Here is a 55,435-nt window from a genome sequence, read left to right as displayed (position 1 = left end):
ACGCGACGCGTGAGGAGCTCCAGGACGCGCTGCTCGAGCGGGTCAAGGGCCCTGACTTCCCCAACGGCGCGCTGATCGTGGGCCGCGAGGGCATCGAGCAGGCCTACCGCACCGGCCGCGGCTCGATCACCCAGCGCGCGGTGATCGAGGTCGACGAGGACGCCAAGGGCCGCACCAACCTGGTGATCACCGAGCTCCCCTACATGGTGAACCCGGACAACCTCGCCCAGAAGATCGCCGACCTCGCCGACACCGGCAAGGTGCAGGGCATCGCGGACGTCAAGGACAACACCTCCTCCCGCACCGGGCAGCAGCTCGTGGTCGTGCTCAAGCGCGACGCGGTCGCCCGCGTCGTACTCAACAACCTGCTCAAGCACACCGAGCTGCAGACCAACTTCTCCGCCAACATGCTGGCGCTGGTCGACGGTGTGCCGCGCACGCTCTCGATCGACCAGTTCATCTCCAACTGGGTCGAGCACCAGATCGACGTCATCCGGAGGCGTACGGCATTCCGGCTGCGCAAGGCCGAGGAGGACGCGCACATCTGGCGCGGCCTGGTCAAGGCGCTCGACCAGCTCGACGCGGTCATCGCCCTGATCCGCTCCTCCCCCGAGGTCGACGACGCCCGCCAGGGCCTGATCCGGCTGCTGGAGATCGACGAGGTCCAGGCCAACGCGATCCTCGACATGCAGCTGCGTCGCCTCGCAGCGCTGGAACGGCAGAAGATCGTCGACCGTCTGGCCGAGCTCGAGGTCATCATCGCCGACCTCGAGGACATCCTCGCCAACGTCGCCCGCCAGCGTCAGATCGTCGGCGACGAGCTCGACGAGATCGTCGCGAAGTACGGCGACGACCGCCGCACCCAGATCATCGCGGCCGACGGCGACCTCTCCATGGAGGACCTCATCCCCGATGAGGAGCTGGTCGTCTCGATCACCCGCGGTGGCTACGCCAAGCGCACCCTCGCCGGTGAGTACCGCACCCAGAAGCGCGGCGGAAAGGGCGTACGCGGCGCCACCCTGCGCGGCGACGACGTGGTCGAGCACTTCATCTCGACCACCAACCACCACTGGCTGCTCTTCTTCACCACAGCCGGCCGGGTCTACCGGATCAAGGCCTACAACCTGCCCGAGGCGGCGCGTGACGCCAAGGGCGGTCACGTGGCCGGGCTGCTCTCGTTCCAGCCGGACGAGTCGATCGCCCAGGTGCTCGCGATCCGCGACTACGAGCAGGCGCCCTACCTCGTGCTGGCCACCCGCTCCGGTCTGATCAAGAAGACGCGGCTCGGTGACTACAACTCACCTCGCCAGGCCGGCGTCATCGCGATCAACTTCCGCGAGGACGACGACGAGCTGATCGGCGCCGAGCTGGTCAACTCCGAGGACGACATCCTGCTCGTCTCCCGCAAGGGCCAGGCGATCCGGTTCCGCGCCGACGACAACCAGCTGCGGCCGATGGGCCGGGCGACCTCGGGTGTCACCGGCATGAAGTTCCGGGAGAGCGACTCGCTGCTGTCGATGTCGGTCATCCGGGCCGAGCACGTCGCCGCCGAGATCGCGGCCGGGCTCTCCGAGGCCAACGAGGACACCGCGGACGTCGCGGCCCCCGTATCCGGCGCCGAGTCGCCCGACGAGGTCAAGGAGCAGTTCGTCTTCACCATCACCGACGGCGGCTTCGCGAAGCGTACGAAGATCTCCGAGTACCGGCTCCAGTCCCGCGGCGGTCTGGGCATCAAGACGATGGCCCTGGCCAACGCCGACCGCGGCGGTCTGGTCGGTGCGTTCATCGTGGTCGACGGCGACGAGATCCTCTCGATCACCGCGACCGGTCAGGTCGTACGCAGCCCGATCAACGCCGACTTCCGGGCAACCGGCCGCTCCACCCAGGGCGTCAAGTTCGTCTCGCCCAAGAAGGGTGACTCGGTCGCCGTCGTGGCGCGCTCCGTCGAGGCCCGCGAGGTCGACGATGACATCGTCACCGGGACAGAGGTTGCGGATGATGTAACAATCGGGGGAGACGACGAGCACGGAGCGTCGTCCGAGACCACGACGGAAGATGAATCCTGATGACGGACCGCACCGCCGACCGCACGACTGGGGGAGTCGCGATGACCGAGCGGAACGAGACCGCAGCACAGCCGGTGACCCAGCGGATCACGGACACGGTCGCCAACGCGGCCAGGCGTACCACCTCGGCAGTGGCCTCGACCGCCCGCACCTCCGGCCCCGCCGGCGCGGAGCGGGACGCGGCCAGCGGCTCGGCTCGCCGGGCCCGCCTGAGCCTGAGCCGCATCGACCCGTGGTCGGTCATGAAGATGGCCTTCCTGCTCTCGATCGCGCTCAGCGTCGTGGTGATCGTCGCCGTCTTCGTGATCTGGTCGGTGCTCGGCGCCGCCGGTGTGTGGGACTCGATCAACCAGGCGGTCCAGGACGTCGTCGGTGACTCCAGCGCAGGCTGGAACGTTCAGGACTACCTCGGTCTCTCCCGCATCATGGGCTTCACCATGGTCGTCTCGGTCGTCAACATCATCCTGATGACCGCCGTCGCCACCCTCGCCGCGTTCCTCTACAACATGGCCGCTGCCCTCCTGGGCGGCGTCGAGGTGGAGCTCACCGAGAACTGAGCCGCACACGCAGCGAACGTAGGAGGGCAGGAGTCTCACCGAGGCTCCTGCCCTCCTACGTCTCAGGGCTCGCTTCGTTTTGGTGGTCGACTGGGCTGCCAGGTAATGTTTCCTCTCGCCCGCTGGTAGGGGCTTCCACCCTCCAGTTGGCGCCTGCGCTTATAGCTCAGACGGTTAGAGCACCACACTGATAATGTGGGGGTCGGAGGTTCAAGTCCTCCTAAGCGCACAGCAGTTTCACCAGGTCAGAGGCTCCTTCGGGGCCTCTTCCTCGTTTTCGGGGTCGTTGTTCGAGGTTCTCCTGGAGCCGCACATTCGACATGCCAGACTGATTGGCATGCCTGCGCTCATGGAGGACGCCCGGACGCTGTGGGAGTTCCACCAGATGCACCACGAGCCACGCGATACCGACGTCGCGATCGGTCTGGGCGGTCATGACATCGGTGTGGCCGAGCACGCCGCAGATCTCTACCGCCAAGGGCGGTTCCCGCTGATCGTCTTCACGGGCGCGAACGCCCCGACGACCGTCGACGACTTCCCTCGAGGTGAGGCGGTCGAGTTCGCGGAGCGGGCCGAGGAACTAGGTGTTCCCGCATCCGCGCTGCGGGTCGAGCCTCGTGCAACCAACACGGGCGAGAACATCGCGTTCACGCGGGACCTCCTCGAGAACGAGGGCATCACGCCACGCACCGCAACCCTGATCAGCCGGCCTTACCAACAGCGTCGGGCGTACGCGACAGCCCGCAAGATCTGGCCCGACCTCGAGGTGACCTGCTCCGCACGTGTGCAGGAGCTGCCCGACTACATCGCCGGCATCGGAAGCACTCGTCGCGTCCTCGACATGCTCGTCGGAGACACGCAACGCCTGTGGGTCTACGCCGACCGTGGCTTCGCCGCGCCTCAGCAGATCGACGACGACACCTATGCGGCGTACGAACGGCTCGTGGCTGCTGGGTACACCGGCCGACTGCTTGAATCGAACGCACGTTCGATACGATGAGGTGTGTCGGCCAACCCTCCTAAGAACGACGCCTGGCCTGCTCCCAGGAACTGGCTGCACGTCTGGGTGCACCGCCGCCGACGGAACTATCCGCCGCCCATGCCCGGCCTCGTCCTCAAATGGGAGCTGCACAAGGGCCGGTGGCGCGCCTGGGTGATCTGGGTGGACACCACGTACGACAAGCCAGAGATCCGGTGGGACTGGTTAGGTGTCGACGAGATGCGGCCCGCGAAGAGTGACATCAACGTATGGAACGACCGGAGACGCAGGTAGCCATACGTACGCTCTCCAGCCCACGAGGCGCCCGTCAGAGGGTCGCTAACTAGACCGCGGTCCCGAGTCGGTACCCGAGACCACGGCACCAGCGGCACACTTCGTGGTGTCACGCTCCACGTCGGAGAAGTCACCCAGATGGCCCGTTGGCGCTGAACACGGTAACCAGTCACGTGCCATGGATGCACGTGACCGCGTCCAGTCCGTGATACCCAGACGATCCCGGCTGGCCGATGGCGGGGGGCTCCTTGCTCCTAGAGCTTGCTGGACGCGTCGTGGTCGTGGGTGGGGACGACCCGCATCAGGTGGCGAGCCAGGTGCAGGCGGTGGAGGGTGGCGAAGGCGGCGTCTCGGTCCTCGTCGACGAGGTCTCCGGGGAAGGCCGGCTTCTGCCTGATCAGGTCGACCTGGTCGTAGTGCCAGGCGGCGTCGCCGGCGATCAGGACCCAGCCCGACGGGGTTCGGGCGAGGACGCCGATGCTGCCCGGCGTATGGCCGGCGAGCTCGACGAGCAGGACGGAGCTGTCGCCGAACAGGTCGTGGGAGGCGGTGAAGGTCGCGACGGGTGGGCCGTCGAGGTCGTACGTCTCCACGGGGCGGCCGTCGGTCAGGGCCGGGCGGACGCCGCCGACAGGAGGCTGACCAGGGCCGAGGATCCAGTCGCGCTCGATGGTCCGAAGGCGTACCGGCAGGCCGGGGAGATCCAGGAGGCCGCAGACGTGGTCCCAGTGTGCGTGGGTCGGGAGGGCGAAGTCCGGCTTGACCAGCGCCGTCTGCAGTGAGTCGACGGTGGCAATGGTGTCCGCCGGCGGCGTTACCAGGCGTCGCAGCATGCCCGGGAGCTCGCTCAGGGCTCGTACGGGGGCGTCGCGGCAGTAGGACGGATCGACGACGAACGTCGCCTCGGGATGAGTGATCACGAAGCAGGTCATGGCGTTGCGTACGCGCCGGCGGAGTCCCGCGCCCTCGATGAGGCCGCCGGCGGGCAGGCTGCGTGGGACCTGAGGCATCGTGCTGACCGTCACCGTTCGGTCGCCCTGCGGCAGGCCGGCGTCGGTGATCGAGGAGAGAAGTCGTTCGTCCGGGCGGCGCGGCCGCAGCATGCCGCGCCCGAATCCGGTCAGGGCGCCGATCAGCTCTCGAGCTGTCGGCGTGGCAGGGGAAGCAGTGGGGTCGCTCGTCACACAAAGAACCTAGCGACCAGGGCACGGTACGCCATCCGACCGCGGTAGGAACCGCATGCGAATATCACCAGCATGACGAAGATCGACCTTCCGTTCGACCTCGACTCCATCCCGGGACGTACTCGCCGGTGGGTCAGGGGCGGGATGAAGCGCACCGAGAGGTGGGGGAAGCGGATGGGCGGTCGCGTCGGCCCGCTCATCCCCAACACGCTCGCCACCGGGGGCACCGACGACTGGACGCCGCAGGGGCTGGGCTACGGCCCGGACACCAACATGCTGGCCCAGAGCTACTACTCCCACGACAAGGGGTCGGCGCTGGTGCTGGTCGACCTGAAGAGCGGGAAGACCGCCGCCGAGGTGCTGCTCGTGGGTCACCACGGCAAGGCCGGTCCCGGGCACGCCGGCGGGGTCGCGATCGACGGTGACGACGTCTGGGTCTCCAAGGGTGCCGGCGGCGGCAAGGGTCGGCTCTACCGCTACTCGCTCTCGGCCATCCGGAACGCGGCGAAGGGCACCGAGGTCGAGCCGATCGAGGCACCGGCGAAGGTCGCGGCCGGCTCCTACTGCCGGATCCGTGGAAACCGCCTCTACGTGGGCGGCTTCGGAAACCAGACGCTGTTCGCGTACGAGAAGGACGCGAGCGGTGAGTGGGACTTCTCCGAGCCGGTCCTTTCGACCACCACCCCGCCCAAGGTCCAGGGTGTCGTCGTGCGCCGCGACGAGTACGTCTTCTCCTCCTCGTTCGGCCGGCACCGGCCGAGCACGATCTTCGTCTGCGAGCGGAAGCCCGACGGCGGTGTCGGTGCGGTGCGCCGCAAGTTCAGGTTCCCGAACATGGCCGAGGCGATCGTCGAGGTCTCGGGCGAGCTCATCACCACCTACGAGTCCGGCGCCTCCCCCTACAGCCGGCCCTCGGCGTACGGGTTCGGCATCCTGACCGGCCGGATGTGGGCGAGCACCCACATGACCTGCACCCCGATCGCCTCCCTGGGCCTCGCCCCCGACCCCGAGGCCGGTTGATTTCGTACGCTTCACGGCGGGCCGGTACGCTTTCCTGGTCTAACGGGCAGCGATGCCCACCACGACCTGCAGGAGAAGACATGAAGAAGATCGTCCTCGTACTGCTGGCCGCGGCTGGCATCGTTCTCGCCAAGAAGAAGCTCGACCAGTCCAACCCCGAAAAGGGTCACTGGGCCGCGGCGACCGACAAGGTGAACTGACCGACGGACACCCGTCCGGGGCGTTGGCGCAATTGGTAGCGCACCTGCTTTGCAAGCAGGGGGTTAGGGGTTCGAGTCCCCTACGCTCCACCAGGATTCGAGGCTGCTGAGTGAGCATCCGTCTTAGCAGCGAGGTCTACACCGAGACCTCACCGACTCATCGGGTCAACGAGGACTTCGTGCTCGTCGGGCAGGACTTCGTCATCGTGCTCGACGGTGCGACACCGGTCGCCGGGCTCGAGAACGGGTGCAGCCATGACGTGCCGTGGCTGGTGCGTCATCTCGGCCTCCATCTGGCCGAGGGACTCATCGCTCCTGGCGACGCCAGCCTGGTGAGCATCCTCGAGGACGCGATCCGTCGAGTCTGCGAAGCGCATGCCGACACGTGCGATCTCGACGACCCGAACAGCCCGTCCTCGACCGTCGCGCTCCTCCGCCTCCGGGGCGAGCGCGCGGACTACCTGGTCCTGGCGGACTCGTCGGTCGTGTTCCGGATGACCGACGGCAGCATCCTCCCGATCACGGACGACCGGCTCGATCACCTCGATGACTACTCGGTCGCCGGGTTCGGCGCGGTTCGCAACACCGCAGAGGGGTTCTGGGTCGCCAGCACCAAGCCGGAGGCCGCACGGCAGGCGGTCACCGGCAGCGTCGACCTCCGCTCGCGCTCGGTCCATTCCGTCGCTGTGCTGACCGACGGCGCCGCGACGCTCGTCGAGAGGCATGGCCGGACGTGGGCGGAGCTCTTCGCCGTCCTCGACCTTGGCCCGGAGGAGCTGGTGCGGCGTACGCGGGAGGCCGACGAGGCCGCCACGGCCGAGTTCCGGGGGAAGCGGCACGACGATGCGACCGCCGTGCTGTGCCACCTCGTCGACGGCGACATCCCCTGACGGCGTACGAACGAAAATTCGTTCGTACGCCGGTCACCCGTGCCGGCTACGAGAGCAGCGCGGCGTACGTCGGTCGCAGCTCGTCGGTGCGGTCCTTGACGTGCTGGACGACGTGGGCGGAGGCCTCCTCGGTCATGGGCGACGGGCCCTCGTCGAGGAGGTCGGCGAGCTCGTCCAGGCAGACGTGCCAGCCGACGGCGGTGTCCGTGTTGCCGGTGGGGCTGCCGAGCCAGGTCGTGAAGGTGAGGCGGGTGCCGTCGTCGGTGGGCTCGAGGTCGAAGCGGAGCAGATCCGTCAGGTCCTCGCGACCGTCCATCCCCCACGTGAACTCGAAGGCCCGAGGCGGGTCCCAGACCCGCAGCTCCCCCGCCGAGACGTAGTTGCCCGGGTCGACGCCCATCTCCTCGATCGCCTCGGTGGTGCTCGCCAGCTCCAGGCCTTCGGGCCAGAACGGGAGGCTCAGCCGCGCCCCGACCGTACGCTCGCCGACGATGTCGGTCGGAAACCAGTGCCGCAGGCCGTCCGTCTCGGTCAGGGCCCGCCACACCTTCTCGGGTGAGTGGCGGAGCAGGCGTACGTAGCGAAGACCCCTCCGCTCGCCGTCGAGGAGCACCTCGCCCATGGGTCCGGTCGTCGTGGTCATCTTTCAGTCCTCCTTGTGGTCAGGGTCGTCGAGCTGGTCCAGGTGACGCTCGAGCGCATCGAGACGGTCGGCCCACATCCGGCGGTACGGCGCCAGCCACTCCTCCAGCTCCCGGAGCCGTTCGGGACGCAGCCGGTAGTGACGGCGCGGTCCGTCGATGCGTACGTGAACCAGGTCCGCCTCGCCAAGTGTCCGTAGATGCTTGGACACATTGGGCTGAGCGAGTCCGAGGGTGTCGACCAGCTCGCCCACCCCCATCTCACGCTGACAGAGCAGGTCGAGGATCTGCCGACGGGTCGGGTCGGCGATCACGCTGAAGACGTCTCGGGTGGGCACGCCCTCAAATATGCCTCGATAGGAATATGCCTGTCAAGGCATGTCAGGACAGCAGATCGTTGACCACCAGGCCGACTGTCGCAACGGCGGACAGGGCCGCGAGCACCCAGAGAACGGTCGACCCGTGTCCGGACAAGAGGGCGCGCCGGGGCGGCTCGGTAAGCGAATCGGGAGGTGAGATCCGCCGTTCCTGCTCGTCTCCCATCCAGTCGATGTCGTCCCGCTCATCTTCGTCGCGAGCGCCGCCCGGGTAGGCGGAGCCGGGCGTCACGGCCGGCTTCGAAGAAGGACGGAGCCACGGGTCCTCGAGGCCGTGTGCAGCCACGGGTGCCTTTCGTTCCGTCAGGGCGAGCAGTTGCGCGGTATCGGCGGCGAGTGCCGCGTCCAGGTGAACCCGCGCCGGATGCCCCTCGGGAAGGTCCTTGAGGAGCTGGACGTAGCGCTCGATCCGGCTGAGGAGACGGGCTCGGCGACTGCCGTTCTTGAATATCCAGGCAAGGCACGCGAGTGCTACCGCGAAGAGCCCCGAGATGACCGCTGCGCCCATGGGTCGGAGCGTAGTGGCCGGGAGCGCATCCCGCTATCCAACTGCGATCGCGATCAGCGCGATGGCGGGGAGCACGGACGCGGCGATGGTCCCCTTGATGCTGCCGCCGCGTGGGAGCCAGTATCCGAGGGCGTCGGCGATCCCCATGAACAACGAGGCGAGCAGCATGTAGATGGTGGTGACGACAACGACGGTGACGCCGGTGGACTCGTCGCCGAAGTTCACCATCCAGAGGCCGACGAGCGTGCCGACGCCGGCGAGAGCGTTGCGGGCGCCGATGCAGAACGACCACAGGTGGACGTTGCGGATCCCGTTCGATTCGATGCCGAGGAACCGCTGGACCTCGGGGCGATGGATGAGGAAGGCCTCGAAGGGGAAGACGGCGATGAGGATCAGCGCGGCGATGGCGGCACTGAGCTGGGCGACTGCGTTCATGGGAACCTGCTCGCGACGGGCCCCGACGAGCGAGGCTGTGATGATCGTGGATGCAACACGCGTCCGGCAGGGCCCCGTGATCAGACGTTTGTCTGGACACCGGAGAGCGGTATGATAGTCAGTCTTACTGACTATATTGACCAGGGTGCCGCACAGTGTCAAGGGGCTCGATGGACGTCGCAACGCTCATGCTCATCGCCTACCGGGCGATGGACGAACGGGTCATCTCCGCGATGCGGGACGCGGGCTATGACATCACCGTCGCGCAGGCCCGGCTGGCCCAGCGGATCGCCGTGAACGGCTCGCGCCTGGTCGACCTGGCCGAGCAGGCCCAGGTCACCAAGCAGACCGCGAGTGTGCTGGTCGCGGCGCTGGAGAGCAAGGGGCTCGTGGAGCGGGTCCCGGACCCGATCGACGGCCGGGCGCGCCTGATCAGGTTCACGGCCACCGGGCAGGACGCCGCTGACCGCGCTCGCGAGGTGGTGATGAGCGTCGAGCAGGAGTGGAACGACCACCTCGGCCCCCATCTGGCCTCAGCCCTGCGGGAGGCGCTCACCTCGCTGCGCGAGCTCGTCGATCCGTACCAGTGACGCTCAGTCGATGGTGGCCAGCAGGAGGACGAGTCCGAGGACGTAGAGGGCAGTCGCGAGTACGCCGCCGGCGACCACGACCAGGACGGCGAGCTTCTTGCGGGCCAGGCGGACGATCCCCCAGATGCCGAAGACGAGCCAGCAGATCCACGGGGCGAAGACCATCACCGCGACGCCGATGTTCATCATCGTGTAGTTGCAGGTCTCGGAGCAGCCGTCGCTGGCCATGATGGAGAACGCGCCGAAGAAGCTCCCGATGGCGCATCCGCCGAGACCCAGCACGATCAGGACGATGGTCAGCACCTGGTCGGCCGTCGAGCCGCCGAAACCTGCGGTTGTCCTCGGAGGTGAACCCGGCGGGGTCGTCGCTGTCATGGGGCTCAGGATAGGGGTGCGTACGGCCTTCAGAACCCGGGCCGGACGGGCAAATTCGTCGGTAACTGGCAAACCGCAGGGGGGATACATTCCCTAAACAGGTTCGCGGCGATTACGCAAGGGGCCTAATACCTATCGTCTCGATATTTGGACCTATCACTCGTTTGAATTCCGTACGGCGGAACAAGGTGGTCTCGAACTTAGGAAACCCTTTGGTGCGGGCGCCAGAAGACGCTTCTGACGAACCCCTCCACCGCAAAGTCCGAGAGGTCAATGTTGTGGGCGCAGAGTCCGTAGTCACCCGGGTCGAGATGACCCCAGCAGAGTCCCAGGCCGCAGCCGAGCTGTCGGAGTCCTTGCTCGCCCGGTTCGAGAGCCCGGTCTCCTCGGAGTTCCTCGAGACCGCGCCCTTCCTCGGCGGCGAGCTCCCCGACAGTGTCGCCAAGGCGATCCGCGCCTTCCGCTACGGCGATGCGACCGACGCCCTGGTGATCAGCGGACTCCCGGTGACCGCCGGCCCGACTCCGCCGCACTGGAACCACCCCGACGCTCAGGCGCCGCACATGGCCGACTTCTGGCTCGCCCTGATCATGGCCCAGCTCGGCGACGCCGTCTCCTGGTCCTCGCTGCAGGGCGGCCAGTTGGTCAACAACATCCTGCCGATCCAGAAGCAGGAAAACCTGCAGACCGGGCACAGCAGCGACGTCGTGCTCGACCTGCACATCGAGGACGCGTTCAGCAACCTGCGCTGCGACCACCTCGGGCTGATCTCGCTGCGCAACGAGGACATGATCCCGACCACCGCGGTCGGCATCAGCTCGATCGACGTGACCGGCCCTGAGTACGCTCCGTTGTTCGAGCCGCGCTACGTCATCCACCCCGACGACGAGCACCTGCGCAACCTTCGCGAGGCCGGCGTCAACGAGGGCGAGCTGCTCGCCGCGCCGACCGCCGTTCTCTTTGGCTCGCCCCAGGCTCCCGATGTCCGGCTCGACCCGCCTTACATGGCGGCTCTGCCGGGTGACGTCGAGGCCGACCGGGCGCTCCAGCTGCTCATCATGGAGCTCTCCGCGAACGTCGAGGACGTCGCGCTGGCTCCCGGCGAGATCCTCATCGTCGACAACCACCGTGCACTGCACGGCCGTAAGCCTTTCACGGCTCGCTACGACGGCACCGACCGTTGGCTCCGCCGCCTCACGACCGTCAAGGACCTGCGCCGCAGTCGGGTCGCTCGGTCCGAGGCCTCCTCGCGGATCATCGACCCGGTGCTCGAGCCTCTTCCCGCATCCCTTGAGCTCACAGGCGCTGGTCGCTGACGCTCGGGATCAAGGAGGCCGCAGGCGCGTTCCGCCTGCGGCCTCCATCTATTTCGTGCCGCCGACCGTGACAGGGATCCGGAATACTCGTTGGGGTGAACGTGAGGCGATGGGGCATGTGCGTGCTGGCCGTTGGGCTGGCCCTTGCGCTGGTCGGCTGCGGGGACGACAGCGAGCCGAAGAAGCCGGAAGCGGCGCCGTCGGAGGACACCTACCCCGTGTACGCCGCGACCATGGGCCCCGTCGAGGCGGCCATGACGTTCGTGCCGGAGGGTGCGAAGACGCTGGCAGTGACCGACTACGGCGAGGTGAAGTCGCTCTTCGGGCTCGACGACATCACCGGCCGGTCGAGCCCCGCGGACCAGAGCGACTTGTGGAACCGGGCCGACAAGGAGGCCGCCCAGGTCAGCGGTGGTCTGCTGCGTGGGGTCGATCAGCGTCTGCGCGACACGTACCAGTGGGGCGCGGCCGATGTCGTCTGGGAGGCGAGGTTCACCGGCGGCGGCAAGGACGGGTACGTCATCAGGGTCGCCGACCGGGTCAAGCCCGGACCGGCGATCAAGGCGGGCGTCGGCCCGCTGAAGGGCGCGACGTTCGACCCGGAGACCCACCTGATCACCAAGAACACTGCACGCCCGGACGCGGAGAACTGGGCGGCGCAGGAGGTGATGGTCGCCGTCGCCGGAGGCCCTGCCACCTCGACGTATGTCGTCAAGGGCTGCGCCGAGGGTGGGCCGAAGGAGAAGACCAGGCTGGCGCCGGTCGAGGCCTACTCGGTCGAGTTCGGCGGCGGGCTGGCCACCCTGCGGCTCGGCGAGGACCGTGACGACCTGTTCTACCGGCTGAAGCTGGGCGATCAGGTCGCGGCGTACGAGAAGGTCTTCACCAACGGTGTCGCCGATCCGTCCACGGGGCGGATCGGGTTCCGGGTGACGAACCCGGTGACCGCGGCCACCCTGGTCACCACGGAACCCGTCCCGTTCGCGGTCTGTGACTGAGGGGCCGTACTCTGGAAGGGCTATGGCCGCCCAGACCACTCCCCCGCGCAGTGCATATCCACGTGGGATCGTCTCCCCCAGGTTGTGGGGTGCGCACGCGCTGGTGGTGATCTTCGTGACCGGCGCGGTGCTGCTCGGGGTCTGGCAGTACCAGTCGAGCCAGCAGGACAAGCAGGACCAGGTCGCGGAGCTGGTGCACGCGAAGCCGAAGGCGTTCACCGACCTGATCGGGCCCAACGACGCCTTCCCATGGGAGCAGATCGGCCGCCCCGTGACCGTCTCAGGGATCTGGATGCCCGAGGAGACCATCTTCATCGACGGGATGGAGCGAGGCTCTCAGGTCGGCTTCTGGGCCGTCACACCGGTGCTCGTCGAGGACACCGAGTCGGCCGTCTACGTCGTTCGCGGCTGGACCCCTGAGGTCGGCAGCGCACCGCCCGCGCCGCGCGGCCACGTCACCGTCACCGGCTGGCTGCAGCCCAGCGACTGGACCGACGTCGCCGACGACCGCAAGTCCGACAACGTCTTCCCGCAGCTGGACGTCTCCGACCTGATCTCGCGCACCAGCTACGACCTCTACAGCGCCTACCTGGTTCGCTCGCCGGTCGAGGACAACTGGCCGGCCAGCTCGATGCCGGTCAACGACGGGGCCACGGACGTCGCCGACGTGCCCGCCCCGCAGCTGCCCGAGCCGGAGGCCACGACCGGGCTGCGCAACCTCCTCTACGCGATCGAGTGGTGGCTGTTCGGCATCTTCGGGATCTACGTGTGGTGGCGCTACGTGCGCGACACCCTGCGTCCCCGCGATGACGACGAGGACGAAGAAGACCCTGAGAAAATCACTCAGGATGAGCGCGTACCCTCAGACGCGTGAACAAGCTGTTCGGCACCTACAAGGTGCTTGCGTACGTCGTGGGTGTGCTGCTGCTCGTCGGCACGATCTCCTCGCTGTTCAAGTATCTGCTCCCCGAGGGCACCGCCCTGCAGTCCTTCGGCGAGGCGATGACGCCGCTGTGGGTCGCGCACGGCTGGATCTTCATCATCTACGTGATCGTCGCCTTCCTGCTGACGCAGAAGGCCCGCTGGACGATCCCCGAGTTCCTCCTGATGATGATCGCCGGCCTGATCCCCGGTCTGATCTTCTGGGTCGAGCGCCGCGTCGCCGACCGGATCGCTCCCAAGCTCGCTGACGCGGCCTCCTGACCTCAGGTCCGCGACCGACACTGTGGGAGGATCGAGGAGTTACATCCCGTACCAATCCCAATGTCGGAAGGGCAGGTCATGGCTGACCAGAAGGCCATCCTCCACACCAATCACGGTGACATCACGATCACCTTGTTTCCCAACCATGCTCCGGAGACGGTCGCCAACTTCGTCGGCCTCGCCACGGGGACCAAGGAGTACACGGACGACGCCGGCCGCTCCGGTGTTCCCTACTACGACGGTCTCGGCTTCCACCGTGTCATCGAAGGGTTCATGATCCAGGGCGGTTGCCCCCTGGGCACCGGTACGGGCGGCCCGGGCTACACCTTCAAGGACGAGCCGCACCCCGAGCTCACCTTCGACAAGCCCTACCTGCTCGCGATGGCCAACGCCGGCCCCGGCACCAACGGCTCGCAGTTCTTCATCACCACCGGCCAGGCGCCGTGGCTGAACTTCAAGCACACCATCTTCGGTGAGGTCGCCGACGAGGAGTCGAAGAAGGCCGTCGACTCGATCTCCGGCACCAAGACGGGTGCGATGGACCGCCCGGTCGAGCCGGTCGTCATCGAGAAGGTCGAGATCGTCTAGTTGTCCGACTCGACCCCGGTCGGGGTGCCGGTCTGCTACCGCCACCCCGACCGTGAGACGCATATTCGCTGTCAGCGATGCAGCCGGCCTATCTGCCCTGACTGCATGACGCCCGCCTCGGTCGGCTTCCAGTGCCCCGAGTGCGTGCGTGAGGGCCACAAGTCCGTACGCCAGCCCAAGCGCTTCACCGGCGCGCGCGTGAGCTTCCGGGCGCTCCCGGTGACCTTCTCGCTCATCGGCGTCAACGTCCTGGTCTGGCTGAGCATCGTCCTCACCGGTGGATCCGGGTCGAGGATCGCCGACTTCCTCGCGATCCGGCTACAGGGCTACTGCCTCACGCCTGACGGTGGGTTCGCGGTGCCGAACGACGTCTGCCGGGCGAGCGGCTACACCTGGATGCCTGGGGTCGACGACGGAGCGTTCTGGCAGCTGCTGACCTCGACGTTCACCCACGTCTCGATCATCCACCTGGCCGTGAACATGCTGTCGCTCTACATGCTCGGCTCGTTCCTCGAGCCGATCGTGGGCAGGCTGCGGCTCCTGGTCTTCTACCTGATCTCCGGCCTGGCGGGCTCCGCCCTGGTGGTCTGGGCGTCGGCACCGGCCGGGTCGACCGTGGGCGCCTCCGGTGCCATCTTCGGCCTGCTGGGTGTCCTGGTGGTGCTCTTCGTCAGGGCCGGGCAGTCGCTCTCCCCGCTGCTGCCAGTGCTCTTGATCAACGCGGGCATCACCTTCTTCGGCAACGGCATCTCCTGGCAGGGGCACGTCGGCGGCTTCATCGGCGGTCTCGTCGTCGCGGGCATCTTCACCTCGCTCCGGGCCGACCGGAAGGCACCGTTGCAATGGGCTGCCCTGGGTGCCTTCACGTTGGGCTTGCTTGCCCTGATCGGCGTACGGATCATGCTGTTCTGATGCCTTCGAGGCAGGTGTTTTCGGAGCGTTTTCACCGCGTGGACAAATCCACAGGTGTGGATGGCCCTGTGGAGAACTACATCCGTGTAACGCAAAGCGGCGCAAACCAAAGGTTTGCGCCGCTTTCGCCGTCTAACGAGAGGGTCACTCCCACTTCGTGGCGAAGGTGAAGCCCACCGCCATGAAGCCGATGCCGACCAGGAGGTTCTTCTGGCCCAGGTCGTTGAAGACCCAGATCTTGTCCAGGTGGTCGTTGGCGAAGACGTAGAAGACGCAGATCCAGATCAGGCCGATGACGAAGCAGCCGAGCATGCCGACCACGACGCCGCGGCCACGGCCCAACGGGGTCTTCGGGTGAGCGGCGACGGCCAGGCCCAGGAAGAGCAGGACGAAGCCGATCAGGTAGTTCCACCCCTCGAGCTTCTGCACCGGCTTCGGCCCGGTGAAGTCGCCACCGACCTCGTTGGGGCGGACCCCGACGTAGTAGTAGGCGATCCAGCCGATGCCGAGGGCGATCAGCAGCAGGGCGACCCCGAAGCGCGGAGTGAAGATCGGCTCCTTGGGAAGGTCGAGATCACTCTTCTTCGAGAGCTTGAGCTTGGCCACGGGTGATGCTCCTCAGACAAATGTGATTGCTGCGCATACCCTAATGGTCGTGAGCTCCGGAACCCAGGCGAACCCCACACCTAAACCAAAGCGCTGGTCCCGCGTGACCTCTTGGCGGCTTGGTACGCCCGTCGTGGTGCTGCTCTGTGGCGGCCTGCTCGCGGTGAGTTTCGTGAACGCCGACGGCACCGACCTGCGTCCGGGCCGCTACGAGGACCTGGCGACGCTCGTCGACGGCGAGCGGATCCGCTACAACCGCCTCGAGGCCCAGCTGACCGACCTGCAGAGCGAGGTGGACCAGCTCACCAGCGGCGTCACCGACAAGGACGTCAAGAAGCTCCAGCACCAGTCCGCGCGGCTGGCCGATCCGGCCGGCACCTCCGACCACAGCGGCGCCGGCATGCAGATCGTCCTCGGCGACGCGCCCTCGGAGGTCCAGGAGAGCTACACGGGTGACGACCCGAACTCGCTCGTCGTCCACCAGCAGGACATCCAGGCCGTCGTCAACGCGCTCTGGGCCGGCGGCGCCGAGGCGATCACCATCGCCGGCAAGCGGATCATCACCACCACCGGCATCAAGTGCTCCGGCAGCACCGTGCAGCTCGACGGCGTCCCCTACCCCCAGCCGTACGTCATCGAGGCGGTCGGCGACCCCGACCGGCTGCAGGCCGCGATCGACCGCGACAACCACGTGCAGAACTACCGGGCCGACGCCCGCGACCCCAACGTCCAGATCGGCTGGTTCCTCAAGCCGCTGACCTACCTCACCGCGCCGGCCTACGACGGCCTGCTCGACGTGAAGTACGCGAAGCCCCTGCCTCAGGAGAAGTGAGACAGGGGCTTCGGCTGAGCCTCGGCGTCCGGGGCTACGGTGCCGCCGGGGTGCTCGGCGGGAGCGCCGGGTCGCACGTCGGCGGGTCACCCGGGTCGGCGGTCTGCGTGGCCGACGCCGACGGGTTGGCCGGGTCGGTGCCGGGCACCAGCGTCTGACAGCTCGGCAGGGCCTCCTCCTTCGTCGAGACGAAGATGATCACCTCGCCGTCCTGCGCGAGCGGCGTGCCCTTGGCCGGGGTCTGCTCGACGACGGTGCCCTTGGGCTTGTCGGTGTTGGGCTCGTCCTTGCGTACGGGCGTGAACCCGGCGTTGCGGAGGATCTCCTCGGCCTGCTCGGCCGTCTTCCCGACCACGTTCGGGACCTTGTTCGGGCCCTTGGAGACGGTGAGAAGGACTTCTGTGCCCTTGCCGGTGGTCACGCTCTGGTCGGCAACCGGGTCAGACTCGATCACGGTGCCCTTGTCCTCGTCGGACTCTTCCGTCTCGATCTTCACCGTGAAGTTGTAGGGATCACCCTCGAGCAGCTCCTTGGCCGTCTTCTGCGGCATCCCGATCACGTTGGGCATCTCCCGGTTGGGTGGCCCGGTGGAGACCGTCAGGGTGACGGTGCTGCCCTCTTCGACGTCCTCGCCGGCTGACGGGTCCTGGGAGATCACGACGCCGACGGCGACGGTGTCGCTCGACTCCTGCTTGATCGCGCCCTTCAGCTTGGCCGTGCTCAGCTCGGCCATCGCCTTCTCCTGGGTCAGACCGGTCACGTCGGGCGCAGGGGTGGTCTGCGGCCCGAGGGCCGCAGGCAGGAAGTAGGCACCCAACCCGATGAGGCCGACGATGACCAGACCGAGCAGGATGAGCACCCACGGGCGCGGGCCTTCGGGGCGGTCGTCCTGGGGCGGGTAGTAGCCACCGTTGGTGGGGTCGCCACCGTAGGGGCCGACAGCGCGGTTCTGGGCGACCTGCGTCTGGTCCATGCTCGGCGGCACGGTCGCCTGGACCGGACGCCCGGCGAGGTAGCGCTCGATGTCGGTGCGCATCGCCTGCGCGGACTGGTAGCGGTCCTCGACCCGCTTGGCCAGCGACTTCATCACGATCGCGTCGAGCTCACGGGTCAGCGTCGGGTCGTGGGCAGAGGGAGGCTGAGCCTGCTCGCGTACGTGCTGGTAGGCCACCGAAACCGGCGAGTCGCCGACGAACGGCGGACGGCCGGTGAGCAGCTCGTAGAGGAGGCAGCCGGCCGAGTAGACGTCGGAGCGGGCGTCGACCTGCTCGCCACGGGCCTGCTCGGGGCTCAGGTACTGCGCGGTGCCGACCACGGCCGCGGTCTGGGTCATCGTCGACTGGGCGTCGTTGAGAGCCCGGGCGATGCCGAAGTCCATCACCTTCACGTCACCGGCCGGCGTCAGCATGACGTTGCCCGGCTTGATGTCGCGGTGGATGATCCCGTTGCGGTGGCTGTAGTCGAGAGCGTTGAGTACGTCGGAGCTGATCTCCAGGGCCCGCTCGGGCAGGATCTTGCGACCCTCACGGAGTACGTCGCGCAGCGTGCGGCCGGCGACGTACTCCATCACGATGTAGGGCTGGGCGACGCCGTCGTCGGACTTCTCCTCGCCGGTGTCGTAGACCGACACGATCGAGGGATGGTTGAGCTTGGCCGAGGACTGCGCCTCGCGCCGAAAACGGGCCTGGAAGGTCGCATCGCTGGCGAGATCGACCCGCAGCCGCTTGATTGCGACCACGCGGCCGAGCCGGTGGTCGGTGCCCTTGCGGACCTCCGCCATACCGCCACGGCCGAGCAGCTCGCCGACCTCGTAGCGACCGGCCAGGAGAGCTCCCTCAGCCATTGCCGCCCCCGTTGCCGTTGCCGCCGCCGCCATCGGTGTTCTCGTCCCCCGGAAGATCAGGGATGCCCCAGTCGGAGGACTCTCCGTCGGTCGGCTCCTCCTCGTCGCTCTCTTCCTCGTCGGGCTCCTCCTCGGCGGGAGGCTGCTCGACCACGGGGCGCTCGCCGTAGTAGCGGATGGTGATCGGGTCGCCCTCGTAGAGGTTGCGGGTCGGGTCGAGGCCGGCGACCGTGTCGGGCTCGTAGCTGCCGTCGTTGTTCTGGACCGCCACCTTGACGTTCAGCCCGAGGTCGCTCAGCTCGGAGCGCACCTCATCGACGTTGCGGCCGACGTAGTCGTCCTCGTCGATCTCGACGCGCTGCGGCTCCTCCTCGGGCTCCTCCGACGGGGTGGGAGTGGGGGAGGCCGAAGGAGTGGTGGACGTGTCGTTGGCCGGAGGAGACTTCGGGTCCGCGCCGAGGGTCATGATGATCCAGATGATCGCGACGATGACGGCCACGAGCATCAGGATGACGACGATGTTGAACGGCTTCTTGTACCAGGGCTTCTGCTCGTCGTCCTCGTCGTACCGGTCGTACGGGTCCTGGTAGCGAGGTGGCGGCGGACCCTCGGGACCGCCCGTGGCGCCCTGCATGCCGACGTAGTTCTGAGTGGGCGAGGGCACCGGGTCCATGACCGACGTCGCGGTCGCGTCACCGGGCGCCGCCGCGGCGACGACAGTGGTGGCATCGGCGTCCGGGTCAGCGGCGCCGTGACCGATCATCGCGCTGGTGAACGCGGCCGCGTCGGCGTAGCGGAGGCTCGGGTCCTTCTGCAGGCTCCGCATCACGATCGCGGCCAGGTCGGCCGGGACGTGGTCGGGCAGCGGTGGGACCGGGTCATGCAGGTGGGCGATCGCGGTCGCGACCGGGGTCTCCTTCTGGAACGGCCGGTAGCCGGCCAGGCACTCGAAGGCGACCACGCCGAGGGAGTAGACGTCGGAGGCGGGCGTGGCCTTCTCGCCACGTGCCTGCTCGGGGCTGAGGTACTGAGGGGTTCCCATCACCTGGCCGGTGCCGGTGATGCCGGTCGAGGCCTGCGCGCGGGCGATGCCGAAGTCGGTGACCTTCACCTTGCGCTGCGGGGTGACCAGGAGGTTGGCGGGCTTGACGTCACGGTGGACGATGCCGGCCCGGTGCGCGGCGGCCAGAGCGTCGCCGGCCTGACCGAGCAGGTCGCGTACGACCTCGGGGGCCAGCGGTCGGCCGTCACGGAGCAGCTCGGAGAGCGGCTTGTGGTCGACCAGCTCCATCACCAGGAACGGTCGCATCAGGCCGGAGGCGGTCGGCATCTCGCCGACGTCGTAGACGGCCACCACGTTGGGGTGGTGGAGCGCCGCGGCATGCTTCGCCTCGGACTCGAACCGGGACCGGCCGATCGGGTCCTCGGCATGCTCGGGCTTGAGGAGCTTGATCGCGACCTCGCGGTTGAGGGTCGTGTCAGTCGCTCGCCACACCTCGCCCATCCCGCCGGTGCCGATGAGCTCGTGGAATACGTAACGACTCATGAGATCGCTGCCTCCATCATGGCCTTCGCGATTGGGCCGCCCAGCCGTCCGCCGGCGATCTCGCTGCGTTCGGTGCCGCTCTTCTGGACCATCACGGCGACCGCGATGGACGGGTTCTCCGCCGGGGCGAACGAGGTGAACCAGGCGTACGGCGGCTTGTCCGGAGTGGTCTGTGCGGTGCCGGTCTTGCCGGCGACGCTCACGCCGTCGATGGCCGCCGCCTCGGCGGTGCCGTTGTCGACGGTGCTGACCATCATCTGGGTCAGGATCTCGGCGGTGTCCTGCGAGACCGCAGGCTGGTTGTCGATCGGGGTCGGGTTGCCCTGGTCGATGACGTCGAGCGAGGAGGACGTCACCCGGTCGACGAGGTAGGGCTTCATGACCTCGCCGCCGTTCGCGATCCCTGCCGAGACCATCGCCATCTGCAGCGGGGTCGCGATCACGCTCTGCTGACCGATCGCGGCACGGGCCTGCTCGGCCTTGCCGTCGTTGGGCGGGTACTGGCTCTTGGCCAGCGGGCCGATGTCGTCGAGGTAGTCCTGGCCGAAGCCGAACCCCTCGGCCTGCTCCTGCATCTCCTCGTCGGAGAGCTCCATACCGAGAGAACCGAAGGCGGTGTTGCAGGAGACCTCGAGAGCGTGGGTGAGGGTGATCTGCTCGCCCCCGCAGCTGGTGCCGTTGAGGTTGGGCAGGTCGGTCGTGGTGCCGGGGAGATCGAGCGACGCGCCGCCGTAGACCATGCTGTCGCCGTCCATGCCGAGGTTCTCGATCGCGGCCGCGGCGGTGACCAGCTTGAAGGTCGATCCCGGCGGCAGCGCCGTCTGGATGGAGCGGTTGAGCAGCGGCTCGTTCTCGTCCTTCGAGAGCTGGTTGTAGGACTTCTGCGCGGCGTCTATGTCGTTGGTCGCCACCCGGTCCGGGTTGTAGGTAGGGGTGGAGGCCATCGCCAGGATCTTGCCGGTGCTCGGCTCGATCGCGACCGCCGCCGCCTGGACGTCCTCGCCGAGGGCGGTCAGACCCTCGTACGCAGCGTCCTGGACCTTCGGGTCGATGGTGAGCTCGACGTTGCCGCCGGCCGGCTCGGAGTTGGTGACCAGGTCGACCAGGCGGTTGGTGAAGAGCTTGTTGTCCTTGCCCGACAGCACCGAGTCCTGGGATCGCTCGATCCCGGTCTGGCCGTAGGAGAAGGACATGAAACCCGTGATCGGGGCGTACTTCTTGCCGCCCGGGTAGGTGCGCTGCCACTCGAAGGTGTCGTCGCTCGGCTTGCTGGTGGCGATCGCCTTCTTACCCACCAGGATGTCCCCGCGCTGCTGCGAGTATGCCTCTTCGGTGACCCGTCGGTTGTCGGCTCGGTTGTTGTACCAGCTCGCCTTGAAGAACTGGACGTACGTCACGTTGAGCATCAGCGCCACGAACAGGATCAGGCAGCCGACGCTGAGCGTGCGGATGGGGCGGTTCACTTGGTCATCGCCCCTTTGTCGAGCTTGACGATCTGGGTCTCCTCAGCGGCGAGATCTTCATCGGACGGCGCCGTCGGCAATGGACGGCGGGACTGGTCCGAGACGCGCAACAGCAGGGCCACGATCACCCAGTTGGCGACCAGCGAAGACCCACCATACGAGAGGAACGGTGTGGTCAGACCAGTCAGCGGGATGAGCCCGGTCACGCCGCCGACGACCACGAAGGTCTGCAGCGCGATCGAGGTGGCCAGGCCGACGGAGAGCAGCTTGCCGAAGTCGTCGCGGGCCACGATCGCGGTGCGCAGGCCGCGCTCGACGATCAGGCCGTAGCAGAGCAGCAGGGCCAGAAGCGCGGTCAGACCGAGCTCCTCGCCGATCGCCGGGATGATGAAGTCGGAGTTGGCGTAAGGGATCCGCCAGGGCTGGCCGGAACCGAAACCGCGGCCGATCATGCCGCCCCAGGCCATCCCGAACAGGCCCTGGACCAGCTGCTCAGAGGAGGTGCCGTTGGCGTCCGCCGGGAAGTAGTCGAACGGGTTCAGCCAGGTCAGCACGCGGACGCGGACATGGCTGAACAGGCTGATCGCGGCGAAAACCCCGCCCGCGAAGAGCAGCCCGCCGACGACGATCCAGCCCTTGCGCTCGGTCGCCACATAGAGCGTCACCACGAAGAGGCCGTAGAAGAGCAGGCTGGAGCCGAGGTCGCGCTGCAGCACCAGGATCGCGAGGCTGATCACCCACATCATCAGCAGCGGGCCGAGGTCGCGGCCGCGGGGCAGGTCGATGCCGGCGAACCGGCGCCCCGCCAGTGCGAGCGCGTCGCGGTGGACCGCCAGATAGCCGGCGAAGCAGATCACCAGCAGCACCTTGGCGACCTCACCGGGCTGGAAGCTGACCGGCCCGAGGTTGATCCAGATCCGCGCGCCGTTGATCTGCTTTCCGATGATCGGGAGCATCGGCAGGATCAGCATGACCACCGCACCGAGGCCGGCGGTGTAGGTGAACCGCTGCAGCATCCGGTGGTCGGGGACCACGAAGAGGGTGATCAGGAACAGCACCACGCCGATCGTCATCCAGGTCAGCTGCTGGCGGGCGAAGGCATCGGTCTCGCTCGCCCCTGCCGCCAGGTCGAGCCGGTGGATGACCGCCAGACCGAAACCGTTGAGCATCGCCACCAGCGGAAGCAGCACCGGGTCGGCGTACGGAGCCAGCAGACGTACGCCGATGTGGGCCGCCACCAGGAGCGCGACCAGCCAGGTGCCGTAGCCGACGATGTCGACCGGGATCTTCTCCTGAACCCCGAGGCCGACCGCTGCGTACGCACCGATCCCGACCGCCAGGGCCAGGATCAGCAGGACCAGCTCCGCTCCCCGCCGTGACCGGTGGACGAAAACGGGCATGGAACTAGCCGGTGTGAAACCGCTCATGACCCGCTTCCCGCGTCTGCGGCGCTCTGGTCCGCGAGAGACTGCACCTTCTCCTGGGCGCCGGCGAGGTCCTTGCTGTGGATCCCGTCCTCGAGCTGGTTCTGGTAGGTCTCGGCCAGGTCGGCGACCTTCAGGTTGGAGGTCTGGTAGGGCTCGGAGAGATCGAGGCCGATCATCGTGGTGGGTACGCCACGGAAGATCGTGACATTGCCGTCCTGCTCGCCGATGTACCACTGGTTCTGCGACCAGACGAACGCGGTCGCAACGGCGATCCAGACGACACCGAGAAGGGTCAGCAGCCCGAAGGCCCAGCGCAGCTTCAGATACTTGGCCGGCGCCTGGAGCGCGTAGCGTATCTCCTCCGGGTCGGCGGCGATCGCGCCGTCCGGGATCTCCTCGTCGATCGGGTCCAGCTCGCCGGTGTCGCCCATCCGGTGACCGCGGAACAGGGCGGTCATCTGGCCGGTCTTGGTGGTCTTCCGCTTGAGCTCGGCCGCCGCGCCCACCATCTGGGCCTCGAGGCCCGGGGACGGGATCGTGTCGCTCGGCACAACGTCGGCGACCACGCAGGTCACGTTGTCGGTGCTGCCGGAGTCGAGGGAGACCCGGACCAGCTCGACGGCTGCGTACTCGGGCGTGCCGGTGGCCAGGATGTCGGCGATCCGCGGGTCGTCGACGTAGCCGCAGACACCGTCGCTGCAGAACATCAGCCGGTCGCCGGCGACGAGGTCGACGATGAACAGGTCGGGCTCGAGCTCCCGGGTGCCGTCGAGGGCCTTGAGGATCAGGTTGCGGTGGGGGTGGGTCTTGGCCTCCTCCTCCGTGATCCTCCCCTCGTCGAGAAGCGTCTGCACGAAGGTGTGGTCGTGGGTGACCTGGTGGATCGCGCCGTTGCGGAGGAGATAGGCGCGGCTGTCGCCCACGTGGCCGACGGTCAGCTTGGAGCCGTCGAAGAGGCCGACGGTCGAGGTCGTGCTGGTGCCGTTGAGCGTCGGGTCGTGGTCGACCAGGTGGCCGATCTCGTCGTGGGCCATGTGCAGCGCGTGGGAGACCAGGCCGATCAGGTCGTCGTCGACCAGCCCGAGGGCCGGCTCCTCGTCGAGCTTGCGCAGCTGCTGGACGGCCGTGCTGGAGGCGATGTCACCGCGGGCAGCGCCGCCGACACCGTCGCAGACGGTCAGCAGCCAAGGTCCGGCGTACCCGCTGTCCTGGTTGTCCTTGCGCACCCGGCCGACGTCCGAGACCGCCGCGAACTCGAGGCGGAAGGGTCGTCCGTCGGCAGAGCCGGGGCTGGGTGCGGGGTCGGGGGTGGGGTCGGTCGCAGCGGTCACTTGCGCAGCTCCAGGATTGTTTTACCGATCCGCACCTGGGTCCCGAGAGAGATGGCGGTCGGCTGATTGATCCGGACGGACCCGATGTAGGTGCCATTGGTCGATCCGAGGTCCTCCACGAACCACTGGTCGCCGGAGACGGCGATCCGGGCGTGGCGGGTGGAGGCGTAGTCGTCATCGAGGATGATCGCGGCATCGCTGCCGCGGCCGATGACGATGGGTGCCTGCGAGAGAGGCACGGTCACACCGGCGTTGGAGCCGGTGGTGACGGCGACATGCGTGGGTACGCCGCGCCGCGGTGCGCGCGCAGCGGCAGCCTTGCCGCGAGCCGGCGGGGCCGCGGGCTGGCCGCCGGCGGAGGCGTTGGTGACCCGCGCGCCGAACATGTCGGAGCGGATCACCGATAACGCGGCCAGCACGAAGATCCACAGGATCGCCAGATAGGCGACCCGGATGAGGAAAAGGGTCAGCTCGCTCAACGGCGCTCCTCCACGATATGCGCGGTGATGACGGTGGTGCCGATGCGCACCTGAGAGCCGTCGTCCAAGGTGGCACTCGCCATCTTCTGCCCGTTGACCAGCATGCCGTTGGTCGAGCCGAGGTCATAGACCTCGACGCGTACACGGTCGCCGGCCTGCTTCGAGCGGAACTCGATGTGGCGGCGGCTGATGCCGGGGTCGTTGATGCGCAGGTCGGCGTCGGTGCCCCGGCCCACGACGAGGTTGCCGTGGAGCGGGTGCCGGGTGCCGTTGATCTCCAGGTAGGCCTGCGCGCGGCTGACCTGGGTGTCGCTCATGTCGGCGCCGGAGACGGCGGCCTGGGCGCGGCTGCGCACCCGGAACCGGCCGATCGTCAGGTCCTTCGCCTCGCCGAACTCGATGCTCACGCGGCCCGGGAAGACGAACCCCTGCGCCTCGGCGTGGTCCATCAGCTGGCGCTTCAGCTCTTCCTTGAGGTGGGGGCCGTACGACTCCAGCTTGCCCAGATCGCTGGAGGACAGCTCCACGAAGAAGTCGTTGGGGACCAGGCGCCGCTGGCGGCTGAGCACCTGGGCGTTGTTGTCGATCTCGCGCTGGAGCGCGGCGACGATCTCCACCGACTTCACCTCGGACCGGAACGCCTTCGCGAAAGCGCCTGAGATGAGCTGCTCCAACTTCTGCTCGAACTTCTGCAGGCCGCTCACGTTGTTGCGCTCCTCTCAGGTGCCGGGGGTGGGCCGGTCGGGGTGGGTGGTCAGTCGCGTACGGGCACAGTGGTCCCCGGGATTCGGCCCGATCGTATCGGTGCACCCTAGGGGATCTGCCACTTCCCGCATTCTGCGTGGTTTCGATCCTCCCACGATCGGGTGACCACCAGCGTCAAGGCGACCGGGGTGCCGTCGTTTTGGGTCGGTGGACGCCCGTGGGCTAACGTTTCCTCTGCTGCACGCGCGAGTGGCGGAATAGGCAGACGCGCACGGTTCAGGTCCGTGTGTCCGAAAGGACGTGGGGGTTCAACTCCCCCCTCGCGCACCACCACCGAAGCCCCAGGGATGACCTGGGGCTTCGTGCATTTCAGAGCCATCCCTGAAGAACGCGGGTGTTCACCCGGTAAGGGTGACGCGGCGTGCGCAGTCGGTTGCGACGCTCGGTGAACACCTCACCGATGACTGGAGCACCCGCGATGCCGAACCGTCCCGACCTTCACGCCCGGACCATGTTGCCGATTCCGGACCGTCCTGCCTCGGGGCACACGACGTACGACGCCAAGGATCCCGACACCGCCTACCCACCGATCGAGCCGCTGCTCCCGCCGGACGGAGCGCCCAACGTACTGGTCGTACTCCTCGACGACGTCGGCTTCGGGGCGTCCAGCGCCTTCGGAGGGCCCTGCGCCACTCCGGTCGCCGAGCGGCTGGCGGGCAACGGTCTGCGCTACAACCGGTTCCACACGACGGCGCTGTGCGCCCCGACGCGACAGGCTCTGCTGACCGGGCGGAACCACCACTCCGTCGGCATGGGCAGCATCACCGAGACGGCGACCTCGGCGCCCGGCAACAGCTCGCTGCGGCCCAACACCAAGGCCCCGCTCGCGATGACGCTCAAGCTGAACGGGTACTCGACGGCACAGTTCGGGAAGTGCCACGAGGTCCCGGTCTGGCAGACCTCGCCGCTCGGCCCCTTCGACGCCTGGCCCTCGGCCGGGGGCGGGTTCGAGACGTTCTACGGCTTCATCGGTGGCGAGAACAACCAGTGGGACCCCGCGCTCTACGAAGGCACCACCGCGATCGAGCCGCCGGCGACGGCCGAGGAGGGGTACCACCTCACCGAGGACCTGGCCGACCACGCGTGCGCGTGGATCCGCCAGCAGAAGGCGCTGATGCCCGACCGGCCCTTCTTCGCGTACTTCGCGCCGGGCGCGACCCACGCTCCCCACCACGTCCCCCAGGAGTGGATCGACAAGTATGCCGGCAAGTTCGACGACGGCTGGGACGTCCACCGCGAGCGCACCTTCGTGCGGCAGAAGGAGCTCGGCGTCATCCCCGCGGACGCCGAGCTGACCGCCCGCCACGACGAGATCCCGGCGTGGGACGACATGCCGGACGAGCTCAAGCCCGTGCTCGCCCGTCAGATGGAGGTGTACGCCGGCTTCCTCGAGCACACCGACCACCACGTCGGCCGGGTGATCGACACCATCGCCGACCTCGGCGTGCTCGACAACACCATCGTCTACTACATCATCGGCGACAACGGCGCCTCCGCCGAGGGCACCGTCAACGGAGCCTTCAACGAGATGGCCAACTTCAACGGCATGGCCGCGCTGGAGACTCCGGAGTTCATGCGGTCGAAGATGGACGAGTTCGGCTCACCCAGCTCCTACAGCCACTACGCGGTCGGCTGGGCGTGGGCGATGAACTCGCCGCTGCAGTGGACCAAGCAGATCGCGTCGCACTGGGGCGGCACCCGCAACGGCACCATCGTGCACTGGCCGAACGGGATCGACGACCCGGGCTCGGTGCGATCCCAGTTCACCCACGTGATCGACCTGGCGCCGACCGTCCTCGAAGCGGCAGGGCTACCCGAACCGGCCATGGTCAACGGCGTCCAGCAGTCGCCGATGGAAGGGACGAGCATGCTCTACACCTTCCGCGGCGCGAACGAGCCGGAGCGGCACGACCTGCAGTACTTCGAGATGTTCGCCAACCGCGGGGTCTACCACAAGGGCTGGAGCGCGGTCACCAAGCACCGCACCCCGTGGGTGATGGTCGGCGGAGAGCTGCCGGCGTTCGACGACGACGTATGGGAGCTCTACGACGGCAACGCGGACTTCAGCCAGGCGAGGGACCTCTCGGCGGAGCATCCCGAAAAGCTCGCCGCACTGCAGCGGCTCTGGTTGATCGAGGCCGTGAAGTACGGAGTCCTGCCGATGGACGACCGCACCAGCGAGCGGCTCGAGCCCACGATGGCCGGCAGGCCGACGCTCGTCCGCGGCAACACCCAGCTCTTCTTCCCCGGCATGGGCCGGCTCTCGGAGAACAGCGTGGTCAGCATCAAGAACAAGTCCTTCTCCGTCACCGCCGAGGTGACGATCCCCGACACCGGTGCCGAGGGCGTGATCATCGCCCAGGGCGGCAGGTTCGGCGGCTGGACGTTCTTCGCCCGCGACGGTCGGCTCAAGTTCGTCTACAACGTGCTCGGCATCCAGCAGTTCCCCGTCGTCTCCGAATCCCTGCTCGCGGCGGGAACCCGCCAGGTCCGGGTCGAGTTCGCGTACGACGGCGGCGGCCTCGCCAAGGGCGGCGACGTCACGCTCTACGACGACGGCAAGCCGGTCGGGGCGGGTCGGGTGGCGATGACCCAGCCGATGGTCTTCTCGGCCGACGAGACCACCGACATCGGCTACGAGTCCGGTACGACGGTCTCCTCGGACTACACCAGCCGGACGAGCCGGTTCACCGGCAAGATCGCGTGGGTCCAGATCGACCTCGGTGACGACGTACATGACCACTACATCGACCCGGACGAGCGGTTCAGGATCGCGATGGCACGTCAGTAGCGATGTCACAGACGCACCGTGTGTCCCGTCGGAGGGGGTGAACATCGGGAATCACCTGAACACAGGGAGACATCATGAACATTGCCCTCTGGATCGTCGCCGGCGTATTCGGCATCGCCTATGTCACCGGCGGAATCGTCAAGCTGACGATGCCGTACGAGAAGTACACGGCCAAGACCCACTGGCCGGAGGACTTCACGCCCGGCAAGGTGAAGTTCATGGGCGCCGTCGAGACGCTGGGCGGCCTCGGTCTGATCCTTCCGGGCCTGCTCGACGTCGCGCCGGTCCTGGTGCCGGTCGCGGCGTCGTGCATGGCGCTCTACATGGCCGGCGCGGTCACCGAGCGGGTGCGGCGCAACGAGTACAAGGAGCTGGCCGGTGACCTGCTGTTCTTGGCGGCGATGGTCTTCATCGCATGGGGACGCTTCGCGATCGAGCCGTTCTAGGTCCTGAGCGCAGCCACCTTTTGAGTGATGCGCCCGCGGAACCGGGTCGCTAGCCTGACGCCATGGAGCGGCCGTGGCCGCTGACCGGCCGGGACGAGGAGCTGCGCAGGGTGGCGGCGGCGATCCGGCCCGGTGCGGCGGGCGTCATCGTTGCGGGTCGGGCGGGGGTGGGGAAGACCCGGCTCGCCCGCGAGGCGTTGGCGGCCGCTGCCGGTCACAGCGGATCGGTCGTCTTCGCCCAAGGGAGCACGGCCGCCCGGCAGTTCCCGCTCGGTGCGTTCGCCGGTCTGCTCGACCTCCCGCTCGGCGAGGCGGCCGAGACCATCAGCAGGGCGCTCGACCAGATCACCCGGCAGCTGCCGCTCGTGCTCACCGTCGACGACGCTCATCTGCTCGACGAGCACTCCGCGATCGTGGTCCATCGGGTGGTGGCCCGGCGGATGGCTCCGGTGCTGATCACGCTCCGCACCGGGGAGCCCGCGCCCGACATCGTGACCTCGCTGTGGAAGGACGAGCACCTCCCGCGCCTGGAGCTGGCGCCGTTGGACGCCGAGGAGAGCACCCGGCTGATCGCCCGGGTGCTCGGCGGTCCGGTCGACACGGACTCCGCGCACCGGCTGTGGACGATGACCGAGGGCAGCCCGCTGTTCCTGCGGCACCTGCTTGCCGGCGAGGTGGCGACAGGGAGGTTCACCGCGGCGTCCGGGATCTGGCGGTGGACCAGCGAGCCGGCGATCTCGCCGGAGCTCGCCGGTCTCCTGGAGCGGGAGATCGGGGACCTCGCGGCCGGAGTGCGGGACGTCGTCGACGTGGTCGCCCTGGCCGAGCCGGTGGCGGTCGCGACTCTGTCCGCGCTGACCTCGGCTGCCGACCTCGAGGAGGCGGAGGAGCGTGGGCTGGTGCGTACCGACGGAGTGGTCGCCCGGCTGGCGCACCCCCTCTACGGCGAGGTACGCCGCACCGCGATGGGCACGCTGCGTGCCCGCCGCCTCCGCGGCCGGGTGGCGCTCACCCTGGACCCCGAGCCGGACCCGATCCCCCGCGCCGTACTGACCCTCGACTCCGACCTGCCACCGGAGCCGGCGCTGTTCCTGCGGGCCGCCGAGGCCGCGACCCGGATGTACGACCTGCCGCTGGCCGAGCGGCTGGCGCGCGCGGCCGCTGACACCGGCGACATCGCCGCGAGGGTCGTGCACGGGGCGGCGCTCTCCTGGCTCAGCCGCGGCGAGGAGGCCGAGGCGATCCACGAGGACATCGTCGCCACCGCGTCCGACCCGGGGCTGCTCGCCATGGTGCAGCTGCACCGCACCGGCAACCTGCTCTTCACGATGGCCCGGCCCGACGAGGCCCATCAAGCGCTGGCCGCGGCCGAGGCCACCGGGGCAGCCCCGGCGCACGTCGCCGCCATGTCGCTCGTCCTGGATCTGGTGGACGGCGAGATCTCGGGCGCGCTCGCCCGGGCGCCGCAGCTGCTGCGGAGCGAGCTTCCCGACGATCTGGCCGGCATCCTCGTGGCCACCGCCGCGTCCGCGGCAGCCGCCGTCACCGGTGACCGTGAGCTCCTCGACGAGGCCGCGATCGTGGGTGGGTTGACCGCAGACCGGGTGCCGACCGTCATCCCCGGCTTCGGGCTCGCCGACTTCCAGGTGCTCGGGCACCGTCTCGCCGGCACACCGGACCGGGGCGCGGACCTGGCCCGGAGGATGCGGGCCGCCTCGGCCGACCTCCCTGGGCCGGCCAGGCTCATGGGGCTCGTCGTCGCAGGTCACGCGGCCCTGGCCGAGGGCCGCCTGCTCGACGCCCTCCTCTCGCTGCGCGAGGCCTGGGCCGCCCTGGAGGGCTCCGGCCACGAGTTCCGGTTCCGGTGTCGTACGTTGCTGGCGACCGCATTGGCGCAGGCCGGCCAACCGGAGAACGCCGCGCCGCTGCTGGCCGACGTGGCTGCCGGGCACCATCCGGCGTACCGGCTCTATCTGCCTGACGATCGCCTGGCACAGGCGTGGGGTGCCGCGGCTGCGGGATGGACGACGGAGGCGATCGGCCACGCGGTCGCCGCGGCGGATCTCGCTCGCGAGGCGGGTTCGCCGGCGTACGAGGTCCTCGCCTGGCAGACCGCGGTCCAGCTCGGCGACACGACCGTGGCGCCGGCTCGCCGGCTCGCCCCGCTGGCCGGACTCGTCCCTCGCGCCGACACAGCCCTGGCCCATGCTCGGGCCTGGGCCGACGAGGACGGCGACGCGCTGCTCCAGGTGGCGCATGCGTGGGCCCGGCTCGGTGACCTCGTCGCCGCGGGCGACGCCGCCGCGCAGGCGGCTGACGTGCACCGCCGCGCGGGGCGGCAGGGGTCGGCCCTGACCGCGGCGGCCACCGCGGCGAAGCTGGCCGAGCGGTCGGGTGCCCGTACCCCGGCTCTGGTGGTCGCGGCCCGGCCGCTGCCGCTGACGGCCCGCGAGCGCGAGATCGCCGCCCTGGCCGCCCGCGGGTTGTCGAACAAGGACATCGCCGCGCGACTCACTCTGTCGGTGCGCACCGTCGAAGGCCACCTCTACCGGGCGGGCCACAAGCTCGGCGTCTCCGAACGAGCCGGGCTGGCCGACCCTCTCGGAGTCGAGTAGCGCACTACTCGCACCACCCCGGCTCCAGCGGCGGATGCTGAACGCACCCAACCGGAGGAGGAGTCATGAGCACCACCTACGTACGGCCCGACGAGGGCCGGCACATTCCGATGATCGACGGCGACCACATCGCGAAGGTGGCCGTGAAGGACGCCCAGGGTGCGTTCGAGGTCTTCGAGGTCGTCGCCCCCGCCGCGCCGATGGCGCCGCCACACGTCTCGCCGTGGAGCGGGGTGCTGTACCTGCTCGAGGGTCGCGTCACCGCGTACGTCGACGGCACGGCCTACCACGTGGAACCGCACGGGATGGTCGTCTGCCCTGCGGGGACGCCCCTCACCTTCGAGGTGGTCGGCGACTCCGCCCGGTTCCTCGCGATCACCACCGGCGACGGCGCCGGCCGGTTCTTCGCCGACTTCGCCAGCTCCGTTCCCGCCGACCAGCCGGCCGCGGACTCGATGGCCGCGATCATGTCAGTCACCGAGCGTCATGGCGTCGCCCTCGCCGGGCCGACCCATTGACAAACTGGTCGTGCGTGTTGATTCTGTGAGACATGTCAAGCGATATGTCTCACAGGGTCGCCGCGTACGTCCCTCCGACCGGCGCGTCCTGGGCGGACCCGTGGCCGATGTACGCCGAGCTGCGCGAGCACGACCCGGTCCATCACGTCGACCGGGGTGACTACTGGGTCCTGACCAGGCACGACGACGTCTACGCGGCGGTGCGCGACCACGAGACGTACAGCTCCACCGGAGGGCTGACGACCGCTCATGACGAGCTCGACCGGATCGGGCTGGCCGACAACCCGCCGATGGTGATGACCGATCCGCCGGCGCACACGGCGTTCCGGAAGCTGGTGAACCGCGGGTTCACCCCGAAGCAGGTCGAGGACGTGACTCCCCGGGTCACGCAGTTCGTCGTCGACCGGGTCGAACAGCTCAGGGCAGCGGGCGGCGGCGACATCGTCGCGGAGCTGTTCAAGCCGCTGCCGAGCATGGTGGTGGCCCACTACCTCGGCGTCCCCGAGGTGGACTGGGGTCGCTTCGACGTGTGGACCGACGCGATCGTGACGGCCAACGCTGCTCAGGACGAGAGCATCGGAGCCGGTGCCGCCGCCGAGCTGATGGGCTACTTCGCCGAGCTCATCGAGCGGCGCCGGCGGGAGCCCGGCGACGACACGGTCTCCCATCTCGTCGCCGCCGGGCAGGCCGACGACGATGCCGGCCTGCTGCGGGTGCTCGCGTTCGCCTTCACGATGGTCGCGGGCGGCAACGACACGACGACCGGGCTGCTGGGTGGTGGCCTCCCGCTGCTGGCGGAGCGCCCCGACCAGCGCGAGCTCGCTCTGCAGGACGTCCCGGCCGCCGTCGAGGAGCTGCTGCGGCTCACCTCGCCCGTGCAGGGGCTCGCCCGGACCACCACCCGCGACGTCACTCTCCACGACGTCACCATTCCCGCGGGCAAGAAGGTCCTGCTCTGCTACGCCGCAGCGAACCGGGATCCGCGCGCCTTCGGCGCCGACGCCGAGGAGCTCGACGTCACCCGCCGGCCCCGGCAGATCCTGACCTTCGCTCAGGGCGCGCATCACTGCCTGGGCGCGGCGGCCGCCCGGATGATGGGCCGGGTGACGCTCACCGAGATACTCACCCGGATGCCGTCCTTCACCGTCGACCACGACTCGCTGCGATGGGCGCCGGGGAGCTACGTACGCAGGCCCGTCAGCCTTCACGTCGAGGTGACGGCGTGAGCTGGCTCGAGGCGGAGCGGACCGAGCTCGCCGCCGAGCGGATCCTCGACGCCGCGGGCGCGCTCTTCGTGGAGCGGGGCGTCGACAAGCCGGGCATGGACGAGGTCGCCCGCGCGGCCGGCTGCTCGCGCGCGACCCTGTATCGCTACTTCGAGAACCGGCAGGCGCTGATCTACGCCTTCGCCCACCGCGAAGCGCGGCTCATCACCAAGCAGGTCGGGGAGGTCGCGGCCGAGGTGACCGACTCCCGCAGTCGCGTGGTCGAGGCCGTCGTCGCCTGCCTCGCCGCCGTGCGCGAGCGCCCCCACCTCGCCGCCTGGTACGCCGGTGACAGCACTCTCCTCCGCGAGGTCCTCCGCGACTCCCCGATCATCCGCGGGACCGCCGAGGGCTACCTCGCCTCCGGCGACGCTGACCCCGATCTTGCCGACTGGGTCCTGCGCATCATCCTGTCGTTCCTCACCGAACCCGGCGACGACGAAGAAGCCGAGCGCCGCCTGCTGGAGCGGTTCCTCGTGGTGCCGGCGAGCAGCTAGACCCGTCAGCGGCGGGCGGCCGACGGGGCAGTGCCGTACTTCCGTCGGTGTGCGGCGGCGAAGCGGCTCGCGGAGGAGAAGCCCCAGCGCGCCGCGACGTCGCCGACGCTGAGGGCGGGGTCGGTGGTGAGGTCGGCGTGGGCGCGCTGGAGCCTGATGTCGAGGAGGTAGCGGGAGGGTGCGCAACCCAGCCACTGCTGAAAGCCCTCCTGCAGGCGGCGGACGCTGGTGCCGGCGAGGGTGGCCATGTCGGCGGCGGTCCAGGCCCGGGCCGGGTCGTCGTGGAGGGCCTCGACCACGCGGCGGATCGTCCTCGGCTGCGCAGCCGCGGTGACACCGCCGTCGGGGCAGCACATCTCCATCAGACCGGCGGCGACCGCGCCGGCGAGCTGGCGGCGTACGAGCTCGCTGTCGGCGAAGAGGTCCGGGTCGTGCAGGTTGGCGGCCAGGCTGGTGATCAGGTGGTGCCAGGCGCGACCGCGGCCGCGTTCCAGCGACAGCTGCTCCGGGAGGATGGCGCGGGTGTTGACGCGGTCGGTGCCCAGGATCCGCTCGGTCTCGACCTCCAGCCAGTCGCTGTCGAACTTCACGCCGAGCACGGTGCAGGTCGCGTCCCAGTGGCTGATCAGGGACGGGGTATCGGCCCGGAAGACGGTGCCCTGGCCGACCACCGAGGTGATCTCCCCGAACCGGCCGCGGCTCGCCAGGTGGCCGGTGATCGGCATGTTCACCTCGTACGCGCTCGGGTAGTCGCACTCGATCGCGACGTCGGCGCCCCAGCCGACGTGGCCGATCAGGACCGGCCCGAGATCGAGCGTACGCAGCGTGAGCCGCGGCTCGTGCGCGCCGCCGACCGGCCGGAGCTCGTGCGGGAAGTACGCCTGGGCCACGACGCGCGAGGCCTGCCCCCAGTCCCTGGGAGCGGCTCGCATACGACCGGACATGCCGCTGAGCGTACCTGAGACGAGCGTCACAAATCGGCCGCGCTCAGGGTGCCGTACCCGCGCAATCCGTGTCGCCGGTGCGTCGGGACCGACCTACTTTCGAGTCCTGTTCGGAACCTCCGACCCTCCCGAGGAGCACCCATGACGACCACGCAGCAACCCGGCAAGCAGGACCTCTCCTGGCTCGACGACGTGACGATGACCGAGCTGGAGCGGAACCCCTACCCGACCTATGAGCGCCTTCGCCGCGAGGCGCCGCTCGCCTTCGTCCCGGTCCTCGGCTCCTATGTCGCCTCCACCGCGGAGATCTGCCGCGAGGTCGCCACCAGCCCCGACTTCGAGGCGGTGATCACCCCGGCAGGCGGACGTACGTTCGGGCACCCGGCGATCATCGGCGTCAACGGCGACATCCACGCCGACCTGCGCGGCATGGTCGAGCCCCAGCTCCAGCCGGCAGAGGTCGACAGCTGGGTGGACGACATGGTCCGCCCGATCGCCCGGAACTACGTCGAGCAGTTCGAGGACCGCGGCCGCGCCGAGCTGGTCGCGGAGTACTGCGAGCCGGTCTCCGTGCGCTCGCTCGGCGACCTGCTCGGGCTGCAGTCCGTCTCCTCCGACAAGCTCCGCGAGTGGTTCCACAAGCTGAGCGTCTCGTTCACCAACGCCGCGGTCGACGAGAACGGGGAGTTCACCAACCCCGACGGGTTCACGCCCGGTGACGAGGCCAGGGCCGAGATCCAGGCGGTCGTCGACCCGCTGATCGACCGGTGGATCGAGCACCCCGAGAACACCGCGATCTCCCACTGGCTCCACGACGGCATGCCGCCGGGAAAGACCCGCGATCGCGCGTACATCTACCCCACCATCTACGTCTACCTGCTGGGCGCGATGCAGGAGCCCGGCCACGGGATGGCCTCGACGCTGGTGGGGCTCTTCAGCCGCCCCGAGCAGCTGGAGGAGGTCGTCGACGACCCGTCGCTGCTGCCGCGGGCCATCTCCGAGGGCATGCGCTGGACCTCCCCGATCTGGTCGGCGACCGCGCGGATCAGCACCAAGCCGGTCACCATCGCCGGCGTCGACCTGCCCGCCGGGACCCCGGTGATCCTCTCCTACGGCTCCGCGAACCACGACTCCGGGAAATACGATGCGCCGACGGCGTACGACCTGCACCGGCCGCCGCTGCCGCACCTCGCCTTCGGTGCCGGGAACCACGCGTGCGCCGGCATCTACTACGCCAACCAGGTGATGCGGATCGGGCTCGAGGAGCTCTTCGAGGCGATCCCGAACCTGGAGCGCGACACCGGTGAGGGCGTCGAGTTCTGGGGCTGGGGATTCCGCGGCCCGACCAGCCTGCACTGCACCTGGGAGGTCTGAGCGATGTCCGCCGCGATCAGTGTCTCCGGCCGCCGCGTCGAGTGCGCCGAGGACCAGTCGATCCTGGAGGCGTTCCTCCGCGCCGGCGTGTGGATGCCGAACTCCTGCAACCAGGGCACCTGCGGCACCTGCAAGCTGCAGGTGCTGTGCGGCGACGTCGACCACCGCGACTCGCCGCTCGAGACGCTGACCGCGGACGAGCGCGCGAGCGGTCTGGTGCTGGCGTGCCAGGCCCGGCCGCTCGAGGACACCGAGGTCGCGCTGCGCGGCACGGAGGCGGGCCGCGCCACCCATCCGCTCCGTGACCTCACCGCCACCGTCGTCGACGTCGAGGACGTCGCCCGCGACACCCGGCGGGTCCGGCTCGGTCTGGAGGAGCCGCTTGCGTTCTCGGCGGGACAGTACGTCGAGGTGCTCGTCCCCGGCACCGCCGTGCGGCGCCAGTACTCGCTCGCCAACACCGCCCAGGAGGACAAGGTCCTCGAGCTCCACGTACGTCGCATCCCCGGCGGCGTGGCCAGCGACTGGCTCTTCGGGCCGGTGGCCGTCGGCGACCGGGTCGAGGTACGCGGCCCGTTGGGCGACTTCCACGTCCCGGACGCGGACCAGGACGAGGGCGAGCCGATGGTGCTCATCGGTGGCGGCACCGGGCTGGCGCCCCTGCTGGGCATCGCCCGCACCGCGCTCGAACGCCACCCCGACCGGGTGATGGTGCTCTACCACGGCGTACGCACCGAGGCGGACCTCTACGACAACGACCGGCTCGCGGAGCTGGCCGAGAGGTACCCGAGCTTCAGCTTCGTGACCGTGCTCTCCCGGGAGGCGCGACCCGGTCACCGCACCGGCTACGCGCCCGACGCCTTCGTCGAGGACGTCGCCAGCGCCCGCGGCTGGTCCGGGTGGCTGTGCGGCTCGCCGGCGCTGGTCGAGGCCGGGGTCAAGGCGTTCAAGCGGCGCCGGCTGGCGCCCCGGCTCATCCACCGCGAGAAGTTCGAGCCGGCCGACGGGCTCGGGCCGGGCTCCTGACCCGGGAAAACGCCGGCGCCGAGATCGGTTCTTGCCGAGATATATCACGAACCCCCAGGATGGAGCCCGAGCGACCGGATGCCTCCGGCGCCTCGAGAGGAGAGACATGCAGCAGGTCAAGGCCGTCGTCGCCCGTGCCAAGGGCGCGCCCGTCGAGCTCGTCACGATCAACGTCCCGGACCCGGGACCGGGCGAGGCGGTGGTGAAGATCCAGTCGTGCGGGGTGTGCCACACCGACCTGCACTACCGCGAGGGCGGGATCAACGACGAGTTCCCGTTCCTCCTGGGTCACGAGGCCGCCGGGATCGTCGAGACGGTGGGTCCGGACGTGACCGACGTGGCACCGGGCGACTTCGTGGTGCTCAACTGGCGCGCGGTCTGCGGCAGCTGCCGGGCATGCAAGCGCGGTGAGCCCCAGTACTGCTTCGCCACGTTCAACGCCACCCAGAAGATGACGCTCGAGGACGGCACGGAGCTCTCGCCCGCGCTGGGCATCGGCGCCTTCGCGGAGAAGACGCTGGTCGCGGCGGGTCAGTGCACGAAGGTCGACCCGGAGGCCCGGCCTGCCGCTGTCGGACTGCTCGGCTGTGGCGTGATGGCCGGTATCGGTGCCGCTATCAACACCGGCGGCGCGACCCGCGGCAGGTCGGTGGCGGTCATCGGGTGCGGCGGTGTCGGAGTAGCGGCGATCGCCGGTGCGGCCCTGGCCGGGTCGAGCCCGATCATCGCCGTCGACATCGACGCGAAGAAGCTGGAGCGCGCCGCGGCCATGGGCGCGACGCACACCGTGGACTCCTCGCAGACCGACCCGGTCGAGGAGATCCGACGGATCTGCTCGGAGACGTACGAAGGTGCCGAAGGCGCCGACATCGTCGTCGAGGCGGTCGGGCGCCCGGAGACCTGGAAGCAGGCTTTCTACGCCCGCGACCTGGCCGGCACCGTCGTGCTCGTCGGTGTGCCCACGCCCGACATGACGGTGCCCGAGATCCCGCTCATCGACGTCTTCGGACGCGGTGGCGCCCTCAAGTCCAGCTGGTACGGCGACTGCCTCCCCAGCCGCGACTTCCCGATGCTGGTCGACCTCTATCGCCAGGGGCGGCTCGACCTGGACGCCTTCGTGAGCGAGGAGATCGGGATCGGTGACATCGAGGCCGCCTTCGAGAAGATGCACCGTGGCGAAGTGCTGCGCTCGGTGGTGGTGCTCTGATGACCGTACGCGTCGACCACGCCGTCACGAGCGGCACGTTCAGCCTCGACGGCGAGACCCACCAGGTCGACAACAACCTGTGGGTGATCGGTGACGACGAGGAGTGCCTGGTCATCGACGCCCCTCATTCGGTCGAGGACATCCTGGCCGTGGTGGACGGTCGCCGCGTCAAGGCGATCGTCTGCACGCACGCCCACGATGACCACGTACGCGTGGCGCCGGCGCTGCGAGAGGCTGTCCGGGCTCCGATCCTGCTGCATCCCGACGACCGGCCGCTGTGGGAGCTCACCCACTCGGATGAGCTGTGGGACGCGGACCTGTCCGACGGCCAGGTCATCGAGATCGGCGACACCTCGGTGACCGTCCTGCACACGCCGGGTCACGCGCCCGGGGCGGTCTGTCTGTCGGTGCCGTCGCTGGGGTGCGTCTTCACTGGCGACACCCTGTTCCAGGGTGGTCCCGGGGCGACCGGGCGCTCGTTCAGCGACCGGCCCACCATCGAGTCGTCGATCCGGGCCAAGCTGTTCACGCTTCCGGGAGACACGGTCGTCCACACCGGGCACGGCGACGACACCACGATCGCCGCCGAAGCCGCCGGTCTGGGCTGACGCAGGACCCCCGGCTATCCGCGTCGCTCGGCGGCCGCGAACTCCGCGCGCATCCAGGCGCACCACTCCAGTGCCGTACGCCGTGACCGGATGCCTCCTTCGAGGGTGATCCGCGTGGCGAACAGCGGGTTCGAGGGGTCGCGGACGCCGGGGCGGTCGGCGATCTCGGCCAGCTCCTCGAGGTAGCGGTCGAGTACGCACTGATGGGCCGCCTCGAGCCGACCGACCAGCTCGGTGGCGGTGTCGGGCTCGACGGTCCAGATGGACCACAGCCGGAGAACCTCCAGGTCACGGACCGGCTGGGGCTCGAGGTCGCCGACGACCCAGGCAGCCAGGGCGGCCCGGCCGGTCTCGGTGATCCGGTAGCGCTTCGTCGGCCTGGGGCCGGCTCCTTCGATGACCTCGTGGTCGACCAGGCCGGCGGCGTCGAGGCGGTTCAGCTCCGGGTAGATCTGGGAGTGGCGGGCGGTCCAGAAGTAGCCGATCGGCTGGCGCATCCGCTGCGCGACCTCGTAGCCGGTGCTCGGCCGCCGTGCCAGCAGCCCGAGGATCGCGAAGCCGAGGTTGGAAGCGGTCACCCCGGGATCAGTCATATGTCAATATTGACATATGCGGAGCATGAAGGGCGTAGCGGCCGGGGCGGTGATCCTCGGCCTGTTGCTGGCGGGCTGCGGCGCCGACGACGCCGGCCCGGCGAAGGCGAAGGAGTCGGGTCCGGTGCTGCCCACCGACGGGCCGTACATCGAGGGCGAGCTCGGCGGCTGCTTCCTGCCGAAGACCGACGCCGGGGTGGAGCCGATGCAGGTCGCCGGCAAGGACCTCGAGCTGCCGGCCATCCGCTTCTCGCCGCCGGACGGCCAGGACCCGTCGGCGGTGCTGGTGATGCTCCACCAGACCGACGGGGACCGCTGCGGCTGGGGAGACTTCGCGATCCTGGCGGCGCTCCAAGGCGTCGCCGGCCTCTCGTTCGACCTCTGCGGCTATGGCGCCGCCGACTGCGGGATCAAGGATCCCGACGACCCGGTGCCGCAGGTGCAGGCCGTGCTGAGCGAGGTCGAGAAACAGTGGCCGGACGCGCCGGTCGTCTTGGTCGGCGCCTCGATGGGAGGTAGTCAGACCGTCCGGGCCGTCGCCGCCGGCGTGGACGTCGACGGCTGGGTCGACCTGTCGGGGCCGTCGAGCTGGGCCGGCGTCGACCTGGCCTCGGTCGCCGACTCGATCAGCACGCCGGGCCTGATCGCCATCGCCGAGGACACCGACGGCGCCGAGGAGGCCGACGCCGCCCAGGCGCTGGCGCAGGCGACGTCCTCGGAGTTCGTCCCCGTCGAGGCGGGGCACGGCTGGGAGCTGGTGGTCGAGGAGGGCCGGCTCACGCCGCTCGGTCAGCAGGTCCTCGCGTACGCCACGGGCTGATCGCCTCCCTGATCCTGCCCGCAAGACTCTCCGATCGGGGAGGTTGCTCCGCTCACGCCGTGATTAACGTGCGAACGGTCACCCCGTGAGAGGAGCAGCAGATGGAACCCCAGAACGAGTCGAACCCGGTCGACATCGCCAGCGACGTCGCCACCGAGGACCTCATCGAGGAGGTCTCGATCGACGGAATGTGCGGCGTCTACTGATGCCCGATCGCATGCTCGAGGAGCCGTGGACACTCTCGCCCTCGGTGGCGCTGCGTCCCGAGCCCTTCGGGGCCCTCGCCTACCACTTCGGCAACCGGAAGCTGACCTTCCTCAAGCGGCCGGAGCTGGTCGAGGTGGTCCGGCTCCTCGAGCAGCACCCCCGTCTCGGCAGCGCGCTCGACGCGGCCGGCATCCCACCGGAGCAGCACGACGCGTACGCAGCGGCGCTCCGCGCCCTCGCCGAGACCGACATGATCCGCCCTCGCCATGAGGAGGCAGTGTGACCCTCGCACCAGAACGCCCCATCACTCCCCAGGGCCGTCCCGCAGGCGGCAGCCTCGTCGAGCAGTTCGAGTTCGGCCTCGACGCCCCGATCTGTCTGACCTGGGAGCTGACGTACGCCTGCAACCTCGAGTGTGCCCATTGCCTGTCGAGCTCGGGCCGGCGCGACCCGCGCGAGCTCAGCACCGAGCAGTGCAAGGCGGTCATCGACGAGCTGCAGCGTATGCAGATCTTCTACGTCAACATCGGCGGCGGAGAGCCGACGATCCGCCCCGACTTCTGGGAGCTCGTGGAGTACGCCGTCGACCACCAGGTCGGCGTGAAGTTCTCCACCAACGGCTTCCGGATCACCCCCGAGCGCGCCGCCTTCCTGGCCTCGACCGACTACGTCGACGTACAGATCTCCCTGGACGGCGCGACGGCGGAGGTCAACGACCGGGTCCGCGGAGCCGGTTCGTACGACACCGCGCTGCTCGCGTTGAGGAACCTTCGCGACGCAGGCTTCTCCGACGCCAAGATCTCCGTGGTCTGCACCCGGGAGAACATCGGCCAGCTCGACGACTTCAAGGCCATCGCCGACGAGTACGGCGCGACCCTGCGCCTCACCCGGCTGCGCCCCTCGGGCCGCGGCGCCGACGTCTGGGACGAGCTGCACCCGCTGCCTGAGCAGCAGCGCGAGCTCTACGACTGGCTGATGGCTCATGGCGAGGACGTCCTCACCGGCGACTCCTTCTTCCACCTGGCCGCGTACGGCGAGTCGCTCCCCGGGCTCAACCTGTGCGGCGCCGGGCGGGTGGTGTGCCTGATCGACCCGATCGGCGACGTCTACGCCTGCCCGTTCGCGATCCACGACCAGTTCCTGGCCGGCAACCTGCTCGGTGAGGGCGGCTTCCAGGAGGTCTGGCAGACCTCCGCGCTCTTCCAGGAGCTCCGCTCGCCGCAGACCGGCGGAGCCTGCACGAAGTGCCAGCACTTCGACGCCTGCCGTGGCGGCTGCATGGCCGCCAAGTTCTTCACCGGGCTGCCGTTGGACGGCCCGGACCCGGAGTGCGTCCAGGGCTACGGCGAGACGGCGCTCGCCGGCGACCGGCTCGTCCCGCAGGCGAGCCAGGACCACTCCCGCAGCCAGGCCAGCCGCAACGCACCGGTGCTGCTCAACCTCGGTGCCACCAGGCGGCGCCCCGTCTCCGCCTGCAACGAAGACCCGCTCGCCGGAGGTGACCTGTCATGAAGCTCGTGAACCCCTGGAAGAAGAACCCGTGGTTCGAGTCGGTCGCGGTGGCCCAGGAACGTGCCCGGCGCCGGCTGCCCAAGCCGGTCTACGGCGCGCTGGTCGCCGGCTCCGAGCGCGGCCAGAGCATGACCGACAACCAGGCCGCCTTCGCCGAGCTCGGCTGGGCGCCCCACGTCGTCGGACAGCACGCCAAGCGTGACCTGGGCACGACCGTCTTCGGCCACTCCGTCCCGCTGCCGGTCCTGATCAGCCCGACCGGCGTCCAGGCCGTGCATCCCGACGGCGAGGTCGCGGTCGCCCGCGCCGCCGCGGCCCGCGGCACCATCATGGGCCTGTCCAACTTCGCCTCGCGGTCGGTGGAGGAGGTGGCGGCGACCGGTGCCACGACGTTCTTCCAGATGTACTGGACCGGCGACCGCGACACGATGATCCAGCGCATGCAGCGGGCGCACGCCGCCGGCGCCCAGGGCCTGATCGCCACCCTCGACTGGTCCTTCTCGATCGGCCGTGACTGGGGCAGCCCCGAGATCCCGGAGAAGGTCGACCTGCGGACGATGCTGCGGCTGGCGCCGCAGGTGGCGGCCCGGCCCCGGTGGGCGTGGCAGTTCGGGCGTACGGGCTCCTTCCCGGATCTCACCGCGCCCAACCTCGCCCCGCCGGGCGGCAGCGCGCCGACGTTCTTCGGCGCCTACTACGAGTGGATGACCACTCCGCCGCCGAGCTGGGACGACGTCGTCTGGATGCGCGAGCAGTGGCACCAGATCAGCGGCACGCCGTTCGTGCTGAAGGGCGTGTGCCGGGTCGACGACGCGCTCCGCGCGGTCGATGCCGGGGTCGCGGGCATCTCGGTGTCCAACCACGGCGGGAACAACCTCGACGGCACCCCGGCCGCGATCAGGATGGTCAAGCCGATCGCCGACCGCGTCGGGGACCAGGTCGACGTGGTGATGGACGGAGGCGTACGCCGCGGCTCCGACGTCGTCAAGGCGCTCGCGCTCGGGGCGAAGGCGGTGCTGATCGGCCGGGCGTACCTGTGGGGTCTGGCCGCCAACGGCCAGGCCGGGGTCGAGAACGTCCTCGACGTGCTCAGCGGTGGCATCGACTCGGCGCTGCGGGGGCTCGCGGTCGGGTCGGTCGCCGAGCTGAGCCCGGAGCACCTGATCGTCCCGGACGGCTTCCATGTCCACGCTGGCTGATGCCACCTGGCCTGAGGTGGGCAGGGGCACGGTCCTGCTGGTGCCCGTCGGATCGCTGGAGCAGCACGGACCGCATCTGCCGTTCGACACCGACACCACCATCGCGGCCGCGGTCACGCAGGGGGTGGCCGAACGGCTCGCGGAGCAGGGTGTCCAGAGCTGGGTGGCGCCGCCGATCGCGATCGGCTCCAGCGGCGAGCACCAGTCGTTCCCCGGCACGGTGTCGATCGGGAGCGATGCGCTCCATCTGGTCGTCGTCGAGCTCGTCCGTTCGGCCCGCACCTGGGCCGAGCGGGTGGTGCTGGTCAACGGCCACGGTGGCAACGCCGCCGCACTGACCAGCGCGGTCAACCAGCTCACCTTCGAGCGGCAGTCCGCGTGCTGGCTGCCGTGCCGCACCGAGGAGTTCGACCTGCACGCGGGCCGCACCGAGACGTCCCTGATGCTGCACCTGCGGCCCGAGGCCGTACGCATGGACCTGGCCGAGCCCGGCGACACCCGGCCGCTCGCGGAGATCCTCCCGGCGATGCGGGCGGGCGGGGTCGCGGCGGTCTCCGCCAACGGCGTGCTCGGCGACCCGACCGGCGCCACCGCGGCGCAGGGAGCTGAGGCGCTCACCCTGATGATCGAGCAGACCACGATGGACGTGCTGGCTCCCGGCGGCGTGGCAGTGGGGTGAGATTCCCGACCGGCTTCCGGGTCCGAGTCCGGGAGGACGTACGCCGCATCGACCGGCGGCTGCTGGTCGGGGGTTCGCCGCTGCGTGCCGTCCGGCTCACCGATGCCGCACTGACGCTCCTCCGGACCGGCGAGGTCACGGTGGTCGACGCGGCCACGGAGGCGCTCGCGGCCAGGCTCGTCGACGGGAACCTGGCCGATCCCGTGCTCAGCGGCCACGGGGTGGACCCGGCCGAGCTCACCGTCGTGATCCCGGTGCGCGACCGCCCCGACCAGCTCGACCGTGCTCTCGGCCCGTTGGCCGGTCTCGAGCGCATCGTCGTCGACGACGACTCCCACGATCCCGACGCGGTCGAGAAGGTCGCCCGCCGCCACGGGGCGCGCATCGTCCGGCTGCCGGAGAACCTCGGCCCGGCCGGCGCGCGCAACGCCGGCCTGCGGGCCGTCGGCACCCCGTACGTCGCCTTCGTCGACTCCGACGTCACGGTCGAGGCGAGCACTCTCCTGGCGCTCTCCCGCCACTTCGCCGACAGCCGAGTCGCGCTGGTGGCACCGCTGGTCCGCAGCCGCGCCCGCAGCCGGACACCACGGTGGTTCGAGCGCTTCGACGAGGACGACTCCTCGCTCGCGCTCGGCACCCGGGCCTGCGTCGTCCGCCCCGGTGCCGCGGTGGGCTGGCTGCCCAGTGCCTGCCTCGTCGGACGTACGTCCCGGCTCGGCCAGGGCTTCGAGGAGTCGATGCGGGTGGGTGAGGACGTCGACCTGGTGTGGCGGCTGGTCGAGGCCGGCGAGGTCGTCCGCTACGACCCGGACCAGGTGGCCTGGCACGACACCCGCACCACGATCCGCGGCTGGCTGGGCCGGAAGTACCTCTACGGGACCGGCGGCGCGGACCTCGCCGTCAGGCACGGCCGCAAGGGTGCGCCGGCGGTGATGACGGCGAGCATGGCGGCCACGGCCGCCGCGCTGATGATGGGCCGCCGGTGGTCGCTCCCGGTGGCCGCCGTCGGGATCGCCTACGGCACGCTCTCGCTGCGACGGCGGCTGCCGGAGACCCCCGGACGAGACCGGCTCGCGGTCCAGCTCTGCGCCCAGGGTCTCGGCTGGACGGTCCGGCAGGAGGCCGCGCTGCTGCTGCGGCACTGGTGGCCGCTGACCGCGCTCCTCGCCCCGCACAGCAGGCTCCTGAGGCGCGCCCTTGCCGCCTCGCTGCTCGTCGACGTGGTCGTCGCCCAGGTCGACAACCCCGGCACGAGATACCGCCCGCTGGCCCGGCGGCTGGACGACATGGCGTACGGCGCCGGGCTCTGGGCCGGCGCGATCAGAGCACGTTCGGTGACCTGTCTGCTGCCGCGCCGACCCGGCCAGAAGACCGGCCAGAAGAGCGGCCCGAAGACCGGCCAGGGAGGCACCTCTCCCAACGGGTAGGTAGGCCCCTCCCGGGCCGGGCTGTTTCCCGTTCCTCGCCTGTTCGCGGCTCTGCCGGCGTACCTAATGTGCTGAGCGTCACACACCAACCGGAGGTTTGCCATGCAGGTCGACGAACTACTCAAGCCCTTCCCCATCAAGGAGTTCCACCCGTTCCCTCGAGCCCTCATGGGCCCCGGCGCTCACGAGATGATCGGGCCCGAGGCTCTGAAGATGGGCTTCCGCAAGACCCTCGTGATGACGTCAGGCCTGCGCGGCACGGACATCGTCACCAAGATCGTCGAGTCGATGAAGTACCACGGCCTCGAGGTCGTCGTGTACGACAAGGTCGAGTCCAACCCCAAGGACTACAACGTCATGGACTCGGTGAAGCTCTACCAGGAGAACGAGTGCGACTCGTTCGTCTCCATCGGCGGCGGCTCGTCGCACGACGCCTGCAAGGGTGCGCGCATCTCGGTCGCCCACGACGGCCGTAACGTCAACGAGTTCGAGGGCTTCAACATGTCCGAGAACCCGAAGAACCCGCCGCACATCGCCGTCTCGACGACGGCCGGCACCGGGTCCGAGACGTCCTGGGCGTACGTCATCACCGACACCACCACCGACCCGGACAACCCGCACAAGTACGTCGCCTTCGACGACGCCTCGGTGGCCAGCCTGGCGATCGACGACCCGGTGCTCTACTTCGACTGCCCGGTCGACTACACCGCGCAGTGCGGTTTCGACGTCCTGGCCCACGCCAGCGAGCCGTACGTCTCCCGGATCAACTTCCAGCCCTCGCTCGGCAACGCGCTGCACGCGATCAAGCTGACCTCGGAGAACCTGCGGCAGGCCGTCTGGAACGGCCAGGACCTCGGCGGCCGCGAGGGGATGATGTACGCCCAGTACATCGCCGCTCAGGCCTTCAACTCCGGCGGCCTCGGCATCATCCACTCGATCAGCCACGCGATCAGCGCGTTCTACGACACCCACCACGGCCTCAACAACGCGATCGCGCTGCCGCGGGTGTGGGCGTTCAACATGCCCACGCACTACAAGCGGTTCGCCGACATCGCCCGCGCGATGGGCGTCGACACCCACGGGATGACCGACGTGCAGGCCGCCGACGCGGCACTCGCCGCGGCCATCCGGCTGCTGCGCGACGTCGGCATCACCGAGCGGTTCGTCGACGTCAAGCAGGACACGTACTCGAAGAACCGGCTCGGCCAGGGGCCGACCGCGTACTACGAGAACGCCAAGGAGATCGTCGGCGACGACACGGACGTCGACCGGATCACCAACCACGTCCTGGGTGACGCCTGCACGCCGGGCAACGCCAAGGAGTGCACGTTCGAGACCGTACGTCCGGTGGTCGACCACTGCCTCAACGGCGACCTGGACGACCTGCTCGGCTGATCGGCCCGCCTGATCCCGCGAGCGTGGTGGGTCCGGCCCGCTGAGACCACCGGCCGGACCCGCCACCTCGCCCCATCCACCACCTCGAGGAGTGCACGTGTCGACCACCACCGAACCGATCCAGGGCTTCACCGACGTCGAGAACACCCGCGCCCAGCTGGCGACGTGCGGCTACCTCGCCGACGACCGGCTCGCCACCACGGTCTTCCTGCAGACCCGGCTGGAGAAGCCGGTCCTGCTCGAGGGCCCGGCCGGCGTCGGCAAGACCCAGCTGGCCGAGAGCCTGGCCGCCGCGACCGGCCGGCGCCTGATCCGGCTGCAGTGCTACGAGGGCCAGGACGAGACCAAGGCGCTCTACGAGTGGGACTACGGCAAGCAGCTGCTCTACACCCAGATCCTGCGCGAGAAGATCGGCCAGGTCGTCGAGGACGCCGCCGACCTCAACGAGGCCGTCGAGCGGATCGCCAAGCAGGACTCGGTCTTCTTCTCCCAGCGGTTCCTGGCCGCGCGCCCGCTGCTCGAGGCGATCGACTCCGACACCCCGGTGGTGCTCCTCATCGACGAGGTCGACCGGGCCGACGAGGCCCTCGAGGCGGTGCTGCTCGAGCTGCTCGCGGAGTTCCAGATCTCCATCCCCGAGATCGGCACCGTGACCGCCAGGACGATGCCGTACGTCGTCCTGACCTCGAACAACACCCGCGACCTCTCCGCCGCGCTCAAGCGCCGCTGCCTGCATCTCTTCCTCGACTACCCCGACGCGGCCCGTGAGCTGGAGATCATCCGGTCCAAGGAGACCGGGCTCGCCGACTCGCTCGCCGCGCGCCTCGTCGACATCGTCCGGGGCATCCGCGAGCTGGAGCTGCGCAAGGCGCCCAGCATCTCCGAGACCGTCGACTGGGCCCGGACGCTGGCGGTGCTCGGCGTCGAGGAGCTCACCGCCGATGTGCTCTCGACGACCCTCAACGTGGTCGTGAAGTACGAGCGCGACCTCAAGCGGGTGATGGAGGCGCTGCCGCGGCTGGTCGACCCGAACGCCGCGGTCCCCGACCACCTGCACGGCCACGGCCACGGGCATGGCCATGGTCACGGGCACTCCCACGCCCCGGCCGACGGCCCGAGCGATGACGACGTCGACGGCCGCGCCGAGCGGAAGGCGAAGGACCAGCCCGGCCGGCACAACGCCGGCTACTACGGCGGAGCCGGCGGCGCCGGGCCGCGTACGGCACCTTCGGTGTCCACCAGCCAGGGCAGCCGGGCGTTCCCGTCGGCCCGCAAGCGCCCGGTCTGAGCCGGGATCGGGGCCCGACATGGAGACCGCACTCCACCGCTTCATCCGGCTGCTCCGGCTCTACGGCGTGCGCGTGAGCACCGCCGAGGTGATCGACGCGATGCACGCGGTCGCCCAGCCCGGGGTGCTCGAGCAGCGCCACCTGCTCCACGCCGCGCTGACCGCGAGCCTGGTCAAGGACCGTCGCGACCTGGACACCTTCGATCTGGTCTTCGACCGGTTCTTCGGGCTGCGCCCGGTCGTCGAGGACGCGGACGAGCACGGGCACAGCCACGACGACCTCTCCGACGACGGCGATCTCACCGACTTCACGCTCTCCGAGGAGCCGGGCGAGGTGCCCGAGGACGGGCACAGCCACGGCAAGCCGGACGACATCAAGGAGTACTTCAAGCCCGAGGACATGGCGCAGCGCTACAACCTTCACCAGGAGGCGAACAAGATCGACATCGCCGCGCTCACCGACGAGATCGTCCTCTCCAACGACCCCAAGTCGAGCCCCGGGGAGGCAGCGCGGGTCCAGCTCTCGACCAGCCGGATGCACAACCCGGGCAACCCGGGCGAGCTGATCCGGGACGGCGGGATGCAGCTCGACACCGAGCTGTCAGTGCAGGAGGAAATCGCCCTGCTGAGCTGGCTCGAGGAGCGCGAACCCGACAGCGGCATCGACGACGACGATGTCCTGGCGGAGCTCCGCAAGGCGCTCTCCCCGTGGCTGGCCTCGCTGCCCGAGCGGATCCGCGACCACCTCGAGCGGCTGATGAGCATGGAGCGGGAGATCGAGTCGCGGGAGATCCAGGCGGCGCAGGCCGAGACCGTGGCCGAGCACGACCGGGCCGCACTGGAGGAGTCGCTGCGGAGGCTGCTCAGGAAGCTCCACGGAGCGCCCCGCCCGCGGCGTACGGTCGCCGCCCGTGGCATCGTCGACGGCCGGCGGACGATGCGCACCAACATGAAGTACGACGGGGTGCCGTTCCGCCCGGTCACCGTCGCCAAGGCGCACGACCGGCCACGGCTGCTCGTCCTCTGCGACGTCTCCCTGTCCGTACGCTCCACCGCCCGCTTCACGCTGCACCTGCTGCACAGCCTGCAGTCGGTGGCCACCTCCGTCCGGTCGTTCGCGTTCGTGAAGGACCTGGTCGAGATCACCGACCTGTTCGCCGAGCACCGGATCGAGGACGCGCTGTCCCTGGTGCTGGCGGGCCTGCCTGCCGGCGGGGTGCTCGACGTGGACGCGGACTCGAACTACGGCGCCTCGTTCGAGCAGTTCCTCGAGCAGTTCGGCTCGGCCGTGAACCGGCGGACCACGCTGGTGATCCTCGGCGACGGCCGCGGCAACGGCAAGGATCCGGGCTTCGCCGCCTTCGAGGAGCTCACCCGGCGCGCCCGGTCGACGATCTGGCTCACCCCCGAGCCGCGCTACTCCTGGGCGCTCGGGGGCTGTGACCTGCCGGAGTACGCCGAGTGGTGCGACAAGGTCCAGGTCGTCCGCAATCTGCGCGGCCTCGACAACGTCACTCAGACGATGTCGGTCGGCCGATGACCACGCCGCCCGGCGAGCTGGACGTGATCGACGCGCTGCGACCCGGCCCCGAGGCCGGGGCGTACCGCGACGAGCTCGTCAGCGTCCGGGCCTGGCAGGGGCCGCGCCCGCGGCGTCATCTCGGGACGATCCGCACCCGCCACTTCGACGTGCACCGTGAGGGCCACCAGGTCCATCTGATCCACTGCCTGCGTACGGACCAGATCGACGACGACCTCTCGGGTCTGCTGGCCGAGGAGCTGTTTCAGCCCGGTTGGCTGCGCGGTCCCGACCTCTTCGAGCGGCTCTTCACCGGGGTCGTGGTCAGCAGCGCTCAGAATCCGGAGCAGGCGTGGGCGGCGTTCTACCGCAACACGCTGCGCCGCGTGGAGCAGGCGCTGCACCGGCCCGGTCCCGCCGCCCCGGCTCACGGAACCGTCGCCGAGTACGCCCCCGTCTACCGCTTCGTCGAGCAGCAGCTGGCGCCCGGCTCGGTCCTCGAGGTCGGCTGCTGCTTCGGGTTCCTCTCGCTGCGGCTGGCCTCCGCGGGACGGGACGTGACCGCCTCCGACCTCTCGGCCGGCACCGTGACGCTGCTCAGCGCCGCGGCGGCCGGGCTGGGAGTGCCGCTGGCGACGCGAGCCGCCGACGCCACCCGGCTGCCGTGGTCGGACCGGGCCGCCGACAACGTGCTGCTGATCCACCTCCTCGAGCACATCGAGCCGGGTCTCGGCGACCGGGCGGTCGCGGAGGCGATCCGGGTGGCGCGACGCCGGGTGGTGATCGCCGTACCCCTCGAGGACGAGCCCGACGAGACCTGGGGCCACGTTCGGACCGTGTCGCTGGACGACCTCGCCACCTGGGGTGCGGCCTCGGGACACCCGCACCGGGTCGTCGAACACCACGGTGGCTGGCTCGTCATCGACACCGACCGCTGATCGCCTCTCCGGTGGCGACCTGTCCGTCGGCGACGCGGACGAGCCGTCGTCCTCACGGCGCCGCGTCAGGCCTGGTCAGGGCCCGGTCCGACCTGTCCGTCGGCCGCACGCAACCGCGCCGGAGGGCTACCCGCGGGCAGGTGCGCTACCGCCCGCTCGGCGGGTCCGTTGGTGTGTCGTACGTCACTACTTTGTGAGAACCGTGGCCCAGCCGGACGACGGTTGAACCCTTGGAGGAACCGATGACGAACACATCCATCGACGCAGTAGAGACCATCCCAGGCACCGCACCGACGACGTGGGGCGACCCGTTCCCGCTCGGACTGGCCAGCTTCGGGATCTCGGCGCTCGTCCTGGCCACCGTGATGTCGGGGATCGTGGACGCGGCCGCCCTGCCCGCTGTCCTGCCCCTCGCGCTGGCCCTGGGCTTCGCGACCGAGCTCGTGGCCGGCCTGGTCCACTTCCGGCGGGGCGAGACGTTCCCGGCCCTGGTGTTCACCGCGTACGCCGGGTTCTGGCTCTCCTACGCCCTGCTCGTGCAGTTCTACGGCCCGATGGTGACCGCGGGCGGGGCCGCGATCACCGGGATGTTCCTGCTGGCCTGGGCGGTGTTCACGACCTACATGCTGCTCGCCGCGCTCCGCACCAACACCACCACGATCGTGATCTTCGTGCTCCTGGCCGGGGTCTTCTACCTGGCGGCCTTCGGGTCGTTCCTCGGCAGCGCCGCTCTCGGCCGGACGGCCGGCTACGTGCTGATCCTGGACGCCCTGGTGGCGCTCTACGCCTCCGCCGCGATCATCGTGAACACGACCTGGGACCGCACCGTCCTGCCGGTGCCGTGACGTCTCCGGCCGCCGGGTCAGAGGAGGCCGAGCTTGGACGCCTCGTACACCGCCTCGGCCCGGCGGCTGACGCCCAGCTTCCGCAGGATGTTGCCCACGTGGAACTTGGCGGTGGTGTCGGAGATGTAGAGCCGGTGGCCGATGGCACGGTTCGACAACCCGTGCGCGAGCAGCTCCAGCACCTCCAGCTCGCGGGCGGTGAGCTCGGAGTCGTCGCTGGTCACCGGCATGTTCACGCCACGGATCATCGCCGCCGCGGAGCGCGCGTCGAAGGCGCTCCCGCCGCTCGCGACGTCCCGGATGGCGCGGACCAGCCCGGTGGTGTCGACGTCCTTGACGACATAGCCGCGGGCGCCGGCGCGGATCGCCTGCATCACCAGCTGCTCGTCGAGGAACGTCGTCAGCACGAGGATCAGCGCCTCCGGGTGCCGCTGGGTCAGCGCGGCGCAGAGCTCGAGGCCCTCGGCGTCCGAGGACGAGGAGAGCTTCAGGTCGAGGAGCACGATGTCCGGGCGAGCGCTGTTGACCCGGGCCAGCGCCTCGGCCGCCGTCGCCGCCTCCGCGACGACCCGGAGACCGGGCTCGCGCTCGAGGATCGAGCGCAGACCCTGGCGGACGATCGCGTGATCATCGACCAGCAGTACGTCGATGCCTGCCGTGGCCCCGGTCTGGGCTCCGGTCTGGGCCGCGGCCTGGGCCGGTGCCGCCAGGGGTGGGCTGAGCGTGTTCATGGGTTCCTCCTCGAAGCAGCTACTGCGGGTCCTCGATGAGCCCGCAGATCGTTCCTCGGCCGCGGTCCACGACCGGCAGCGGCACCCGGAGCTCCACTCGTACGCCGCCGAGGTGCGAGCGCCGGAACGCGACGGTGCCGCCGAGCTCGCTGATCCGGGTTTCGATGTTGGCCAGGCCACGGTGCCTGCCGTCGATCGAGGCGCCGCGCTCGAGCCGCAGCTTCCGGGCGAGCAGGCCAGGATCCCCACGGCCGTCGTCGGCGACCCCGACGTAGAGCTCGTGCTTGCGGTAGCGGAGCCGCAGCACCGCCTGGCTGGCCTCGGCGTGGATCGCCACGTTGAAGAGCGCCTCGCCGACCGCGCGGGCGATGTCGTGCTTGGCCTCCGCGGGCATCGGGCACACCTCGCCCTCCACCCGCACCGACACGTCCAGGTGGGGACGGTGGTGCTCGGCGACCTCGTGCAGCAGCTCGGGAAGGGAAGACACCGTGTCGCGATGCGGCTGGTGCAGGGCGTAGATCGCCCGGCGGAGCTGTTCGACGGCGTCCTGGGTGAGCTGTTTGGCGGTGCCGAGGAGCTCGGTGATCCGCTCGCCGGCCGGTCCCAGCTCCTCCGTCTCGCCCCGGGCGATCTCGACCGACATCCCCGCCGAGAGCACGAACTGGGTGACGCTGTCGTGGAGCTCCCGCGCGATGCGGTGGCGCTCGTGGTCGACCAGCTCGCGCTGGCGTGCCACCAGCAGCCGCTCCTCGGCCTGACGCAGCTCACGGGTGCGCTGCTCGAGGTCCCGCTCCCGGGCACCGACCTCGTCGTAGAGCCGCTGGGCGCGGCGGTGCTGGGCGAGCCCGGCCTGGTACTGCTCGGAGGTGTGCAGCGCCACCGCGGCCTCGTTGGCCAGGATCCGCAGCACCGACAGGTCCCCGGGCTCCGGGTCGTCGGCGAGCCCGTGGAGACCGACCAGGCTGCCGATCATGACGCTCTCCAGCGTCATCGGCACCCGCACCCAGCGAGCCGGCCCGGGCGCCCCGGTCGCATGTCCGGCCCGGATCGCGCCGAGCTCGCGACGTACGACTCCGGGGAGCTCCTCCTCGTCGCCGACCACCCGGCCGTCGTGGTCGACGACGATGAATCTCGGCCGGGCTCCCGTCAGGTGGCCGTCGGCCAGCGCCAGGATCGTCCACTCCGCGGCGAGGTGCACCGCGGCCGCCCGGGCCACCTCCTCCAGGAGCGCCCGGGGACCCTCGACCGTGCGAACCAGCGCACGCGAGATCGAGTCCATGGCACGTACGGCCTGCTGCATGCGCTCGTCGGAGCGCAGGAAGGCGCGGTAGTAGGAGCGCTTGCCGGAACGTACGCCGGTCAGTGCTGCCAGGTCGGGAGCGCTCACTGGATCGCCCTCACAGGGCTTCTCGGAAGAGCGCGTGGATCTCGGCGCGGCTCGCCGGGCGGGGGTTCGTCGTCAGGCAGGCGTCGTCGAGGGTGGTCACCGACAGGGTGTCGAGATCGGTGTCGGTCACCCCGAGGTCTCTCAGGCCCCGGGGCACGCCGACGTCGTCGGCCAGGCGCCGCACGTGGTCGGCGAGCATCTCGGCCGCGACGTACCCCGGGACACCGTCGACCGGCAGTCCGGCGGCCCGGGCGAGGCCGACGAACCGCTCGGGGACCGAGCGTGCGTTGTAGCGGATCACGTGCGGGAGCAGGACCCCGTTGACCACACCGTGCGGAGCGTCGAGCAGCCCGCCGACCTGGTGGCTCATCGCGTGGGTCGCGCCGAGGATCGCGTTGGTGAAGGCCAGGCCCGCCTGCAGGCTCGCCTGCGCCATCATCGCGCGATGCTCCATCGAGGTCGGGTCGGTGACGGTCGAGCGCAGGTGCCGGCAGACGAGCGCGACCGAGCTCATCGCGTGCCCGTCGGCCAGCGGGTTGTGCGCCAGCGAGACGTACGACTCGATGCCATGGGTCAGTGCGTCCAGGCCGGTCGCGGCGTTGAGCGCCTCCGGCATCGTGGTCAGCAGGCGGGGGTCGGTGATCGAGACGTCGGGCACCAGGGCGCGACCCATGATCGTGATCTTCACCCGGCGGTCGGTGTCGGTGACGATGCAGAACTGGGAGACGTCGGCGCCGGTCCCCGAGGTGCTCGGGATCATCAGCATCGGCGGGATCGGCCGGGCGATCTGGTCGATCCCGGCGTAGTCGAGGATGTCGCCGCCGTTGCCCGAGAGCACCGCGACGCCCTTGGCGGCATCCATGCAGGAGCCGCCGCCGATGGCCACGATGACGTCGGCCTCGGCCTCGACGTACCTCTCGTAGGCGCGGCGTACCTCATGGTCCTTGGGGTTCGGCGTGACCTCGGTCCACAGCACCGGGACGAGCCCTTCGGCCCGGAGCAGCCGGAGCAGCTCGTCGACCCAGCCGGCCTCGACGATGCCGGGATCGCTGACGACGAACGGTCGTCGGGCCCCGAGCCGGGCAGCGGCGTAGCCCGCTTCCTCGAGCGAGTTGTGCCCGAAGACCACCTCGGGAGCCTGGAACTTCACCACCTGGTCGAGCGGGGCAGCGGCCGGCGGGACCTGCTCCTGCCGAGGAGCCACCTCCCAGCTGCGTGCCATCACCGCCGTCGTCGGCGCCATTCCAGCGGTCATCTCAGAGACCGACCTCGCGGTCCAGGCGGGCGATCTGACCGTCGGCGAGGGCCAGCAACGGCGAGCCGGAGGGCAGCAGGGTCCGGAGCCGGAGCCACATCTCGTAGTCGTCGGCGCCCCACGCCGACCGGGTCCACGTCGAGACCAGGTCGGGCTGGCCCGACTGCAGCACCGCCGCGCGCAGCTGCTGTGCCAGCGTCTCGCGGAGCCGGACGACGCCCGGCGCGACCGAACGCGGCAGGATCGGGCCGCGATAGCAGCGGAGCGCGCCGGCGACGTCGCCCACCGCGAGCCGTGCCTCGACGCCCAGCCAGTCCCCGGTCACCTCGGTCGTGAGCCGGTAGGGCCGCGAGGCGAGGAACTCCTCCCCGAGCAGGTTGCGCAGCCGGTTCAGCTCGGCGCGGAGCGTCGAGGAGCCGCCGTCGTCCTCGTACAGGAGGACCGCGAGCTCGTCGCCCGAGAGGCCGCGCGGGGCGCTGGCGAGGAGCAGGAAGATCTCGCTGTGGCGTGGGGAGAGCCGCAGCTGCGCGCGATGTCCGCGGCCGTCGTCGATCGACAGCAGCAGGTCCTGGCGGCCCAGGGTCTCCACGGCGATGCGCGCCCAGCCCGGCCGGGTCTCGGGCGGCCTCGGCAGCAGCTGCTCGCGGGCGAGCTCGGACTCCGCGAGCCTCGCGGCGGCGCGCACCATCGCCATCGTCTGGGGTACGACGATGGAGTCGCCGCCGGTGATGTCGAGGACGCCGAGCAGGCGCGAGTCGCCCGGGTCGTGGATCGGGGTGGCGGCGCAGCTCCACTGCTGCACCGAGCGCCGGAAGTGCTCGGCGGCGACGACGCTGGTCGGCCGGTCGAGCCGGAGCGCGAGCCCGGGCGCGTTCGTGCCGGCCAGGCGTTCGTCCCAGTTGCTCCCCTCGACGAAGCCGATCC

At 69.7% G+C, this 55,435-nt stretch carries 56 protein-coding genes and 3 tRNA genes (2 of these 59 cut by a window edge); 39 read left to right on the top strand and 20 right to left on the bottom strand.

What is annotated here, in order from left to right:
* The 4 genes from gyrA to ACW14X_RS14470 all read left to right on the top strand — a co-directional run.
* Positions 1 to 2,066 carry the 3' portion of a DNA gyrase subunit A gene (gene gyrA, locus ACW14X_RS14485; RefSeq protein WP_160026103.1) on the top strand. The gene continues 634 nt to the left of window position 1, outside the view, so only the last 2,066 of its 2,700 coding nucleotides appear in the window; the start codon falls outside the window, past its left edge; the stop codon is at positions 2,064 to 2,066.
* Positions 2,066 to 2,623, top strand: a complete 558-nt coding sequence (locus ACW14X_RS14480) for a DUF3566 domain-containing protein (protein ID WP_350837696.1) — start codon at positions 2,066 to 2,068, stop codon at positions 2,621 to 2,623. The genes gyrA and ACW14X_RS14480 overlap by 1 nt, the downstream gene beginning before the upstream one ends.
* A 155-nt stretch (positions 2,624 to 2,778) precedes the next feature.
* Positions 2,779 to 2,852, top strand: a tRNA-Ile gene (locus tag ACW14X_RS14475).
* 108 nt (positions 2,853 to 2,960) lie between these two features.
* Entirely contained in the window at positions 2,961 to 3,623 is a 663-nt protein-coding gene (locus tag ACW14X_RS14470; RefSeq protein ID WP_457166028.1) for a YdcF family protein, read from the top strand.
* Positions 3,624 to 4,150: 527 nt separating this feature from the next.
* On the opposite strand, the gene ACW14X_RS14465 is transcribed toward ACW14X_RS14470, so the two are convergent.
* Positions 4,151 to 5,080, bottom strand: a complete 930-nt coding sequence (locus tag ACW14X_RS14465; RefSeq protein WP_457166027.1) for an MBL fold metallo-hydrolase — start codon at positions 5,078 to 5,080, stop codon at positions 4,151 to 4,153.
* Between the two features lie 72 nt (positions 5,081 to 5,152).
* Between ACW14X_RS14465 and ACW14X_RS14460 the strand changes: the two genes are divergently transcribed.
* The 4 genes from ACW14X_RS14460 to ACW14X_RS14445 all read left to right on the top strand — a co-directional run bounded on the left by ACW14X_RS14460 (position 5,153) and on the right by ACW14X_RS14445 (position 7,190).
* Entirely contained in the window at positions 5,153 to 6,100 is a 948-nt protein-coding gene (locus ACW14X_RS14460) for a hypothetical protein (protein WP_160026095.1), read from the top strand.
* Between the two features lie 80 nt (positions 6,101 to 6,180).
* Positions 6,181 to 6,300, top strand: coding sequence for a DLW-39 family protein (locus tag ACW14X_RS14455; protein WP_008355567.1), 120 nt, complete (start codon positions 6,181 to 6,183; stop codon positions 6,298 to 6,300).
* A gap of 17 nt (positions 6,301 to 6,317) precedes the next feature.
* Positions 6,318 to 6,393, top strand: a tRNA-Ala gene (locus tag ACW14X_RS14450).
* A 17-nt stretch (positions 6,394 to 6,410) separates the two neighbouring features.
* Positions 6,411 to 7,190, top strand: a complete 780-nt coding sequence (locus ACW14X_RS14445; RefSeq protein ID WP_457166026.1) for a protein phosphatase 2C domain-containing protein — start codon at positions 6,411 to 6,413, stop codon at positions 7,188 to 7,190.
* A 46-nt stretch (positions 7,191 to 7,236) separates the two neighbouring features.
* Here the strand turns inward: ACW14X_RS14445 and ACW14X_RS14440 are convergent, their stop codons facing one another.
* Genes ACW14X_RS14440 through ACW14X_RS14425 form a run of 4 tightly spaced genes read right to left on the bottom strand, consistent with a single transcriptional unit; the run spans position 7,237 to position 9,151 of the window.
* Positions 7,237 to 7,833, bottom strand: coding sequence for an SRPBCC domain-containing protein (locus tag ACW14X_RS14440; RefSeq protein WP_457166025.1), 597 nt, complete (start codon positions 7,831 to 7,833; stop codon positions 7,237 to 7,239).
* A 3-nt stretch (positions 7,834 to 7,836) separates the two neighbouring features.
* Complete coding sequence (locus tag ACW14X_RS14435; protein ID WP_457166024.1) at positions 7,837 to 8,169, bottom strand: ArsR/SmtB family transcription factor; 333 nt, start codon at positions 8,167 to 8,169, stop codon at positions 7,837 to 7,839.
* Positions 8,170 to 8,212: 43 nt separating this feature from the next.
* Positions 8,213 to 8,716: a hypothetical protein gene (locus ACW14X_RS14430; protein WP_457166023.1), complete on the bottom strand. Its 504-nt coding sequence runs from the start codon at positions 8,714 to 8,716 to the stop codon at positions 8,213 to 8,215.
* Between the two features lie 33 nt (positions 8,717 to 8,749).
* A complete protein-coding gene (locus tag ACW14X_RS14425) occupies positions 8,750 to 9,151 on the bottom strand; it encodes a DUF1304 family protein (RefSeq protein ID WP_160026091.1) in 402 nt (133 codons plus the stop codon).
* A 170-nt stretch (positions 9,152 to 9,321) separates the two neighbouring features.
* Between ACW14X_RS14425 and ACW14X_RS14420 the strand changes: the two genes are divergently transcribed.
* A complete protein-coding gene (locus tag ACW14X_RS14420) occupies positions 9,322 to 9,741 on the top strand; it encodes a MarR family winged helix-turn-helix transcriptional regulator (protein WP_457166022.1) in 420 nt (139 codons plus the stop codon).
* Positions 9,742 to 9,744: 3 nt separating this feature from the next.
* Here ACW14X_RS14420 and ACW14X_RS14415 read toward each other — a convergent pair whose 3' ends face one another.
* On the bottom strand, positions 9,745 to 10,116 hold the full coding sequence (locus ACW14X_RS14415) for a hypothetical protein (protein WP_457166021.1): 372 nt from the start codon (positions 10,114 to 10,116) through the stop codon (positions 9,745 to 9,747).
* A gap of 311 nt (positions 10,117 to 10,427) precedes the next feature.
* On the opposite strand from ACW14X_RS14415, the gene ACW14X_RS14410 reads away from it, so the two are divergent.
* The 6 genes from ACW14X_RS14410 (at position 10,428) to ACW14X_RS14385 (ending at position 15,133) form a co-directional block, all read left to right on the top strand.
* Positions 10,428 to 11,432, top strand: coding sequence for a TauD/TfdA family dioxygenase (locus ACW14X_RS14410; protein ID WP_457166020.1), 1,005 nt, complete (start codon positions 10,428 to 10,430; stop codon positions 11,430 to 11,432).
* Between the two features lie 95 nt (positions 11,433 to 11,527).
* The gene (locus ACW14X_RS14405) at positions 11,528 to 12,430 is read left to right on the top strand and encodes a hypothetical protein (RefSeq protein ID WP_457166019.1); all 903 of its coding nucleotides are present in this window, start codon (positions 11,528 to 11,530) and stop codon (positions 12,428 to 12,430) included.
* 22 nt (positions 12,431 to 12,452) lie between these two features.
* Complete coding sequence (locus ACW14X_RS14400; protein WP_457166018.1) at positions 12,453 to 13,304, top strand: SURF1 family protein; 852 nt, start codon at positions 12,453 to 12,455, stop codon at positions 13,302 to 13,304.
* A complete protein-coding gene (locus ACW14X_RS14395) occupies positions 13,301 to 13,633 on the top strand; it encodes a DUF3817 domain-containing protein (protein ID WP_160026085.1) in 333 nt (110 codons plus the stop codon). The genes ACW14X_RS14400 and ACW14X_RS14395 overlap by 4 nt, the downstream gene beginning before the upstream one ends.
* A 78-nt stretch (positions 13,634 to 13,711) precedes the next feature.
* On the top strand, positions 13,712 to 14,221 hold the full coding sequence (locus ACW14X_RS14390; protein ID WP_160026084.1) for a peptidylprolyl isomerase: 510 nt from the start codon (positions 13,712 to 13,714) through the stop codon (positions 14,219 to 14,221).
* Positions 14,222 to 14,326: 105 nt separating this feature from the next.
* Entirely contained in the window at positions 14,327 to 15,133 is an 807-nt protein-coding gene (locus ACW14X_RS14385) for a rhomboid family intramembrane serine protease (RefSeq protein WP_350717518.1), read from the top strand.
* Positions 15,134 to 15,277: 144 nt separating this feature from the next.
* Here the strand turns inward: ACW14X_RS14385 and ACW14X_RS14380 are convergent, their stop codons facing one another.
* Positions 15,278 to 15,739: a cell division protein CrgA gene (locus ACW14X_RS14380; RefSeq protein WP_141802023.1), complete on the bottom strand. Its 462-nt coding sequence runs from the start codon at positions 15,737 to 15,739 to the stop codon at positions 15,278 to 15,280.
* A gap of 43 nt (positions 15,740 to 15,782) precedes the next feature.
* Between ACW14X_RS14380 and ACW14X_RS14375 the strand changes: the two genes are divergently transcribed.
* Positions 15,783 to 16,571: a DUF881 domain-containing protein gene (locus ACW14X_RS14375; protein ID WP_160026082.1), complete on the top strand. Its 789-nt coding sequence runs from the start codon at positions 15,783 to 15,785 to the stop codon at positions 16,569 to 16,571.
* Between the two features lie 34 nt (positions 16,572 to 16,605).
* Here the strand turns inward: ACW14X_RS14375 and pknB are convergent, their stop codons facing one another.
* Genes pknB through ACW14X_RS14340 form a run of 7 tightly spaced genes read right to left on the bottom strand, consistent with a single transcriptional unit; the run spans position 16,606 to position 25,364 of the window.
* Complete coding sequence (gene pknB, locus ACW14X_RS14370; protein WP_457166017.1) at positions 16,606 to 18,414, bottom strand: Stk1 family PASTA domain-containing Ser/Thr kinase; 1,809 nt, start codon at positions 18,412 to 18,414, stop codon at positions 16,606 to 16,608.
* On the bottom strand, positions 18,407 to 19,960 hold the full coding sequence (locus ACW14X_RS14365; RefSeq protein WP_457166016.1) for a serine/threonine protein kinase: 1,554 nt from the start codon (positions 19,958 to 19,960) through the stop codon (positions 18,407 to 18,409). Before ACW14X_RS14365 ends, pknB begins: the two co-directional genes overlap by 8 nt.
* Positions 19,957 to 21,423: a peptidoglycan D,D-transpeptidase FtsI family protein gene (locus ACW14X_RS14360; protein WP_457166015.1), complete on the bottom strand. Its 1,467-nt coding sequence runs from the start codon at positions 21,421 to 21,423 to the stop codon at positions 19,957 to 19,959. Before ACW14X_RS14360 ends, ACW14X_RS14365 begins: the two co-directional genes overlap by 4 nt.
* On the bottom strand, positions 21,420 to 22,823 hold the full coding sequence (locus ACW14X_RS14355) for an FtsW/RodA/SpoVE family cell cycle protein (protein ID WP_400458480.1): 1,404 nt from the start codon (positions 22,821 to 22,823) through the stop codon (positions 21,420 to 21,422). The genes ACW14X_RS14360 and ACW14X_RS14355 overlap by 4 nt, the downstream gene beginning before the upstream one ends.
* Positions 22,824 to 22,846: 23 nt before the next feature.
* Positions 22,847 to 24,181, bottom strand: a complete 1,335-nt coding sequence (locus tag ACW14X_RS14350) for a PP2C family protein-serine/threonine phosphatase (protein WP_457166014.1) — start codon at positions 24,179 to 24,181, stop codon at positions 22,847 to 22,849.
* Positions 24,178 to 24,660 carry an FHA domain-containing protein FhaB/FipA gene (locus ACW14X_RS14345; RefSeq protein ID WP_141802030.1) on the bottom strand — a complete coding sequence of 161 codons (483 nt, stop codon included), beginning with the start codon at positions 24,658 to 24,660 and terminating at the stop codon, positions 24,178 to 24,180. The genes ACW14X_RS14350 and ACW14X_RS14345 overlap by 4 nt, the downstream gene beginning before the upstream one ends.
* Complete coding sequence (locus tag ACW14X_RS14340; RefSeq protein WP_160026076.1) at positions 24,657 to 25,364, bottom strand: FhaA domain-containing protein; 708 nt, start codon at positions 25,362 to 25,364, stop codon at positions 24,657 to 24,659. The genes ACW14X_RS14345 and ACW14X_RS14340 overlap by 4 nt, the downstream gene beginning before the upstream one ends.
* Positions 25,365 to 25,608: 244 nt before the next feature.
* Between ACW14X_RS14340 and ACW14X_RS14335 the strand changes: the two genes are divergently transcribed.
* The 7 genes from ACW14X_RS14335 to ACW14X_RS14305 all read left to right on the top strand — a co-directional run bounded on the left by ACW14X_RS14335 (position 25,609) and on the right by ACW14X_RS14305 (position 33,557).
* Positions 25,609 to 25,695: transfer RNA gene (locus ACW14X_RS14335), tRNA-Leu, on the top strand.
* 181 nt (positions 25,696 to 25,876) lie between these two features.
* The gene (locus ACW14X_RS14330) at positions 25,877 to 28,216 is read left to right on the top strand and encodes a sulfatase-like hydrolase/transferase (RefSeq protein WP_457166013.1); all 2,340 of its coding nucleotides are present in this window, start codon (positions 25,877 to 25,879) and stop codon (positions 28,214 to 28,216) included.
* A gap of 74 nt (positions 28,217 to 28,290) precedes the next feature.
* Complete coding sequence (locus tag ACW14X_RS14325; RefSeq protein ID WP_457166012.1) at positions 28,291 to 28,662, top strand: DoxX family protein; 372 nt, start codon at positions 28,291 to 28,293, stop codon at positions 28,660 to 28,662.
* Positions 28,663 to 28,724: 62 nt separating this feature from the next.
* Positions 28,725 to 31,277, top strand: coding sequence for a LuxR C-terminal-related transcriptional regulator (locus ACW14X_RS14320; protein ID WP_457166011.1), 2,553 nt, complete (start codon positions 28,725 to 28,727; stop codon positions 31,275 to 31,277).
* 65 nt (positions 31,278 to 31,342) lie between these two features.
* A complete protein-coding gene (locus tag ACW14X_RS14315; protein ID WP_457166010.1) occupies positions 31,343 to 31,795 on the top strand; it encodes a cupin domain-containing protein in 453 nt (150 codons plus the stop codon).
* 32 nt (positions 31,796 to 31,827) lie between these two features.
* Positions 31,828 to 33,021: a cytochrome P450 gene (locus tag ACW14X_RS14310; RefSeq protein WP_457166009.1), complete on the top strand. Its 1,194-nt coding sequence runs from the start codon at positions 31,828 to 31,830 to the stop codon at positions 33,019 to 33,021.
* Positions 33,018 to 33,557 carry a TetR/AcrR family transcriptional regulator gene (locus ACW14X_RS14305; RefSeq protein ID WP_457166008.1) on the top strand — a complete coding sequence of 180 codons (540 nt, stop codon included), beginning with the start codon at positions 33,018 to 33,020 and terminating at the stop codon, positions 33,555 to 33,557. The genes ACW14X_RS14310 and ACW14X_RS14305 overlap by 4 nt, the downstream gene beginning before the upstream one ends.
* A gap of 5 nt (positions 33,558 to 33,562) precedes the next feature.
* On the opposite strand, the gene ACW14X_RS14300 is transcribed toward ACW14X_RS14305, so the two are convergent.
* The gene (locus ACW14X_RS14300) at positions 33,563 to 34,501 is read right to left on the bottom strand and encodes an AraC family transcriptional regulator (protein ID WP_457166007.1); all 939 of its coding nucleotides are present in this window, start codon (positions 34,499 to 34,501) and stop codon (positions 33,563 to 33,565) included.
* Positions 34,502 to 34,642: 141 nt separating this feature from the next.
* On the opposite strand from ACW14X_RS14300, the gene ACW14X_RS14295 reads away from it, so the two are divergent.
* From ACW14X_RS14295 to ACW14X_RS14280, 4 genes are all read left to right on the top strand, one after another.
* Positions 34,643 to 35,875 (top strand): cytochrome P450, encoded by a 1,233-nt coding sequence (locus ACW14X_RS14295; protein ID WP_457166006.1) that lies wholly within the window; start codon positions 34,643 to 34,645, stop codon positions 35,873 to 35,875.
* Positions 35,876 to 35,878: 3 nt separating this feature from the next.
* Positions 35,879 to 36,901, top strand: coding sequence for an FAD-binding oxidoreductase (locus ACW14X_RS14290; protein WP_457166005.1), 1,023 nt, complete (start codon positions 35,879 to 35,881; stop codon positions 36,899 to 36,901).
* A 106-nt stretch (positions 36,902 to 37,007) separates the two neighbouring features.
* A complete protein-coding gene (locus tag ACW14X_RS14285) occupies positions 37,008 to 38,108 on the top strand; it encodes an S-(hydroxymethyl)mycothiol dehydrogenase (protein WP_457166004.1) in 1,101 nt (366 codons plus the stop codon).
* Complete coding sequence (locus ACW14X_RS14280) at positions 38,108 to 38,716, top strand: MBL fold metallo-hydrolase (protein ID WP_457166003.1); 609 nt, start codon at positions 38,108 to 38,110, stop codon at positions 38,714 to 38,716. The genes ACW14X_RS14285 and ACW14X_RS14280 overlap by 1 nt, the downstream gene beginning before the upstream one ends.
* A 14-nt stretch (positions 38,717 to 38,730) precedes the next feature.
* Here the strand turns inward: ACW14X_RS14280 and ACW14X_RS14275 are convergent, their stop codons facing one another.
* Complete coding sequence (locus tag ACW14X_RS14275; protein WP_457166002.1) at positions 38,731 to 39,309, bottom strand: PadR family transcriptional regulator; 579 nt, start codon at positions 39,307 to 39,309, stop codon at positions 38,731 to 38,733.
* A 16-nt stretch (positions 39,310 to 39,325) separates the two neighbouring features.
* On the opposite strand from ACW14X_RS14275, the gene ACW14X_RS14270 reads away from it, so the two are divergent.
* The 12 genes from ACW14X_RS14270 (at position 39,326) to ACW14X_RS14215 (ending at position 51,138) form a co-directional block, all read left to right on the top strand.
* On the top strand, positions 39,326 to 40,129 hold the full coding sequence (locus ACW14X_RS14270; RefSeq protein ID WP_457166001.1) for an alpha/beta hydrolase: 804 nt from the start codon (positions 39,326 to 39,328) through the stop codon (positions 40,127 to 40,129).
* A gap of 101 nt (positions 40,130 to 40,230) precedes the next feature.
* Positions 40,231 to 40,335: a mycofactocin precursor MftA gene (gene mftA / locus ACW14X_RS14265; protein ID WP_008355686.1), complete on the top strand. Its 105-nt coding sequence runs from the start codon at positions 40,231 to 40,233 to the stop codon at positions 40,333 to 40,335.
* On the top strand, positions 40,335 to 40,619 hold the full coding sequence (mftB, locus tag ACW14X_RS14260; protein ID WP_141802063.1) for a mycofactocin biosynthesis chaperone MftB: 285 nt from the start codon (positions 40,335 to 40,337) through the stop codon (positions 40,617 to 40,619). The genes mftA and mftB overlap by 1 nt, the downstream gene beginning before the upstream one ends.
* A complete protein-coding gene (mftC, locus tag ACW14X_RS14255; RefSeq protein ID WP_201451170.1) occupies positions 40,616 to 41,848 on the top strand; it encodes a mycofactocin radical SAM maturase in 1,233 nt (410 codons plus the stop codon). The genes mftB and mftC overlap by 4 nt, the downstream gene beginning before the upstream one ends.
* The gene (gene mftD / locus ACW14X_RS14250; RefSeq protein ID WP_457166000.1) at positions 41,845 to 43,047 is read left to right on the top strand and encodes a pre-mycofactocin synthase MftD; all 1,203 of its coding nucleotides are present in this window, start codon (positions 41,845 to 41,847) and stop codon (positions 43,045 to 43,047) included. The genes mftC and mftD overlap by 4 nt, the downstream gene beginning before the upstream one ends.
* Positions 43,031 to 43,726, top strand: a complete 696-nt coding sequence (gene mftE / locus ACW14X_RS14245) for a mycofactocin biosynthesis peptidyl-dipeptidase MftE (protein ID WP_350837636.1) — start codon at positions 43,031 to 43,033, stop codon at positions 43,724 to 43,726. The genes mftD and mftE overlap by 17 nt, the downstream gene beginning before the upstream one ends.
* Complete coding sequence (gene mftF / locus ACW14X_RS14240) at positions 43,723 to 45,153, top strand: mycofactocin biosynthesis glycosyltransferase MftF (protein ID WP_457165999.1); 1,431 nt, start codon at positions 43,723 to 43,725, stop codon at positions 45,151 to 45,153. Before mftE ends, mftF begins: the two co-directional genes overlap by 4 nt.
* A 102-nt stretch (positions 45,154 to 45,255) precedes the next feature.
* On the top strand, positions 45,256 to 46,548 hold the full coding sequence (gene mdo / locus ACW14X_RS14235) for an NDMA-dependent methanol dehydrogenase (RefSeq protein WP_160026054.1): 1,293 nt from the start codon (positions 45,256 to 45,258) through the stop codon (positions 46,546 to 46,548).
* 97 nt (positions 46,549 to 46,645) lie between these two features.
* Positions 46,646 to 47,836 carry an AAA family ATPase gene (locus ACW14X_RS14230; RefSeq protein ID WP_457165998.1) on the top strand — a complete coding sequence of 397 codons (1,191 nt, stop codon included), beginning with the start codon at positions 46,646 to 46,648 and terminating at the stop codon, positions 47,834 to 47,836.
* A 19-nt stretch (positions 47,837 to 47,855) separates the two neighbouring features.
* Positions 47,856 to 49,376 (top strand): VWA domain-containing protein, encoded by a 1,521-nt coding sequence (locus tag ACW14X_RS14225; protein ID WP_457165997.1) that lies wholly within the window; start codon positions 47,856 to 47,858, stop codon positions 49,374 to 49,376.
* Positions 49,373 to 50,293, top strand: a complete 921-nt coding sequence (mftM, locus tag ACW14X_RS14220; protein WP_457165996.1) for a mycofactocin oligosaccharide methyltransferase MftM — start codon at positions 49,373 to 49,375, stop codon at positions 50,291 to 50,293. Before ACW14X_RS14225 ends, mftM begins: the two co-directional genes overlap by 4 nt.
* A 242-nt stretch (positions 50,294 to 50,535) precedes the next feature.
* Positions 50,536 to 51,138: an acetate uptake transporter gene (locus tag ACW14X_RS14215; RefSeq protein WP_457165995.1), complete on the top strand. Its 603-nt coding sequence runs from the start codon at positions 50,536 to 50,538 to the stop codon at positions 51,136 to 51,138.
* 17 nt (positions 51,139 to 51,155) lie between these two features.
* Here the strand turns inward: ACW14X_RS14215 and ACW14X_RS14210 are convergent, their stop codons facing one another.
* The 4 genes in view from ACW14X_RS14210 to ACW14X_RS14195 are tightly spaced (at most 19 nt apart) and all read right to left on the bottom strand, a layout consistent with a single transcriptional unit that may run on beyond the window.
* Positions 51,156 to 51,869, bottom strand: a complete 714-nt coding sequence (locus ACW14X_RS14210; protein WP_350717447.1) for a MadR family response regulator transcription factor — start codon at positions 51,867 to 51,869, stop codon at positions 51,156 to 51,158.
* A gap of 19 nt (positions 51,870 to 51,888) precedes the next feature.
* Positions 51,889 to 53,256: a MadS family sensor histidine kinase gene (locus ACW14X_RS14205; protein WP_457165994.1), complete on the bottom strand. Its 1,368-nt coding sequence runs from the start codon at positions 53,254 to 53,256 to the stop codon at positions 51,889 to 51,891.
* 10 nt (positions 53,257 to 53,266) lie between these two features.
* A complete protein-coding gene (locus tag ACW14X_RS14200; RefSeq protein ID WP_160026048.1) occupies positions 53,267 to 54,511 on the bottom strand; it encodes an iron-containing alcohol dehydrogenase in 1,245 nt (414 codons plus the stop codon).
* Position 54,512: 1 nt separating this feature from the next.
* On the bottom strand, positions 54,513 to 55,435 hold the 3' portion of the coding sequence (locus ACW14X_RS14195; protein ID WP_457165993.1) for a GAF domain-containing protein. Its footprint extends 289 nt past the window's final position; only the last 923 of its 1,212 coding nucleotides appear in the window; its start codon lies off the right edge, out of view — the gene reads right to left on this strand; it ends in the stop codon at positions 54,513 to 54,515.

The organism is Nocardioides sp. YJ-D4, assembly GCF_054031495.1.
Note: the sequence above shows the minus strand (reverse complement) of the source record. Positions and strands in the feature narration are given on the sequence as shown.

What these genes read in the sequence shown, in the direction of transcription:
- ACW14X_RS14480 (WP_350837696.1), top strand. Translation starts at nt 2,066, where the DNA reads ATGACGGACCGCACCGCCGACCGCACGACTGGGGGAGTCGCGATGACC.
- ACW14X_RS14470 (WP_457166028.1), top strand. Translation starts at nt 2,961, where the DNA reads ATGCCTGCGCTCATGGAGGACGCCCGGACGCTGTGGGAGTTCCACCAG.
- ACW14X_RS14460 (WP_160026095.1), top strand. Translation starts at nt 5,153, where the DNA reads ATGACGAAGATCGACCTTCCGTTCGACCTCGACTCCATCCCGGGACGT.
- ACW14X_RS14455 (WP_008355567.1), top strand. Translation starts at nt 6,181, where the DNA reads ATGAAGAAGATCGTCCTCGTACTGCTGGCCGCGGCTGGCATCGTTCTC.
- ACW14X_RS14440 (WP_457166025.1), bottom strand. Translation starts at nt 7,833, where the DNA reads ATGACCACGACGACCGGACCCATGGGCGAGGTGCTCCTCGACGGCGAG.
- ACW14X_RS14430 (WP_457166023.1), bottom strand. Translation starts at nt 8,716, where the DNA reads ATGGGCGCAGCGGTCATCTCGGGGCTCTTCGCGGTAGCACTCGCGTGC.
- ACW14X_RS14425 (WP_160026091.1), bottom strand. Translation starts at nt 9,151, where the DNA reads ATGAACGCAGTCGCCCAGCTCAGTGCCGCCATCGCCGCGCTGATCCTC.
- ACW14X_RS14420 (WP_457166022.1), top strand. Translation starts at nt 9,322, where the DNA reads ATGGACGTCGCAACGCTCATGCTCATCGCCTACCGGGCGATGGACGAA.
- ACW14X_RS14415 (WP_457166021.1), bottom strand. Translation starts at nt 10,116, where the DNA reads ATGACAGCGACGACCCCGCCGGGTTCACCTCCGAGGACAACCGCAGGT.
- ACW14X_RS14410 (WP_457166020.1), top strand. Translation starts at nt 10,428, where the DNA reads ATGACCCCAGCAGAGTCCCAGGCCGCAGCCGAGCTGTCGGAGTCCTTG.
- ACW14X_RS14400 (WP_457166018.1), top strand. Translation starts at nt 12,453, where the DNA reads ATGGCCGCCCAGACCACTCCCCCGCGCAGTGCATATCCACGTGGGATC.
- ACW14X_RS14390 (WP_160026084.1), top strand. Translation starts at nt 13,712, where the DNA reads ATGGCTGACCAGAAGGCCATCCTCCACACCAATCACGGTGACATCACG.
- ACW14X_RS14385 (WP_350717518.1), top strand. Translation starts at nt 14,327, where the DNA reads ATGACGCCCGCCTCGGTCGGCTTCCAGTGCCCCGAGTGCGTGCGTGAG.
- ACW14X_RS14375 (WP_160026082.1), top strand. Translation starts at nt 15,783, where the DNA reads ATGGTCGTGAGCTCCGGAACCCAGGCGAACCCCACACCTAAACCAAAG.
- pknB (WP_457166017.1), bottom strand. Translation starts at nt 18,414, where the DNA reads ATGGCTGAGGGAGCTCTCCTGGCCGGTCGCTACGAGGTCGGCGAGCTG.
- ACW14X_RS14365 (WP_457166016.1), bottom strand. Translation starts at nt 19,960, where the DNA reads ATGAGTCGTTACGTATTCCACGAGCTCATCGGCACCGGCGGGATGGGC.
- ACW14X_RS14355 (WP_400458480.1), bottom strand. Translation starts at nt 22,823, where the DNA reads ATGCCCGTTTTCGTCCACCGGTCACGGCGGGGAGCGGAGCTGGTCCTG.
- ACW14X_RS14330 (WP_457166013.1), top strand. Translation starts at nt 25,877, where the DNA reads ATGTTGCCGATTCCGGACCGTCCTGCCTCGGGGCACACGACGTACGAC.
- ACW14X_RS14325 (WP_457166012.1), top strand. Translation starts at nt 28,291, where the DNA reads ATGAACATTGCCCTCTGGATCGTCGCCGGCGTATTCGGCATCGCCTAT.
- ACW14X_RS14320 (WP_457166011.1), top strand. Translation starts at nt 28,725, where the DNA reads ATGGAGCGGCCGTGGCCGCTGACCGGCCGGGACGAGGAGCTGCGCAGG.
- ACW14X_RS14315 (WP_457166010.1), top strand. Translation starts at nt 31,343, where the DNA reads ATGAGCACCACCTACGTACGGCCCGACGAGGGCCGGCACATTCCGATG.
- ACW14X_RS14310 (WP_457166009.1), top strand. Translation starts at nt 31,828, where the DNA reads ATGTCAAGCGATATGTCTCACAGGGTCGCCGCGTACGTCCCTCCGACC.
- ACW14X_RS14300 (WP_457166007.1), bottom strand. Translation starts at nt 34,501, where the DNA reads ATGTCCGGTCGTATGCGAGCCGCTCCCAGGGACTGGGGGCAGGCCTCG.
- ACW14X_RS14295 (WP_457166006.1), top strand. Translation starts at nt 34,643, where the DNA reads ATGACGACCACGCAGCAACCCGGCAAGCAGGACCTCTCCTGGCTCGAC.
- ACW14X_RS14290 (WP_457166005.1), top strand. Translation starts at nt 35,879, where the DNA reads ATGTCCGCCGCGATCAGTGTCTCCGGCCGCCGCGTCGAGTGCGCCGAG.
- ACW14X_RS14285 (WP_457166004.1), top strand. Translation starts at nt 37,008, where the DNA reads ATGCAGCAGGTCAAGGCCGTCGTCGCCCGTGCCAAGGGCGCGCCCGTC.
- ACW14X_RS14280 (WP_457166003.1), top strand. Translation starts at nt 38,108, where the DNA reads ATGACCGTACGCGTCGACCACGCCGTCACGAGCGGCACGTTCAGCCTC.
- ACW14X_RS14275 (WP_457166002.1), bottom strand. Translation starts at nt 39,309, where the DNA reads ATGACTGATCCCGGGGTGACCGCTTCCAACCTCGGCTTCGCGATCCTC.
- ACW14X_RS14270 (WP_457166001.1), top strand. Translation starts at nt 39,326, where the DNA reads ATGCGGAGCATGAAGGGCGTAGCGGCCGGGGCGGTGATCCTCGGCCTG.
- mftA (WP_008355686.1), top strand. Translation starts at nt 40,231, where the DNA reads ATGGAACCCCAGAACGAGTCGAACCCGGTCGACATCGCCAGCGACGTC.
- mftB (WP_141802063.1), top strand. Translation starts at nt 40,335, where the DNA reads ATGCCCGATCGCATGCTCGAGGAGCCGTGGACACTCTCGCCCTCGGTG.
- mftD (WP_457166000.1), top strand. Translation starts at nt 41,845, where the DNA reads ATGAAGCTCGTGAACCCCTGGAAGAAGAACCCGTGGTTCGAGTCGGTC.
- mftE (WP_350837636.1), top strand. Translation starts at nt 43,031, where the DNA reads ATGTCCACGCTGGCTGATGCCACCTGGCCTGAGGTGGGCAGGGGCACG.
- mdo (WP_160026054.1), top strand. Translation starts at nt 45,256, where the DNA reads ATGCAGGTCGACGAACTACTCAAGCCCTTCCCCATCAAGGAGTTCCAC.
- ACW14X_RS14225 (WP_457165997.1), top strand. Translation starts at nt 47,856, where the DNA reads ATGGAGACCGCACTCCACCGCTTCATCCGGCTGCTCCGGCTCTACGGC.
- mftM (WP_457165996.1), top strand. Translation starts at nt 49,373, where the DNA reads ATGACCACGCCGCCCGGCGAGCTGGACGTGATCGACGCGCTGCGACCC.
- ACW14X_RS14215 (WP_457165995.1), top strand. Translation starts at nt 50,536, where the DNA reads ATGACGAACACATCCATCGACGCAGTAGAGACCATCCCAGGCACCGCA.
- ACW14X_RS14210 (WP_350717447.1), bottom strand. Translation starts at nt 51,869, where the DNA reads ATGAACACGCTCAGCCCACCCCTGGCGGCACCGGCCCAGGCCGCGGCC.
- ACW14X_RS14200 (WP_160026048.1), bottom strand. Translation starts at nt 54,511, where the DNA reads ATGACCGCTGGAATGGCGCCGACGACGGCGGTGATGGCACGCAGCTGG.